Below are 57671 nucleotides of genomic sequence, written 5' to 3' on the forward strand. Positions count from 1 at the left end.
CCTTTTTGACCCGCAAGGGTTTCCACACAGGCAACACCATCTTCTTCTGCTTTATGCGCTAACATTGGACCGGGAACACAATCGCCAATCGCGTAGATACCATCGACAGAAGTTTTGAAATTACCATCCACCTGAATCACGCCACGTTCCATAGCAACACCAAGCTCTTCCAAACCAAGGCCGGATGTATAGGCACGACGTCCAATAGAAACCAGAACAGTATCAACCTCTAGCTCTTCAACTTTACCTTTTTTAACAGATTCCATTGTCAGCTTAACTTTGTCGCCAACCTTATCTGCAGCAGTAACCTTCATACCCAACTTGAATTTCAAGCCCTGTTTACCCAAAACACGTTTGGCAAGCTTACCTGTTTCTTCGTCAATACCGGGAAGGATCTTATCAAGGAACTCAACAACCGTTACCTGCGCCCCAAGGCGGGACCAGACAGATCCAAGCTCCAGACCGATGACACCAGCACCGATAACGACCATGTGTTCAGGCACTTTTTTCAAAGAAAGCGCACCAGTCGACGTAACAATCTGCTCTTCATCTGTTTCAATGCCGGGCAAAGGCGTTGATTCAGAGCCTGTCGCAATTAAAATATCTTTGGTTTTGAGAATCTGTTCGCCATCATCGCTCTTTACAAGAACTTCGCCAGCTTTTGGAATAGATCCCCAACCTTTGATATAATCGACCTTGTTTTTCTTCAAAAGAAATTCAACACCTTTGGTCAGATCATCAACGACCTTGTCCTTACGTCCCAGCATTGTTTCCAGATCCAGTTCAACAGATCCTTTAATACCGTGCTCAGCAAAGTGCTTTTGTGCGTCCACAAACTTCTCAGAAGAATTCAAAAGCGCTTTTGATGGCATGCACCCAACATTCAGACAGGTTCCGCCCAATGTCCCCCTACCTTCAACACAAGCCGTTTTAAGGCCAAGTTGAGCGGCACGAATTGCAGCAACATATCCACCCGGGCCACCGCCAATAATAACCAGGTCGTAAAGAGCTTCACTCATTTTTCTAAGGATCCTTTCCGTATCCAGGGGCTACCCTGGTGAGATGCAAACCTGTAAGATGTCAGCAAGACTATTACATCAAGTCGGCTATACGCTATTTGATTTCGTTTATCTGGATAGCATAGGAAACCCGAACGATATAGCCTAGATGCAATAATTTCTCAGAAAACTGACTTTATAAGAGCCTCCCTTTAAGTAAGGAATTGTATAAAGGCCATGTTCAAGTTTCCCGAGAAAATAACGCAATAAGCTGGGTTCCGCTACTAAACAGCGTTTTATCTCAGGTGAGAATAACAACATCCCTATAGAGATCAAATATTTCTTATAGGAAACTTTTAGAAAATTCTCCACTAAAAGGTAAAACAACTATATAATAACGAGAATTCAATAAGTTGGGACAGGCTATGCCGAGCAAAGAAACACCGAGAATCGTCGAACCTAAAGCAACTATTTCAGGCGCAGAACGCACTCTGGAACCTTTGAAACTCGGTACGCGCCTTCGAGATGTCCGCAAGAACAAAAACTGGACATTGGAAGAAGCCTCTAAACGAACGGGCTTGGCACGCTCAACCTTATCAAAGATCGAAAACGATCAGATGTCACCAACCTTTGAGGTCGTACAAAAACTGGTAACTGGTATGGAGATTGATATCCCTCAGCTCTTTACCAAGGGTGACCTTCAGACAAATGTTGGGCGCAGAACCGTTACCAGAAAAAATGAAGGAAAAGAGCACCCTACAGCAACGTACCAACACGAACTGCTTTGTACAGAAATCATCAACAAACGTATGATTCCCTTCAAGAGTACAATTCGTGCCCGGTCCATGGACGATTTTGGCGAACTTGTTCGTCACAATGGCGAGGAATTTCTCTATGTTCTAGAAGGAGAACTAACTTTTTACTCTGAGTTCTACGAACCAATTTCCCTTAGCGAAGGCGATAGCCTTTATTACGATAGCGGCATGGGGCATGCTTGTATATCCACCAGTCCTCAGGACGCCATTATCATTTGGGTATCAACACCACACCTATACTAGACAATTGATATTATTAATATTTCAGGAATTTAGTTGATATCTCACATCTTTTTTATTTAAGTTACCAAATCCTATGTTGCACAAATGTTTCCGATAGGATAAAACCTCCATAATTAAAAATCGACCATACGATTTATAGAACAGCTCCCAGCAGAGTAACTCTTATCAACCAATTGAGTGCGTGATCGTCCAGCAAACACAGCGCGCCAAACAGTTTCGCTTGCTTTTAGAACAGGCGAACTAGGGGATAATTATGGAAGCACTTACAAGTATTATTAATGAAATCAACGGGATTGTATGGGGCGCTCCTATGCTTGCCCTTATTCTCGTAACGGGTCTTTTTCTACAGATCGGATTAACTTTTCTACCTCTGCGTAAAATCAGCTACGGCTTTTCTTTACTTTGGAAAGGTCGAGAGAAAACTGGTGATGACGGCGAAATCAGCCCCTTTAACGCACTGATGACATCACTATCCGCCACAATCGGGACAGGAAATATTGCCGGCGTTGCGACAGCCATCTTTATTGGCGGCCCAGGCGCGCTATTCTGGATGTGGTGTACCGCACTTGTCGGTATGGCAACCAAGTATGCGGAAGCTGTACTGGCCGTTAAGTATCGTGAAAAAGATGACAATGGCGACCACGTTGGTGGCCCAATGTACTATATTAAAAACGGTTTGGGCAAAGGTTGGTACTGGCTAGCACCTACTTTTGCTATCTTTGGATCTATTGCAGGTTTTGGTATCGGCAACATGGTTCAGTCCAATTCTATTGCTGCAGCAATCAACACATCCTTTGGACTTCCTTCCGAAGTAACAGGCGGTATTCTCTTTATTCTAACCGCAGCTGTTATCCTGGGTGGCATCAAACGCATTGGTTCTGTTGCTGGTAAACTGGTTCCAGCAATGGCGATCATCTACATTGCCTGTGGTTTGATTGTACTTGTCATCAATGCTGCCGAAATCCCAGCAGCCTTCAGTCTTATCTTCACCCACGCCTTCACACCAATTGCTGGTGCAGGTGGGTTTGCTGGTGCAACTGTTTGGTTGGCGATCCGCTTTGGTGTTGCTCGTGGCGTCTTCTCTAACGAAGCTGGCTTGGGAAGCGCGCCAATTGCACATGCTGCAGCAACAACCAACGATCCTGTTCGCCAAGGCAGTATTGCGATGCTTGGTACCTTCATCGATACCATCATCGTTTGCTCCATCACTGGCCTTGCTATTATCACCAGTGGTGCATGGACAAGTGGCGAGAACGGCGCAAGCTTGACTTCTCTCGCTTTTGAAACTGCCCTACCTGGCGTTGGTAACTACATGATTGCAATCGTGCTTTCCATCTTTGCTTTCACAACGATTCTTGGTTGGAGCTTCTACGGTGAAAAGTGCATCAGCTTCCTGTTCGGTACCAAAGCAATCTGGCCGTTCCGAATTGTTTGGTGTGTAGCTGTTTTTGTCGGTGCTTTCCTCAAGATCGATTTCGTGTGGCTACTATCTGACACGCTAAATGCAATGATGGCACTACCAAACCTGATTGCGCTTCTTCTCCTAAGTCCTGTGGTTTTCAAACTGACTAAGGAATACTTCGAAAACAAAGAAGTCGAGAAGAAAGAAAGTTAAGCGTATACCTGATAGAGGCTGGGTAATTTTTCTTTATCCAGCCTGATTACCTGCGCCAGCTCATTAACGAGCATACAAAAAGCCTCTGGTACGAAAGTATCAGAGGCTTTTTGTTAAGGTCCATTTTATCGATATTTATGATTTATGAATTAACTTTCAGCCTCGTCTTCGCTGATATCGCCTTCCTTACCTGCAGGTATGTGAATGACAAAGCCGGAACACTCCTTGTCTGCATAAGGCTTCACACGAGAAATCATTTCTTTTTTGAGAAGCTCCACCAGATGCTTTCCCACAGGTCGAAAGAGTGTCTCACCCTCACCGGGTACAGGTGGGTCAAGGCGGATCAATACAGATCGCACCTCACGACGTCGACGTTGGCGCTCAATCATTTGCCGGATGGACTCCAGCGCATGCCTCAGATCCAGGCCAGTCAGATCCAATTCAAAATCGGCATAACCACTACCGTCGATAAGATTATCCAGGTTCAGTGTACCATCGCTCATACCAACCCCCATTTTCAAACGCCCTAAAACAAGAACGTAGCAAGCATTGCTGTATCATATCTGCAAAAGATGACGGCACCAAGTAACCATTCATAAGTAGCATACAAAACAAAACAGGGAAGCCGAAGCTTCCCTGTTTCTTGCAATTCACAGTGAGCTTACATGCTCAACAAAAGGCGCTGAGGATCTTCCATACATTCCTTGATACGTACAAGGAATGTTACGGCTTCACGCCCATCAATCAAACGATGGTCATAACTCAAGGCCGTATACATCATCGGACGAACAACAACCTGCCCGTTTACAGCAATTGGTCGCTCTTCAATTTTGTGTAACCCCAAGATTGCAGCTTGCGGCATATTCAGAATTGGCGTTGAAAGCAGCGAGCCGAAAACCCCACCATTTGTAATTGTAAAGCTGCCACCCGTCATGTCATCCATGCCGAGTTTGCCATCACGCCCTTTTTTAGCAAGATCACCGAGACTACCCTCGATTTCGGCAAAGCTCTTCTTATCACAATCCCGAATAACAGGGACCATCAATCCAGATGGCGTAGAAACAGCCATCCCGATATCAAAAAAGTTGTTGTAAACGATATCATCACCGTCAATACGCGCATTCACAGATGGAACATCCTGTAACGCCTGAACAACTGCCTTGGCAAAGAAACTGTTAAAGCCAAGACGAACGCCATGCTTCTTCTCAAAAGCTTCTTTGTACTGCTTACGCGCATCCATTACTGCAAACATATCAATTTCATTGAATGTCGTCAGCATCGCAGCGGTGTTCTGAGCTTCTTTCAAACGACGAGAAATTGTCTTTCTCATCTTTGACATCTTCTCACGTGTTTCACGCTCTGGAGTTGCTGAGGCCAAAGCATTTGCTGCTGCTGGCGCAGGTGCTGTCCCAGTGGGAATAATTGGCACAGGCGCTGAAGGTGGATTCTTCAGATGTTCTAGAACATCACCTTTTGTTAAGGCACCGTCTTTGCCAGTACCCTTAATTTGATGCGGATTAAGATTGTTTTCTGCAATCAATTTTCCGACTGCTGGCGGCAATGTCATCGCAGCTGGCGAGGTATTATTCTCAAGAAAAGAAACCAAATCTGCTGTTGTGACTTTCCCCCCGGCGCCGCTCCCGGTGATTTCGGACGGATTTAAACTATCACCTGTTGCTACGGCAGCCTGGGGTGTGTCTTGTGACGGGGCCGTTGAACCAGATGTCGTGGACTTAGAAGGTGCTTTCACCCCCCCAGATCCAGGCGTAATAACACCAAGAATTGCACCAACACCAACATCTGAATCAGCCTCTGCAGCAATGGATGTCAAGACACCAGCAATGGGCGCATTCACTTCCAGTGTGACTTTGTCGGTTTCAAGTTCACAAATCGCTTCGTCCTGTGCAACAGCATCCCCAACGGACTTCATCCATTGTGCAACGGTTGCTTCAGTCACGGATTCCCCGAGAACGGGCACAGGAATTTCGACGGGATCGCCCGTTGCCTCAACAGCAGTTGGTTCTTCTGTTTTAGCAGTTTCAACCGAAGGCTCTTCTTTTGAAAGCGCTTTTTCTGATGACGAAGAAGACGGGGCGGATGCAGAAGCTGCCACCCCTTCTGCGATTGATCCCAGTACAGCCCCGACTTCAACATCATCGCCTTCATTGGCAACAATATTTTCGAGTACACCAGCAACTGACGCATTTACTTCCAATGTGACCTTGTCTGTCTCAAGTTCCACAATAGCTTCATCCATAGCAACGGCTTCGCCAGGCTGTTTAAGCCATTTAGCAACTGTTGCTTCTGTTACAGATTCCCCTAGTGCCGGAACGACTATTTCGGTGGCCATTTTTTGTCTCTATTATGTTTATTATACTATGTGTAATTTGAACGCGCTGACATCTGTATCAGATCGTCCGTTAAGAAAAAGGGTGACCCGGGACAGGTCACCCTTTCTATTTATTCTCCGGCTTTCGCAACCGGGCGTAATTTTTCCACTTTTGTCGCCGCAGCATCTCTGGCTTCAAGTTCTTCAGCTTTACGAGTCTGAATACGGCTCATGGCTTTTTTACCCAAAGTAAAAGCATCATCCAATAGAGCTTCCAACTGAAGCGCGTGCTTCTTGGCAGACCCTGTTGCAGGTGAGGCTGCAGTTTTACGGCCAGCATAGCGAGGACGGTAATTTTCAAAGCCCATTTCTTCTGCAACTTCCTCAATGAAAGTTGAAACAAAAGACCAAGCCCCCATATTACGATGCTCTTCCTGACACCAGACCAGATCACAATGTTCATAGCCTTTAAGCGCCTGAGACAGTGCTTCGGCCGGGAACGGATAAAGCTGTTCAAGGCGAATAAGGTGAACATTATTAATGCCACGCTTCTCACGTTCGTCGAGAAGGTCGTAATAAACCTTGCCCGTACAAAGAATGACCTGCTTAATTTTGCTCGGCGGATTCACTTTTACGTTGCACGGCAAAACGCGGTGGAACGAGGTGTCCGGTAACATGTCTTCCAAATTGGAAACACAACGCTTGTGGCGAAGAAGCGACTTTGGCGTCATAATAATCAATGGCTTACGGAAACCGCGATGCATCTGACGCCTCAGAACGTGGAAATAGTTCGCCGGTGTTGTACAGTTTACAACCTGAATATTATCCTCAGCACAAGACTGTAGGAAACGTTCAACGCGACCAGATGAATGCTCTGGGCCCTGCCCTTCATATCCATGTGGTAAAAGCATGACCAGACCGGACATTCTCAACCATTTCGACTCACCTGATACGATGAACTGATCAATAATGATCTGTGCCCCATTCACAAAATCACCAAACTGTGCTTCCCACAGAACCAATGCATCAGGTTCAGCCAATGAATAACCATACTCAAAACCAAGAACTGCCAACTCGCTGAGAGGGCTGTTAATGATCTCGGCATCTGCCTGACCAGAGCGAATATTGTTTAAAGGCTTGTATTCAGACTGATCTTGCTGATCAATCCATGCAGCATGACGCTGTGAGAAAGTTCCGCGATTACAATCCTGCCCAGAAAGGCGAACGGGGTGCCCTTCAACAAGTAAAGTACCATAGGCAAGAGCCTCGGCCGTCGCCCAATCCAAGCCTTCACCACTGTCAATCATTGCCTGTTTGGCTTTGAGTTGACGGGTTAACTTGCGATGAATATTAAATCCATCGGGAACTTTACAGAGTGTATTGCCCACTTCTTTAAGAAGGTCCAGCTCAACACCGGTATCGCCGCGACGGGCATCATATCCACGAACGGCGCCGATATGAGACCATTTGCCTTCCAGCCAGTCAGCCTTGTTCGGCTTATAGCCTTCCGCAATCTGGAATTCTTCTTCCAGCTTGTCCCACCATGTTTTGCTGATCGCATCAATTTCGCTTTTGGTAACCATACCTTCTGACGACAGCTGCTCGGCATACAGTTCACGTACAGAACGTTGTTGTGCGATCTTTTTGTACATTTGCGGCTGTGTGAATGTTGGCTCGTCGCCTTCGTTATGACCAAAGCGGCGATAGCAGAACATGTCGATAACCACATCAGATTTAAAGGTCTGGCGGTACTCAATCGCAATACGAGCGACGTGAACCACAGCTTCAGGATCATCACCATTTACGTGAATAATCGGCGCCTGAATAGCCTTCGCAACATCCGTACAGTAAGGACCGGAACGCGAATGAACAGGATCAGTTGTGAAGCCAATCTGGTTGTTTACAATAAAGTGGATCGTTCCACCCGTCGTATAACCATCAAGCTCAGACAAATCCAAAGTTTCAGGAACAAGCCCCTGTCCAGCAAAAGCAGCATCTCCATGAAGCAAAATGCCCATGATTTTACTGCGATCCGTATCGTTCTTTTGGTCCTGTTTCGCGCGAACCTTACCAATAACGACGGGATCAACCGCTTCTAGATGAGACGGGTTAGCCGTAAGGGAAAGGTGAACAGAGTTCCCATCAAATTCACGATCGGATGATGTGCCGAGGTGATATTTAACATCGCCAGAACCACCAACGTCTTCCGGGTTCGCTGCCCCACCCTTAAATTCGCTGAAAATCGCGCGGAAAGGTTTTCCCATCAGATTGGCAAGTATGTTCAGACGTCCGCGATGCGCGACGCCCAAAACAACTTCTTCCAGACCAAGGGCAGATCCTCGTTTCAGAATTTGTTCAAGCGCCGGCACCATTGTCTCGGCACCATCAAGACCAAAGCGTTTGGTTCCTGTGTACTTCTTGCCAAGGAATTGTTCAAAAATCTCAGCCGCGGACAAACGTTCTAAAATAGCCTGTTTGCCTTTGGCTGTGAAATCTGTCCGGTTGTTGATGCCTTCAATGCGCTCCTGAATCCAGGCTTTCTGCTCTGGTTCCTGGATGTGCATAAACTCGACACCAATTTTACCACAATAGGTCTTACGAACACGTTCTACGATTTGACGAAGTGTCGCCGTTTCCAACCCTAGAACACCATTGATAAAGATCGGATGATCCATATCTGCATCGCTAAAACCATAAGCTTTTGGATCAAGTTCGGGGTGTGGATTAATCGGTTTCAACCCAAGAGGATCAAGATTTGCTTCGAGATGACCACGAACCCGGTAAGCCCGTATCAACATCAAAGCACGAATTGAATCAAGGATTGCGCGCCGATTTTCTTCATCGCTCAACGGCACGCCACTCGCTTGTGCCGGAGCTACCGGGACGGTGCTAACACCGTGAATCCCCGCAAGCAAATCTTTGGCATCTTCTTCCAAATTAGAGAAGAAAGACTGCCACCCTGCATCAACTGAATCAGGGCGGCTTATGAACTGGGCATAGAGATCAGCCAGTTCGCCTGCTTTCGGGCCAAAATAGCGGGCCTCATGCCCAACATTAGTGTTCGCCATCTATAACCTGTAGCCGAACTGGAGGGTACCAGTTCGGCTCCCTCCAATATTAGGTTGTTATCCTTGCATCGCTTTCAGCATAGTGCTGCCTAGGCTAGCAGGAGAATCTGCAACATGGAAGCCAGCTGACTTCATGGCTTCAATCTTGTCGTCTGCACCACCTTTACCACCAGCGATAATTGCACCGGCATGGCCCATACGACGGCCAGGAGGTGCCGTAACACCCGCGATAAAGCCAGCAATTGGCTTTTTCACTTTAGAGGCAGCAAAAAATTCTGCTGCTTCTTCTTCAGCACTACCACCAATCTCACCGATCATGATAATGCCCTGCGTTTCATCATCTTCCAGGAAGAGTTCCAGGCAATCGATAAAGTTTGTACCGTTGACAGGATCACCACCGATACCAATACAGGTTGACTGACCAAGGTTCGCAGCCGTTGTTTGTGCCACAGCCTCGTAGGTCAAGGTACCGGAACGGGAAACAATACCAATTTTACCACGCTGATGGATATGTCCCGGCATGATACCGATCTTACATTCATCCGGCGTAATAATACCTGGGCAGTTTGGACCGATCAGGCGAGATCCTGATCCTTCCAGAGCACGTTTTACACGCACCATATCAAGAACCGGAATACCTTCTGTGATACAAACGATCAATTCAACGCCCGCATCAACGGCTTCCAAAATAGCGTCGCCAGCAAAGGGTGGTGGTACATAAATAACAGATGCATTTGCTTCTGTCGTATGAACGGCCTCTGCAACCGTGTTGAAAACAGGCAGATCCAGATGGCTTGTGCCACCTTTACCCGGCGTAACACCACCAACCATCTTTGTGCCGTAAGCTACTGCTTGCTCAGAGTGGAAGGTTCCCTGTGCACCTGTGAAGCCCTGACAGATCACACGAGTATTCTTATTAACTAGTACCGACATTTTACGCGGCCTCCTTCACGGCTTTGACCACTTTTTCAGCAGCATCAGCCAGGTCATCACCAGAAATAATCGGGAGACCGGATTCCGCCATAATTTTCTTACCAAGATCAACGTTTGTACCTTCGAGGCGAACAACCAATGGAACGCTGAGAGATACTTCACGGGCTGCTGCAACAACGCCCTCGGCAATCACATCACATCTCATGATACCACCAAAGATGTTAACCAGAATGCCCTTAACGTTAGGATCAGATAGAATGATCTTGAAAGCGACGGTCACACGCTCTTTCGTTGCGCCACCACCAACATCAAGAAAGTTAGCAGGTTCGCTACCGTAAAGCTTGATGATATCCATCGTCGCCATCGCAAGACCAGCACCGTTCACCATGCACCCGATTTCACCATCCAGTGAAATGTAGTTCAATTCATGACGAGCCGCTTCAAGTTCTTTCGCGTCTTCTTCGTCTTCATCACGCATGCCTGCAACGTCTTTGTGACGGAAAAGTGCGTTATCGTCGAAGTTCATTTTCGCATCGAGTGCAATGATGTCGCCTGCACCGGTAACAACCAATGGGTTGATCTCAACAATGCTGGCATCGAGATCCATAAAGGCTTTGTACATTGTCGCCATGAACTTCACAGCCGCGCCGACCTGTTTACCTTCAAGGCCAAGTCCAAAAGCTAAGTTACGTCCATGGTAAGGCATAAAACCTTCCACAGGATCAATCGCAACTTTAAGGATTTTTTCAGGTGTGGCTTCGGCCACTTCCTCGATTTCCATCCCACCTTCGGTAGATGCCATAATCGTCACGCGGCTGGTCGCGCGGTCAATCAGCATACCGAGATAGAGTTCACGTTTAATGTCACAACCTTCTTCGATATAAAGGCGTTTCACTTCTTTACCGACAGCGCCAGTCTGCTTTGTCACGAGGGTATGACCGAGCATCTTGCGCGCGTTTTCTTTCACATCATCAAGCGTCTTGCAGAGACGAACTCCACCGTCGCCATCAGGGTCGTCGGTGAAACGGCCTGCTCCACGTCCACCTGCGTGGATTTGGGATTTTACAACCCAGATTGGGCCGCCCAGTTCGCGGGCTGCATTTTCTGCCTCTTCCGGTGTAAAAGCAACTGATCCACGGGGAACAGCTACACCGTATTTTCTCAGCAGCTCTTTAGCTTGATATTCATGAATGTTCATGGGACGCCACAAAGCCTCAATTGGTTTTATTTTTTCAATATGGTTAACGAGTCCGAAAACCCTAGCACCAGCAATATACACTTAATTTGTTAAGAGCATAACGACAGATACTTAGCGATAGATTAACACCCCGGACCCAGAGCGCAACCGCACCGCAACAATTTTTGTCGGAAAATTGGTATAAAATGACGCGGATTGTCGGAAACCAGAAGGGGCGTTGCGACCTCTGGTCAACAACGCCCCTTCATATTCTCAATCGCAAGAGGGTTTAATTGTGCAATGCACAGTATCCTATTAGCTTTTTGCTTGAATATCCTTACAAGCTGAAACGAGGCCTTTTACAGCTTCAACAGAACTGGCAAGAAGCGCAGATTCTGTAGCATCCAGATCGATCTCAACAACTTTTTCAACGCCGTTTGCACCTAGGATTGCCGGCACGCCAACATACATACCATCAACACCGTACTGACCTTCGAGATAGGCAGCACATGGCAGAACACGGCGTTTATCTTTCAGATAGCTTTCTGCCATTAGAATTGCAGACGCTGCAGGTGCATAAAAAGCAGATCCGGTTTTCAGCAATCCAACAATCTCAGCACCACCATTTTTTGTACGCTCAACAATAGAATCCAGTTTCTCCTGGCTCATCCAACCCATTTTAATGAGTTCTGGAAGTGCAATACCGGCAACAGTTGAGTGACGAACCATTGGTACCATCGTGTCGCCATGACCACCAAGAACGAATGCCGTCACGTCTTCAACAGATACATTCATTTCATCGGCAAGGAAGTGGCGGAAGCGAGCAGAGTCAAGAACCCCAGCCATACCAACGACTTTATTTGCCGGAAGGCCTGACGCCTGCTGAAGAACCCAGACCATGGCATCCAACGGATTGGTAATGCAGATCACAAAAGCATTTGGACAATGCTGTTTGATGCCTTCACCAACTGACTGCATAACTTTAATGTTAATACCCAAGAGGTCATCGCGGCTCATGCCCGGCTTACGTGCCACGCCAGCGGTTACGATAACAACATCAGAACCAGCAATATCAGCGTAGTCGTTTGCCCCTTTAAGATCAGCATCAAAACCTTCTACAGGAGAAAGTTGGGCAAGATCTAGCGCCTTACCCTGAGGAATACCTTCAGCAATGTCGAAAAGAACGACATCGCCCAAATCTTTCATTCCAGCTAACAAAGCAAGTGTGCCGCCAATATTACCAGCACCAACAAGCGCGATCTTTTTACGTGCCATGATTTCTGTCCTTATCAGGATTTCTTCGACCCGATCGGGCCCTCGATCAAATGCGTCGCAGGTTAAAGAACCTGCAGAATACACAGGGAGTCCTAGCGCGTATCCCCATTTGGAGCAAGGAACTTTGTTGCATTGCACACAGACTCCTCATCTTCAAATTTTGGTGATCTTTATCAAAAGGGTCAATCCAATCACTCTTTGCTGATCAGAACTATTCAGCACAGTTTACGCAGGTTGTTGCATAAGGAAGAGCAAGCAAGCGGCCTTCCGGAATAACTTCGCTGCAATCAGAACAAATACCATAGGTATCATTTTTTATCCGCGTCAACGCAGCTCGAATCTGATTAATTTCGTCCAACCCCGCCTCTTCAAGCCCTTCCAGAACCTGATCACCTTCGCTTTCTGTCGCGTTCTCGCCCCAGTCCTGACTATGAGGTTCCCGAAGATCATGTTCTATTTGGTCCACCCGAACACCAAGTTCTTCCATTCGAGCTTTTAGACTGGCTTTAACTTTATTCAGATCAGGCATTTGCACAGACTCCCTTCTGATAGTTCTATTGATTTTGATAGCACTATTGGGATTATGTCACTTGCGTCCAACGTGTCATTGACTCAAGTCAGCACTATAAAGGATCACAAGTTCATAGCTCATCAGAGCTCACTCTCATTACTTACCAGTTTAAAGCTTTTTGCTATTTAAAGGAAGCATTACCTAGAAGAGCATGTTCACTCCCAATGAGAAGGCCTATTAAACATCGACATGAGGCTGGATAATATATTCCTGCGATCTCATTTCTTGAAGCCGACTGACAGTACGTTCAAATTCGAAAGCCCCATCGCCACTGGGATAAAGCTCTTCTGGTTCAGCCGTCGCAGCAGCAACCAGATTACACCGATGTTCATACAATGCATCAATCAAGGACATGAAGCGGCGCGCTTTATCCCTATTCTCTGATCCCATGACAGGGATATCCGACATAATCAGCGTATGATATCTCTTGGCGATCGTTAAATAATCCCCAGGACCAAGAGCAGTCGCGCAAAGCTCATTAAAGCTCACAAAAGCAACCTTGCGAGCTGTCTTGGCTATTGCAAGCTTACGCCCCTTAATATGCAGGATGTCTTCCTCAGCTTGTGCGCCCTCTGTCAATTGAGCAAAAGCGCCCTCTAAGGCCTGATTGGCTTCATCGCTCAACGGGCTGTGATAAACGGGAAGGTTTTTCATTCGCTCCAGCCGATAATCAATTCCGGAATCAAGCTGAAGCACGTCCAATCGTTCTTTCAAAAGATCGATGAAAGGTAAAAAGCTATCGCGCTGGAGTCCATTTTCATACAGACGATCCGGTGGCCAGTTTGACGTTGCAACAACAACAACACCCTTTTCGAACAAGGCTTCAAACAGGCGGGCTAAAATCATGGCATCAGCAATATTCACCACATGGAACTCATCAAAACAGAGTAGCAAAGCCTCTTCTGCCAACTCAGCAGCAACATCCGGCAAGGGATCAGCCCGTGTGCCTTTATGCTTTTCTCTCCATTTGTGCAGCCGCTCTTGGACTTCTTGCATAAAGGCGTGAAAATGTACGCGTCGCTTCGGCTCTGTTGGAGCGACGGAGAAAAACATATCCATAATTGTGGATTTTCCCGTACCAACCCCACCAAAAAGATATAGTCCTTGCGGCGGCGTCACCTTCCGCCGACCCAGGCCAAGGCGTTCTTTCCATCCACCCATTCCGGTGGACGGTTGATAATTTTTCAACGCGTGATACAGGCTTTGCAACTTTTCAGCGGCAAGTTCCTGTGTTTGATCAGGGCGAAGTTCACCCGCATTCCGCATATCTCGATAGAGAAAGAGTGGACCTTCACTCATAAAAAGGAGATTCCCAAGCTTATATAAATCAATAAATTAAAATATTTAACACCCACATTTAACGACCCCCGGAACAATCAAGAATTGCCCCGTTGCAGTAAGACGCCTGATCAGAACAAAGCCAAAGAACAGCATTGGCAATTTCCTGTGTTGTCCCTGCACGTTTTATAGGAATAACAGGAGCAATTCTATCAACCCGTCCCGGTTCTCCGCCTGACGCATGAATCTCAGTATCAATAATACCCGGAGATACAGCATTAACTCGAATACCTTCGCCGCCAACCTCCTTTGCCAAACCAATCGTCATAGCATCAACGGCTGCCTTCGAAGCAGCATACCAAACATATTCCCCCGGCGACCCCAGACGGGCCGCGATGGATGAAACCGTCACAATTGATCCGCCACTTCCACCATGTTTTGAAGACATCAACTTTACCGCTTCTTGTGAACAATAAAGTGTTCCCATCGTATTAATGCCAATTACGCTATTCATAGTTTCAGCATCAACTTCATCAAAACGACAAATTTTACCCGTTATGCCAGCGTTATTAATCAGGACAGAAGGAACACCTAGCTTGGATTTCACTTCCTCAAAAAGTGCCTTAACTTGCACCGAGTCAGAAATATCAGCCTTTATTGCCAACGCAGTTCCACCTTGCTCATTTATATCACGCGCCAGATTATCAGCTTCATCAGCGCGGGCATGATAGTTAATTGCCACAGCATAGCCTGTAACAGCAGCCATTCTTGATATGGCAGCACCAATTCCCCTGCTCCCACCTGTAACGACCATCACCTTGTTCATAAAACCTCCTGTCTTGCGCTTAATACTGCAATGCGAGATCATAAAAACCTGAAATGATTATTATTTCAACTCCCTGAGTAATAACGAGATAATAAAAAGAGCAACAATTGAATAATTTACACAACCACTTTCACCAATCTAAGTCCGGTTAAATTACAGGAGACGAACAATGAATGAAGATGCCCTGAACATGAGTATTCGTAAGTTTCTCAAAAAAGTTGGCATTACATCACAACGCGAAATCGAGGCTGCCATTCGGGAAAGTATAGAAAGTGATAAGCTGAAAGATAAATCATCCTTTATCATTTCGGTCCAACTACAGGCGCCAGAACTAGGGCTTGATCAAAAAATTGACGGAAAAATAGAGCTGGAATAATTTTTTTTCACAACAAGCGACGGTTTTTATTCTCCCCAGCGTTGAAAGGACATGAAACGATCATTGCTGGAGAAAATCATGATCAGTAAAAAAACATTTATTGTCGCAAGTTCAATCGCTTTTCTAACTGCCGGGGCAGCCTTTGCTGCAGGTGGGGGTAAATGGAAAAACCATTTTGAAGAAGCTGATACAAATGGCGATGGACAAATTACGCAACAAGAAATTGCTAATGCTCAAGCAACCAAGTTCAGCCAAACGGACCTTAACAATGATGGCACCATCAGTCTGACAGAAATGCAGGAAGCTATTACAAAACACATTACCGAAAGAACAAAAAGAAAATTTGGTAAACTAGATACAGATAATTCTGGCGGCATCACAGCTGAAGAATTCAACAGCAAAATAAACAAGATGATAAAGCATCTTGATGACAATAACGATGGCATTATCACTCGGGATGAAATGCCTAAAAATAAATGGCACAGAGGATAGTTGGATAATTGATCTATCATCGCGTGACTGAGTTGTAGAGAAAACGGGCCATCAATGACAACGCCTCAAACCCCACTAGAGGATGCGATTTTAATGGCCCAAGTTGCACAGGGAGACGATAATGCATGCCGTCTTCTTGTGCAACGCCATCTCAATCAGCTTGTCGGGCTGGCCATGAGAATGACCGGAAACCGATCTGAAGCAGAAGACATTGCCCAGGAATCTTTTGTCAGACTCTGGAAACAAAGTCACGATTGGCAAGCAAAAGCGAAAATATCAACATGGCTTTACAGAGTAGCTCACAACCTTGCCATTGATGCCATCCGCCAGAAAGAGCGACAAAAGGTATCTGTAAATGACCAAACAGAGATAAGCGAAAATACCACAAGCACACAAAGAAACCAGGACCATATGTTACATCAACAAGACATAACACGACAGGTTGAAGCGGCCATATCTCATTTACCGGAACGACAAAGGGCCGCCATTACCCTTGTCCATCACAGAGATATGTCAAATAAAGAAGCTGCTCACGTTATGGACATATCTGTTGATGCGCTTGAATCTCTGTTAGCACGAGGCAGAAGAAGTCTCAAAAAGGCCCTTGTAGAAAGCCGTGCCGATTTATTGGGAGCAACATCGTGATGCCACACTCAAACCTCTCAAGCGAAGATCGAGATAAATTCACCTTTCTTTTGGATTGTTATGGCGCCTATACCCACCATTGGCCGGAAGAAAACCGCGACTGGGCCTTGAATCTTATTGAACAATATCCCGAAGTCAAAATCGTACGAGAGCAAGCATTGGAACTAGATCAACTTCTTGATCAAAGTTCAGCAGAACCGGATTCAGCACACTTGATGAATTCAATTCTGTCTCAAGCTCCCCAGAAAAAATCACAAGAAGAGAAAACGCGACAAAAGGAACTCAGGCAAGGTCTGTTAAGTCAGCTATGGCCCTATGAAGGTGTATGGCGTCCATTGTCCGCGTTAACCACGGCCGGTATATTCGGTATTTTACTCGGCACGACCTCACCAGATCTTCTTTATCAACAAGAGATAACAGAAGTGGAAAGCGCTTACCTGGAATTTTCGCTTGGCGACAGCTTTTCAAACAGTTTTCCAGAAGGAGAAATCGACTAATGCCTGTTCCTTCTAAAAAGGTTCTTACCATTCTTTTCACTATTTCTTTAGCCGTAAACATCTTTATGGGTGGCCTTATCGGCTCACACATGTGGCACGCTCGTACTTATGGTCCCGGATTGGCACATAGCAAGCCCCATGACCAAAGAAAACAATGGCGAGAACTCTCCTCAGAACAGCGTGATCTTTTCAAGAAAATTTGGCGTGAGAATAAAGATGATATCAAATCCTCGTTCAAAGAGCTTCGCACTTCGCATAAAAAATTAAAAAACAACCTGAAGGGCAAAACAGAACGTGTCGAGTTCGAGGCAGCTTTTCAATTATTCATTACTGAGCAATCTGATATTCATACACAAACAATGGAAAAGTTACTTGATATTGCGATGACTTTACCGCCGGAAGATCGCAGCACGTTTCTTTCCCTATGGGGCACACGAGGACGTAATCAACATGGTAAGCCTTAGCATTTCTAGGCTATTGAACAATCCGGCTCGCAGGTAAAATGATGGATGCTACCGTCCCCTTGCCCTCTTCACTTGAAAGTTGAAGGCTACCTTCGTGCAACTGACAAAGTTTTTGAGAGATCGAAAGCCCTAACCCAGTCCCTTGAACCTGCCGTGTCATCGCGGCATCCACTTGAGTAAATGGATTCATGACGTCTTCCAACTTCTCTTTTGGAATACCGATGCCCGTGTCAACAACCTTGATGAAGACCTTGTCTTCATCAAGCCCACCTTCAATGCGTATTTTACCACCTGAAGGCGTAAACTTAACCGCATTGGACAACAAATTAATCAATATCTGCTTCATGCCCCGCTCATCCGCATAAACATTCGGCAAAGATGTTGCTGAAGAAATTTCAAGATCCAAATCACCACTATCCAACCTTGGCCGGATAATCGTGACGGACGAATTGATCAAACTTTGAAGGTCGATCTGCTCCTCATTCAGAGAGAATTCACCTGCTTCAATTTTAGACAAATCAAGGATGTCATTAATGAGCTTCAACAAGTGATCACCACTATTGCGAATATCGGATAAGTAATCGTGATATCGCCTGGATCCCAACGGCCCAAAAACCTCACGTTCCATTAACTCGGAAAACCCGATAATTGCATTCAAGGGCGTCCGCAGTTCGTGGCTCATATTAGCCAGAAATTCTGACTTTGCTCTGTTCGCAACTTCGGCACTTTCTTTTGCCTGCATTAACTGTACTTCAGCCATACGTTGCTTGGTGATATCTTCTTTTGTCGCGACATAATTAGTGATCTCGCCCTGATCATTAACAACACTGGAAATAGATGCGCGTTCCCAGAAAAAATCACCATTTTTGTGCTTATTTTTAAATACACCAGTCCAGACATTTCCACTGGAAATTGTTTCCCAAAGTTCCTTATATTCTTGTTCTGGCGTATGCCCTGACTTCAATACATTTGGCGTTTTCCCAATAATTTCATCCGGACTATAGCCTGTAACCTCTGTAAACTTGGGATTAACATACTCCACAATACCCTGGGGGTCTGTAATCTGGATAACAGCAGGATTCTGTTCAATCGCTTTGAAGAGTTTACGCAAACGACTCTCAACTTCTTTTTGTGCAGAGATATCACGAATAAAGGTTATTCGGTTGTTTTCACCATGAAGAATACTGTTTTTTGCGGTAATACTTACCTCAAACTTCGATCCATCTCTACGAACACCAATGGCTTCGTAAGCACCTGTCCTTTTGGTATCAATTGCATCCATAACTTTATCAAGCGACTCAGGCGCAATAAGCTCAGGCGCTCCAAGTGTAATCATTTCCTCATACGCATAACCAAACATCCGTAGCGCAGCGTCATTACAATCTGACATCCCTTTATCAGAATGAATGATGATTCCTTCGTTGGAAAGTTCCGATAACCGACGAAGACGCTCTTCACTGATACGTAGATTTTGCTCTGCCTTGATACGTTCTGAAATATCAACACTTATGCCAATTAATCCGGCAAAGGTTCCGTCCGAATTATCAAAGCGGGCCTTGTGCATCAGAATATGCATATGAGACCCATCAGGACGGGTAAAAACAGCAACTCTTTCATCTGTAACACCCGATTTCACAGCCTTAACATCATCTTCAATAAAAGAATCAGCTAACTCCTTTGGGAAGAGTTCATGAGATGTTTTTCCAACGATCTCATCCAGCTCCAGTTCAATGTTTTTTTGAAAAAGCTTATTACATCCCAGATATTTGCCATCCTGATCTTTAAAGAAGATCTGCGCAGGCATGGCATCCAATAGCGCTTGGAGAAAATTATTATGTCGCTCAACAGCGCGTTCCGCCGTTTCAAGCCGTTCAACATGCTGACTCAATTTTTTGAAATCTGGGACAGCTTTGATAAAACCAATAAAGAGAAAAAGCGTCCCACCCAAATAACCAATGAGCTTTTCCAGCACAGCCTGAATGGGCGTATTGCCAATAATCAGATATTGATTTAGTTGAGGAAAATTATCCGTAACATCTAAAAAACTGCCAAACGCTAGGAAAACAAAGCCTGCGGTTATATAGTTCCACCCCTGAAAAGTAAGATCCTGGGTCGGGCGACGCCAAATTATTACTATAACAAGAATGATTAGAACGGCTGCGCGAACAATTTCCGCCGTCAAATCCAGCATCGACAACCAGGCTCCTAACCCCACACTAAAGAAATATCTCTCTTCTCAACCACCCAGAATTTGCGGAGATTATTCCAAAACTTAAACATTTACTTTCATATCCGAGCCAGTATCTGTAATGAAAACTAACAGGAAGTAAATGTGACAAAATTTACCCATAAAAAAGGCCGACAAAACTGTCAGCCTTTTCTTAATTAGAATCAATAGCTTTATTGATAATCAAACTTTTCTTTCAACCATCAATTTTTTGATTTTTGCAATCGCCTTCGCCGGGTTCAGCCCTTTTGGACAGGTTTTTGTGCAGTTCATAATTGTATGGCATCGGAAAAGCCTGAAGGGATCTTCCAGATTATCCAGGCGCGATCCCGTTTCTTCATCCCGAGAATCAGCAATAAAACGATAAGCCTGGAGCAAAACAGCGGGACCAAGATAACGATCGCCATTCCACCAATAACTTGGGCAGGATGTTGAACAGCTAAAGCACAGGATACATTCCCACAAGCCATCAAGTTTCTTCCGATCTTCAGGTGTCTGAAGACGCTCTCTCTCAGGTGCGGCAGTCGTGGTTTTCAACCACGGCTCAATAGATGCGTATTGCGCATAAACCTGATTGAGGTCAGGTACCAAATCCTTGACTACAGGCATATGTGGCAAAGGATAGATTTTAACTTCATCACCCTCGTCAACATCGCTGCAGAACTTGGTACAGGCCAAAGTATTCGACCCATCAATGTTCATGGCACAGGATCCACAAACACCCTCACGACAGGAACGACGGAATGTCAGGCTTGGATCAATCTCGTTTTTAATCTTGATCAAGGCATCCAAGACCATTGGACCACAGTTATCCATGTCCACTTCGTAAACATCTTCCCGTGGTGTTTCCCCGCTATCAGGGTCCCAGCGGTAAACGCGGAAGGTCTTGGTTTTTGTTGCCCCAGCCGGAGCTGGATGTTTTTTCCCGCTCTTATTTATTTTTGAATTAGCTGGAAGTGCAAATTCTACCATTGTTATTTTCTCCTAGACGCTTTCCCTTTAGCCACTTAGTAAACACGGGCTTTTGGTGGGAAGGATTGCACTTCATCAGTTAGCGGCTCCAGATTAACCGGACGATAATCAAAAGTAACATTCCCGTCTTCATCACACTTGGCCAGTGTGTGTTTCATCCATTTTTCGTCATCACGATCGGGGAAATCTTCACGGGCTTGCGCACCGCGACTTTCCTCACGATTTGCGGCACCAGCCATGGTAACGCGTGACTGATACATCAGATTATCAAGTTCCAAAGTCTCGACTAAATCAGAGTTCCAGATCAAAGAGCGATCGGTAACATTGATATCGTCGCGTTTGCTCCAGATTGAACCAAGAAGATCAATACCCTGTTTCAGGCTTTCGCCTGTCCTGAACACAGCCGCATGGTTTTGCATTGCTTTTTGCATTTCCAGGCGAACTTCAGATGTCTTCATTGAACCTTTGGCGTAACGTGCCTTATCCAGACGGGCGAGAGAGTTATCCCCGGCATCGGCAGGAAGAGGCGCCTGTGAAGCACCCGGCTTTAGCGTTTCAATACAGTGAAGCGCCGCACCACGGCCAAAAACAACCAAATCGAGCAGCGAGTTTGATCCCAGACGGTTCGCACCGTGTACAGAAACACACGCGGCTTCACCGATGGCCATCAAACCCGGAACTTCTGTATTCGGATCACCATTCTTACTGGTCACAACATCGCCTGTGTACTTACACGGGACACCGCCCATGTTGTAGTGACAGGTCGGGATTACCGGAATTGGTTCTTTCGACACATCTACACCGGCAAAAATACTTGCGGATTCAGCAATACCCGGCAGACGTTCAGCAATAAGATCAGGGTCCAGATGCTCAATATGCAAATGAATATGATCGTTGCCAGTGCCAACACCTCGACCATCGCGAATTTCCATCGTCATAGCACGGCTAACCACATCACGAGATGCCAAATCTTTAGCACTCGGTGCATAGCGTTCCATGAAACGCTCACCTTCAGAGTTGGTCAAATAACCACCTTCACCGCGAACGCCCTCTGTAATCAGACAACCAGCGCCATAAATTCCAGTTGGATGGAATTGAACGAACTCCATATCCTGGCAATCAAGACCCGCACGTAACGCCATGCCGTTACCATCACCCGTACAGGTATGCGCCCCAGTACAAGAGAAATATGCTCGACCATAACCACCCGTCGCCAAGATAACTTTCTGTGCTCGGAAACGATGGATCGTACCATCGTCAAGGTTCCATGCCACAACGCCGCGGCACTCGCCATTTTCCATGATCAGGTCAATGGCAAAATATTCAATAAAGAATTCGGCGTGACGTCGTAAGCTCTGCTGATAGAGCGTATGCAGCATCGCATGACCTGTTCGGTCAGCGGCCGCACACGTACGTTGCGCAATACCTTCGCCAAATCGGGTTGTCATCCCCCCGAAAGGGCGTTGGTAGATCTTACCTTCTTCCGTACGGCTAAAAGGCATCCCATAGTGTTCCAGCTCGACAATCGCCGGAACGGCTTCGCGCACCATGTATTCGATTGAATCCTGATCGCCCAGCCAATCAGATCCTTTTACGGTATCGTACATGTGCCAGCGCCAGTCATCTTCACCCATATTCCCAAGGGATGCTGAAATTCCCCCTTGAGCAGCAACGGTGTGACTACGTGTTGGAAAAACCTTGGTAATACAAGCTGTTTTCAGGCCTGCTTCTGCCAAACCCAGTGTCGCACGCAAACCTGCGCCACCGGCCCCGACAACAACCACATCATAAGTGTGGTCGATAAACTCATATGCTTTGTTTGATGGAGCAGTGTTCATCGTTTATTTCCTAGCCCCTGAATAAAATCATCAAAATTGAAAGAATACCTGTCAGACCCAAGACAACATGGACTGACAGACTCAGGAACAGGGAAAGAACTTTACTGGCCTCTCCATGTACATAATCTTCTATCACCACCTGCATTCCCTGTTGAGAATGAAGAAGGCCGACAGAGATCAAAAGAATTAACAACCCTGCAACAACAGGCGACTGCACCCATTCCAGAAACTGCACATGGTCAGCGCCGGTCATCAAAGCAACCGAAAAGACAAACCACAGCACGAGCGGAACAAGTGCCAAGCTGGTCAGGCGTTGAGCCCACCAGTGTGAAGAGCCATCTTTTGCGGATCCTAACCCACGGGCACGTCCCAAAGGCGTACGTAGCGACATATCAAGCTCCTCCTACTGCATAAGCGAGGCCCCAAAGCCCCAATGTGATAATGACTGAGAATACGATCACAGCCTTACCGGATGCATAAGCGGTCTCAAGCTCAAGGCCTTTACCCGCATCCCAGTAGAGATGGCGAATGCCGTTACAAAGGTGAAAAACGAGGGCAAATGTCCAACCGAAAAGAAGCAGTCGGCCGAACCAGGAACCCAAAAAGGATTGTACCAGTTCAAAATATTCCGCGCCGCTTGCTGCCGCAGCAAGCCACCAGATCAGGACGATAGAACCCACGGATGTGGCAACGCCCATGATGCGGAATAGAATAGAAAGTACGGAAGTTAATTGAGGACGATACACCTGCAAATGAGGTGAAAGAGGTCTGTTACCCCTGGACATGTTTTCTTTCCCGATATTGCGCACTGGTTCCACTTTTCAACTTCGCGCGCCTTATATTTAGCAGAACCCAAAGATATGATGACGTTAAACCGCAATGCAGCATTAGTCAATGCAAGGCGACCAAAACTCGCTAAAGAACGACCTGACAACAAACAAGTAATTTATAATGGCAATAATTGTGACTTTTACTTATTAACATCATCTTAAAACTTCAAAAAACGTCCATGCTGCATCGCACAACTATACAATTAAGAAGAAGTATTAAAATAAAAAATTATCTTAATCTTGCGAAAATTAAACAAAGCTAGCAACGTCAATAAACATTATTCAAACAACGATTCAATTTAAGGCAGAAAGATTGAACGCAGAGAATATTTATTATTTCGATACAATAGCTACAATCGAACCCGACCTAAGAATTTTCTCACTATTAGGGATATTTTTTTATTTAGGCATCAGGATTGTGTAATCAAAATCGAGAACGATATCTTCATCATACCGCCCTTCGCTGTTCTTTAAGGGGAAGCTTTCACAGTTGTTATTCTTGGCCGCAACTAGACGGACTCTCAAAGCCCCGACATCATCACGTCCAGAAAGTTCAATTTTCTCCAGAACTTCGCTCCAGGCATAGATCGTATCCCCAGCAAAAGTCGGGGCAACATGAGTTCCCCCGTTAATCGCAGCAACTTTGAATCCGTTTTCCATACCATTAAAAGAGAGTGCACGAGCAAGCGAAATTATATGCCCGCCATAGATCAAGCGTCGCCCAAAGCGCCCTTCCGCTTCTGTATGCTGGTTAAAGTGAACTTTTGCTGTGTTTTGATAGAGCCGGGTGGCCATTTGATGCTCGGCCTCTTCAATGGTCATCCCATCGACATGCGCGATGCGCTCACCGACACTATAATCCCCCCATCGATAAGCTGATCCGGATAAGGCATAATCATACTCGGTCAAATTAAGTTCACAAGGGATAGACAAAGAAGTAACAACGACACCTGTGCTCAATTCCGGAATAACAACCTCTGGAGCTGGCGTATTAACATCACGCTTTCGCACCATTACCCAGCGCACATACTGCAGCACCATTTCCCCGTTTTGATTACGTCCGGTAGAGCGAACATAAACAACACCGGTTCTGCCGTTGGAATTTTCCTTTACCCCAATGACGTCACTAACCGTCGAAACTGTATCGCCCGGATACAATGGCACACCAAAGATACCCTCTGCATAGCCAAGATTAGCCACAGCATTTAACGAGATATCAGCAACCGTCTTTCCAAAAACAATGTGAAACGCGAGGAAGTCATCTATCGGCGCACGAGCAAAGCCAAGGGATCGCGCAAACTCATCAGAAGATGAAAAGGCAAACCTGGAACCGTAAAAGGCCGTGTAGAGAGCTTGATCACCAGAAGTTATCGTTCTCGGGGTCGCATGTACAAGCACCATACCGGGATAAAAATCTTCGAAGAAATTCCCTTCCCGGATTTTACTTTCTGTATAATTTTTAACGCCCATGACCTTCTCCCCTATTCTCTTATTACGCGCTCTGTTCTAACGCGATGACTGCATCTGAATAGGCAATCAATCTGCGGGCTTCATCTGCGTGAAGATTTTCAATCAAACGACCATCTAGCACGACAACCCCCTGCCCCTGCTTTTTAGCTTCTTCGAAAGCCGCAACAATGGATCGCGCTTTTTCCACAGCCTCTTTCGAGGGACCAAAGGTACTGTTCGCGACAGAGATGGTTTTGGGATGGATCAGTGTTTTGCCATCGAAGCCCAGAGCTAATCCCTGTACACAGATTTCCGCGAAAGCATCATCGTTATTAAGATCAAGACAAACCCCGTCAACAATACCGATGCCATAAGCTCTGGCAGCTAACAAACATAGCCCCAACGACGTAATCACTGGCAAGCGTTCTCGCGTATGTCGAGCCTGTAAATCCTTAACCAGATCAGACGTGCCCATCACAAAGCAGGAAATCCGCTCGGATGAAGCCGCAATTTCTTTGGCATTGAGCATACCCAAAGGCGTTTCCATCATACACATGACGGACATACTTTCCGGCGCGCCCGACTTATTCATCAGATCGACAAGATTAAGCACTTGCCTTTCATTCTCGACTTTCGGAAGTAAAATTGCATCTGCCGTTGTTCGGGAGATCGCCTTGATGTCTTCAAGGCCCCATTCAGTGTCCAGCCCATTCACACGAACAATGATTTCGCGCTTGCCATACCCGCCTTTTTGCAAAGCTTCGACGACCATTTGGCGGGCTTCGACTTTTTTGTCATCAGTAACAGCATCTTCAAGGTCGAAGATCAGCGCATCTGCCATCAGACTTCGCCCTTTTTCCAAAGCTCTAGCTTTCGAACCAGGCATGTAAAGAACAGATCTTCTCGGTCTTTGTACCGCTACCATCTTCAACTCCTCTGTCTTATCTTGCTGTCATTTTGACCTATGCACAGCTTATTGTGCATCGCAGCATTTATTGCATAGTTCCATCAAACGGATCGACAAACAAGACTTTTTATTTCCTTTTCTCCCTTCCCATATATCAATAATTACTGAAATCAATGAACGCGATAGCAGCTAACGACACAGCTGATTTACACCTCAAGCGACGGATCGAACACGCGGACGCAAGAAGATAAGTCCGGCAAAGGCAATAAGGACAAGTGGCAAAACAGTTACAGCGACCGCCGTCCAGCTGAAACTGGAAATTAGAATTCCGGACCCAAAAGACGCCAAGGTTGAAACAAGGGCGATAAGGCTATCATTTGCCCCCTGCACAACAGATCTTTCACCCGCGCTCAGGTTTTCATTGAGCATATTCGTTGCACCGATAAACCCGAAGTTCCACCCAAGTCCTAATAAAATCAGGGAAAGATAAAAGTTTGTCAGCTCAATGCCTGCTATCGCAATTGCAGACGACAGACAAAGCATCAACAGGCCACAGGAAATAATCTTACTGGAACCAAACCGGGAAATGAGACTTCCGGTAAAGAAACTCGGCGCAAACATAGCAATGACATGCCAGCGGATTACATCCCCAGCCTGTACATCAGTAAAGCCACACCCGACCATGGCAAGGGGTGTCGGTGCCATTAACAGAACCATGACACCGAAAGAGATTGCGGCGCAAAGAATAGCGGTAAAGACAGCCGGACGCCGCACTATTTCGCCAACCGATGCGGTTTTCTCATCTCCACTCAATTGGCCAGAATTATTTGTTTCTCGCAATCGCAACGCAAGGATCGGGAGACACCCGATAACAGACAACACAGTGATCGCCCCATAGGCACCAGCAAAAGGGATTGGCGAGAAAAAATCTTTGCTGTAGATAAAAACCTCTGGCCCAACCAACGCGGCAACCAGCCCAGACCCCAGAGTGAAAGAAATCGCTTTCGGACGCCATGATTCAGAAACAACTTCAGCTGCTGCGAACCTGAAGTACCCAAAGCAAACCAGTGCACTTCCCATAGAAGCATGAGCCAAACACAAGGTATAGAAATTTTCATAAAAAAGGCTATAGAGACCCAAGGCCCCACCTAATGCAGCAATTGTTGCACCGAGTAGGAAACCGAGTTTACGGCCATACTTGCCCATGAAAACAGACATTGGGGCCGCCGTTAGCATGCCAGCCATCATCTGCACCGAAACCGGCAGGATTGCGAACTCACTGGAAGGTGCCAACATAGCCCCGGCCAACCCGCCCAAAATAATCAACATGGGCATTGGCGTTCCAAGAACCGCATTCCCAAGCAGAATCAATGAAAAATTCAATCGCTGTGTTTGTTCCGGCATATTCCCGCTATCGCTCGTACTATTGGTGGTATTCATACTAATCCTGCTCTGGGTTCATCATAAATCTTCTCATGGATAAGCTCTACTCTAACTCAAACACCTGTTGTCAAAAATGATATTTAACCATCAAATATTGCCAAATCATGAAACACAGACAATACTGGCCAGATTGAAACAGGAGCACAGCATTGAGACCAAAGAAGACATTGAGACCGAAAAAACCACTGAGAGCGCAGAAAACGAGCCGTGAAATCGGCGTTCTGATTTTTGATAACGCAAATCTTCTAGATATAAGCGGCCCCGTGCAAGCTTTTCATAGCGCCTTACCCCCAGAAAAGAATGCCAATAACACAGCACTCTACACACACCGTTTTCTCACGCTTGATGGTAATTCCATTCGCACCTCCTGCGGGATGGAAATTATCCCCCACGGAAAAATCACAGACTTAAATCCGTGTTCAGATCTGTTAATCCCTGGGGGTGGTGGTGTTGACCTGCTTCTTGAGAATGAAACCCTACGTAATACGCTAACGATTTTCCACACCGATCACAAAGATCGTCGATTAATTTCAATCTGTTCCGGCGCTCTTATTCTGGCGGCTTCAGGCGTTTTGGATGGGCGGGAAGCCACAACCCATTGGTCTCGCGAACAGATGGCAAAAGAACGCTTTCCCAAAGTGAACTGGCAACTCAACACCATCTATACAAAATCAGATCAGATTTATACATCCGCAGGTGTTTCAACAGGCATTGATCTGGCAATGGCAATTATCGAGGAAGATCACGGCACCTCAAACTCACTCAATGTTGCTCAAGAACTCGTTGTTTATCTCCGCAGAAATGGTGGACAGAAACAGTTTTCTGACCTTCTCGAAGCTCAAAAACGCCTTGAGCCGAAACTTCTACAACTTGTTGATAAAATTAGCTCTGACCTCAGCCGAAACTGGACATTATCCGAACTCTCCAAAGAGGCGAACATGACACCGCGCACCCTTGACCGCCGCTTCAATCAAGCTCTTGGCTCATCCCCTGTTCAGTTCGTCGAACTGACCCGCCTTAATCAGGCCAGAATCCTTCTTACCAAAGGTGTTTCAATGAAACAGGTCGCGAGTCTATGCGGCTTTGGTGATCTTCAGAAAATGCGCAGAAGCTTTCACCGCAACCTCGGCATTACAACAACAGAGTACCTGCAGCACTTTGGCCCCTCTTGACCAAGCTATGAGTCCTGAGTGTCGGGTTTCATGTCTGCATCAATGTCAGACAGATCTACGCTGCCTTTTTAGTTATGCGCCCTAAACTTCCATCAACTTCTAAAAACTCGCCATCTTCAACCCACTCCAGAGCACCGGGAATGTTAACCACAGTCGGCAACCCAAGTTCACGCGCAACAATAACACCATGAGACATAGCCCCTCCTATTTCCATAACAAGTGCGCCAGCCCTTAAGAAAAGCGGCGTCCAGGATGGATCTGTAAAGGGAGCAACCATAATATCGCCTTGCATCATGCCTTGTTCTTTATCGGGAGACGTCAGCACTCTGGCGGTACCTTGATACTGGCCGGGGAATGCCCCAAACCCCAATAATTCAGTTCCGGTCAATCGCTCAACAATCTGTTGAACAGGCTTTTGTCCAGGTTCTTCAGTATAAACATTTGCAACGGTTTCCTTAGCCCATTGATCATGCTTCAGGTTTCTCGACTCAATCAACTCACAGAGTCCTTTTCCACTCCATGTTCCTTCGACCAGGGCCGAAAACTCCTGAAAAGTAATCCAGCACAAATCATCAGCGGCTTGAATACGCCCCTCCAAAGCCATACGTCGCCCCTTTTCCATAACCAATCTTCGAGCTGGCTCCATTAGGGCAACAATCGCTGATTTGACGCGCTCTCGCAACGCCATACCCGCACGGGCCTGTTCCGCAGCGGCAATCAATGCCTTGCGTTGCCGCACAGGTAAAGCATCCAACATCTGCTTGAGATCATGATCAACAGCAGATCGACCCGAAGGCTCTTTTTCCTGATTCATAAGGAATTTAATTTGCTCAAACAAAAAACGGGGCGCTTCGCTCCAACGCGGATAGCGCATGTCCAACTCTCCGACGCCACGGTGCCCATAAAGATCCAGGTAATCCCGCAAAGCGGTTTCAAAAGCACTATCACCAACCTCGACAGGCAAATCCTTGCTTTCGAGTATATCCTTCGCCTTGGGGTCATTCCTTGCCACCTCAGAAATTGTACGCAGAGAAATAGCATGTTCAGCACTATCCATCTGCCCGCCCCCGCTCAAGAGAGCATAGGCAAGCTTCTGATATGCTTCAGATTTCAGTTTACGAACCTGTTGTTCAAAGAGAAAAAGCTTAATACCGCAATAGTTGGCGCCCTTTGCGAAATCTGGCATAAAGGCTTCTGTGTCTGCCATCCAGCGCCACAGGCTATCGGTCAACTCCTCTTCGTTCCATTCCGTCAAATCGTGTTTACGGAAAGATCGAACTCTTGCAAAAATGGCCGCACTCGCGTTTTCCAGCTTCTTATCCGCACCACTTATGAGCAACATAACCCTGATTCCACGCCAGATACGCTTTAATTTTACAAACAAACTTTCCTGTTCTGGTAAAGCGATAGCAGGTTGATGGCCACCAAGATTTTTATTGGAATCATCTGGACTTTGACCATACCCATCATACCAAAGCCATTGCAATTCAGACAGATTGGCATAACACCGCCCCTTAATACGCTTGATGGTATGAAGTCCTTTTGGGGTCTGGTATCCCGTGCAATTCGGGATCATGTGCAACATTTCAGGGATCGCTGATTCAATAACGCTCCAGCTCATCGGACAGGGGATTTCAGCAAGGACCTCCTTAAAGTTGGCATTGCTCCAGATAACGGGGTCAGACACAAGCTTCGGAAGTGTTAGATGCGGGAGGACTGTGACAGGACGCGCCTGCACAAAATACAAATCATCACCCTCAAAAACCCACTCTGTATCGTACGCGGTATCACCATCCCCCAAGGTCCAGTGAAGACGCGAAAGTTGATTAGCCAGGAATTCTAATTGGCCATTGTTTAAAGGACCATTTTCAACAGGAGAGGCACTCAAATCGTTCCGAAATATTTCATAGCGATATCCCTGTACCTGGCCATTAACCAATGCATCAGCCAATCCCGTGACAGCCTCGACAACCATGATATCGCGCCGTCCAGTAACCGGATCGGCAGTAAAAGCGACACCCGCTTTGATTGGCGCTTTCGAGTGTTCCTTTCCGCCAACCATTTCACAGAGAGTAATGGCCATGGAAACACCAAGAATATCAAACCCCATATGCTGACGGTAAGCCACTGCCGAAGGCGTCCACAAAGACGCAAAGCACTGTTTAACGGCCAAAATCAATTCATCAGTTCCTGTAACGGAAAGAACTGATTGATGCTGTCCAGCAAAGGATGCAGAAGCACCATCTTCTCCAACAGCAGACGAGCGCACGGCAAGATCAGCGTTCTGCAACTCATGTGCGGAAAGGCTTGCCTCTAGCTCTGAAATAAATGTTTTCGGCAACTCTGATGTAAGAAGAAGTTCATGTGTTTTCTCAATTAAAGAGAGATCATCCGGCTGCGATTTCAAATCCTTTAGCAAGCTTTCCGGCAAAGCTGCCTCAATCACCTCAAGATAAAGCGCATTCGTCAATGCCAGTGTTTTGGGAATTTTAAACCCATAGCGGTCAAGCCTTGCTAGCCCCCAGCTTTTGCCTCCAACACTATCAGCTCCACGGTCAAAGGCCTCTTCTATCGACAGAATAAAACGACTCATAACTTAACCCCCTCAAGAAAAAGCGATGTTGACTGTTCAGCCCACAGAGAAAGATTTGCGGCCTCAGGCCGCACAAACCACATAAACAGCCCTTGATAAAGCATGCCAGTGAACATCAACGACAAATTCATGGCCGGAATATCTTCGCGAATTTCACCCCTTTGCTGGCTCATCAAAAAAACTTCAGAAAGGAAATTGCGAAAAGATTCCGGACTATTGGGATCGGATGGCGCGGGCACACCACGTTCATCATAGGTACTACTTAAAACCGCTCGCCCTAACTTTGGATGTTGCTGGTTCCAGTCTGTAATTCCCTGTGCAATATCCGTCAAAATCTCTGAAAGTGGCGCATCATTTGATAATCGTTCTCTCGCACGTAGCACCATTGGCTGCGCGGCGCGACGAGCCAGGGCATGGATAACTGCATTCTTACTTGGGAAATTATAATAAAAGGTTCCTCGGGCAACACCGGACCTTTCAATAACCGCATCAACCGTAGCGACCTCGAAACTATCCTGATTCAAGATGCTTTCCATAGCATCCATAATTAAATCACGGGATTTAGGGCGAGATGTTTTGATCATAAGCGCTACTCTATTTTTAGACTATAGTCTAAATTTGTACGTTAGTCTAAAAATAGTCAAGCCTTATGATGAACTTTCACCCCTCCCAAGGAACGATAAGAAAATCCGAAAACGAATTTCCGGCACCAGTAATCATAAAAAAAGGGCTTGGAAATAAATTTCCAAGCACCAGTAATCATAAAAAAAAGGGCTTGGAAATAAATTTCCAAGCCCGGCAAGTACGACAGAGGAGGTATTAAGAAATACCTCAGCTTAGCTGAGATGATCCTTAATAAGCAGTTCAGCAATTTGAACTGCGTTAAGGGCCGCGCCCTTACGTAGGTTGTCAGCAACAACCCACAAACTCAGACCATTATCAACGGTTGGATCAACACGGATACGGCTTACAAAAGTAGCATCTTCGCCCTGGGCTTCATGCGGTGTCACATAACCTTCGTCCTGACGATAATCGATAACAGTAATACCTGGTGTATCTTTCAGTGCTTCACGAGCCTGCTCGACGGTTACTTCTTTTTCAAACTCAATGGAAACAGCTTCAGAATGACCGATGAAAACAGGGACACGCACACAAGTTGCAGTCACTTTGATTTTTGAATCGAGAATCTTCTTGGTCTCGACCATCATCTTCCACTCTTCTTTAGTGTACCCATCTTCCATGAAGGTATCGATATGTGGAATGACGTTAAAAGCAATCTGCTTCGTGAAGCATTCTTTCTTGATTGGATCATTCACAAAGATGCCACGTGTCTGGTTAAACAGCTCATCCATGGCATCCTTACCAGAACCAGATACTGCCTGATAAGTTGAAACAACAACGCGCTTGATCAACCCAAGTTCATGCAACGGCTTTAGAACGTGAACCATCTGAATGGTAGAGCAGTTCGGGTTGGCGATGATATTGCGTTTTTTATAGCCAGCCAAAGCTTCCGGATTAACTTCCGGCACGATCAAAGGCACATCCGGATCCATACGGAAGTGGGATGTATTGTCGATAACAACAGCGCCAGCCGCAGCAGCTTTTGGTGAATATTCCGCAGAGACCGCGCCGCCAGGTGATGACAGCACAATGTCGATACCGTTGAAATCAAAATTAGCAAGGTTTTGAACTGTCAGCTCACCCTCTTCACCAAAAGAAACCTGGGTACCCGCTGAACGGCTGGAAGCAAGCACAGTGATATCATTAATATCAAACCCACGCTCAGACAAAGTTGTTAGAACTTCACGACCTACGGCGCCTGTTGCGCCCATTACTGCAATCTTGTGACCCATGGCTTTAGCCTATGCTCTTTCATTTACTGGTCCAAAGGACCGTTACAAAAACCTTCTCATCCTCACCACTTCAAAAGTGGCAACAGAAGCCCTAAAGAAAAAGGGCCGCCCCTCAATGGGACGGCCCTTTTATTAGCCTTTATTCCCGAGAGGGTTTACCTACTGCCGCCCATCTTAACCTTCATGGTTTTGACAGGCGTGGTGGTAATCATGGTCCATGTAGTTGTTACAACTGGACGCGCAGCAGCGAACGCACGACGAAGAGACTTCGAAGTGTGTGCAGCGCGCGGGGCCATATGTGCAACGTTATTAAACATAAACTCTATTCCACTCGGGATTTAACTCGGGCGTAAACGTAATCAGCTTTATCTCATCGGTCAACAATGAAATTTTGGATTCTCTTGTTTGTACAACCAGAAACCCCTCAAACAAATTCACACCCGATTAACTTAAGCAGCCTGTTCGTCCAAAGCGCGAAGGAGAGCATCGCCCATACCTTCGGTTGAAACGATTTCACAGCCAGCAGCCATAATGTCGCCAGTACGCTTACCCGATGCTAGAACCTTGTTCACAGCATTTTCGATCAGATCGGCTTCATCCCCCATATCGAAAGAATAACGCAGGTTCATGGCAAAAGAGAGAATAGTTGCCAATGGGTTGGCTTTGTTTTCACCAGCAATATCCGGTGCTGAACCGTGTACAGGCTCGTACATTGCTTTGCGACGTCCGGTTTCATCGGTCGCACCCAAAGATGCGGATGGCAACATACCAAGAGATCCGGTCAACATTGCCGCAGTATCAGAAAGCATGTCACCAAAAAGGTTATCGGTCAGAATAACATCGAACTGTTTTGGTGTGCGCACCAACTGCATAGAACAGTTATCAGCATACATGTGAGACAGTTCAACATCGTCAAAACCTTCACCATGTAGCTTGGTTACTTCTTCACGCCATAACAGGCCAGATTCCATCACATTGGCTTTTTCAACTGAACAAACCCGGCTGTCGCGTTTGCGCGCGAGATCGAAAGCAACCTCTGCAACACGGCGAATCTCAGATGTTGTGTAAACCTGCGTGTTGATACCGCGACGCTCACCATTGCCTAGATCTTCGATACCCCGTGGTTCGCCAAAGTAAACACCACCAGTAAGTTCGCGTACAATCATGATATCCAGACCTGAAACCAGTTCTGGCTTCAGGGATGAAGAATCAACCAAAGCATCAAAACAAAGTGCCGGGCGCAGGTTGGCAAAGAGTTCCATTTCCTTACGAAGACGTAAAAGACCACGCTCTGGCTTAATAGAAAAATCAAGATTATCCCACTGTGGACCACCCACAGCACCAAGTAACACGGCATCGGCTTCCATTGCCTTGTCCATTGTTTCGTCAGCCAGAGGAACACCGTGTTTGTCAATCGCAGAGCCACCGACCAGATCTTCGTCGATATCAAAGGTCACTGCGCGACGCTTGTCCATCCAATCCACAACGCGACGTACTTCGCGCATAACTTCAGGACCGATTCCATCCCCGGGGAGAATCAATAGATTTTTATTAGATGCCATGTTTCTTCTTCCGAATTTTTACAAAGAGAAGACTGGCGATTGCCAGTCTTTCTATAACCACAGGCTCTTGAGGTAATCTCAATAATACCCCAGGGCCTCTTCACAAAAAAATGAGGGTCATAACCGACCCTCATCAAATTCTTACAGCCAAGGTTGCGTCGCTTTACGCTTGTTCTCGAACGTATCAATATGCGCAGACTTTTCAAAAGTCAGGCCAATATCATCCAGACCGTTCAGCAAACAATGTTTGCGATGGGCATCAACTTCAAAGCTGATTGTGCCGCCATCCGGGCCTTTGATTTCCTGCGTTTCCAAATCAACAGAAACAACAGCATTGGAACCGCGTTTGGCATCATCCATTAGCTTGTCCACATCTTCCTGTGGCAAAGCGATTGGCAGGATACCGTTCTTGAAACAGTTATTATAGAAAATATCCGCAAAGCTTGGCGCGATAACGCAGCGAATACCCTGATCCAACAGTGCCCACGGTGCGTGTTCACGGGACGAACCACAGCCGAAGTTGTCGCCAGTCACCAGAATTTGCGCCTCTTTATAGGCAGGCTCATCCAGAACGAAATCAACGGGATTGCCGTCTTCATCCGTACGTAGCTCATAGAACAAACCGGCTTTCAGGCCTGTGCGCTTCACAGTTTTCAAAAACTGCTTTGGAATAATCATATCCGTGTCGATGTTCACCAATGGCAAGGGAGCCGCCACAGAGGTGAGTGATGTAAACTTATCCATTCTCTGTAATCCTTTGCTTAATCGTATTTACGAACATCGTCGAAATGACCAGCGATCGCAGCAACAGCCGCCATTGCCGGGCTTACCAGATGCGTACGACCGCCCCGGCCCTGACGGCCTTCGAAGTTACGGTTTGATGTGGACGCACAACGTTCGCCTGGTGACAGACGGTCAGCATTCATCGCCAAACACATGGAACAACCGGGTTCACGCCAGTCAAAACCAGCTTCAGTAAAGATCGCATCCAGACCTTCTTCTTCCGCCTGAATTTTAACCAGACCAGATCCGGGAACAATCATGGCATAAACACTGTCGGAAACCTTACGGCCTTTTGCGATACGTGCCACTTCGCGTAAGTCTTCGATACGACCATTGGTACAAGACCCGATAAAGACTTTATCAATGGCAATATCCTTGATCGCCTGACCAGCTTTGAGATCCATATACTCAAGGGACCGCTCAATTGCAGATTTTTTGTTTTCATCACGTCCATCAGATGGCGCAGGAACAACAGCTGAAATGCCAACAACGTCTTCCGGCGATGTGCCCCAGGTAACCTGAGGTTCAATATCTGCGGCCTTGATGATAACTTCCTTGTCATAGGTCGCGCCTTCGTCAGAAGGTAGCGTTTTCCAATATTCAACAGCCTGTTCCCAGTTACCCGCTTTCGGGGCCATCGGGCGACCTTTGATATATTCGAATGTTGTTTCATCAGGGGCAATCAGACCCGCACGGGCGCCAGCCTCGATTGACATGTTACAGATCGTCATACGGCCTTCCATAGAAAGCTTACGCATAGCTTCACCAGCATACTCGATCACATAACCTGTGCCACCCGCAGTACCAAGAACACCAATGATGTGCAACACCATGTCCTTCGCGGTAACGCCCGGAAGCAAATCACCTTCAACAGTGATACGCATTGTCTTAGCAGGCTTCTGGATCAGTGTTTGCGTCGCCAGAACATGCTCAACTTCGGAAGTTCCGATACCAAAGGCAAGAGAGCCGAATGCACCGTGCGTCGCCGTGTGGCTATCACCACAAACAATCGTCATTCCCGGTAGGGTAAAGCCCTGCTCTGGGCCGATGATGTGTACAACGCCCTGACGAACATCATCCATACCAAAAAGCTGCACGCCAAACTCTTCACAGTTACTGGAAAGCGTTTCAACCTGAATGCGGCTTTCTTCGTCAGCGATTCCCTGTGCACGACCAGACGTCGGTACGTTGTGGTCGGGAACAGCAAGTGTGTTTTCCGGGCAGCGGACTTTACGGCCAGCCATACGAAGTCCTTCAAACGCCTGCGGGCTTGTGACTTCGTGTACCAGATGGCGATCAATATAAAGCAAACAGGTGCCGTCTTCTTGACGGTCAACCAGATGGCTATCCCAAATCTTTTCGAAAAGGGTACGCGGGTTACTCATCCTAACATCGTCCTCGTATATTTAACTGCGTATTTTTTGGGCGGCCATTCCCGCCTAAACAGGTTCTGTCAACGAGGCTGAACCTCTAACAGCGGCCAAGCAGTCTTCTTACTAGTTTCGCGCGGAGCATAGCGCTTCCGCAGTGCGGCGAAAAGTCCTTTAGAACGATTGAATCTGTTTTTATGACGATTCTATAAGAAAATTTCACTTTTGGACTGCAAATCACATACTTTATACAGAACGAAATTGTTCAACTTTCAAAAAATTGCTGTTTTTATGCCCTATTCCCCTCACGGGAAAAGTGAGTTCTCTGTGAGGAAAAATTGGAGCAAGAACATATAATTACCCGATATTCTCACGATCATTGACCATTTATGCCACAGGATTGTTACTGGACGAACACTCACCAAATGGCCTCAGTCTGCCCATAATAAGTACATAAGTTCATGACAGTGTGTTTTCAAACCAAGTTTACACTTAGGCTTTTAGGCAAAAAATGGGAGTTCATTTATATGGCCAGTTTTACACAGAGATTCTCCAGGCAACTGGCTGTGCCCCTGGCCCTGACAATACTGGTGTTCACCAGTGGCTTCAGCCCCTTCGAGTCGCTTTTTGCCCCGAGTTCCAGCCTTATCCCTCGCTGGGCTGATTTTAGTGCAGAGAGCACAGAAGCGGTCAATCAAAATGAATGGAACGTCTTCATCCAGAAATACCGCGAAGAAAACTATGACGGTATCGCGCGGATTGCCTATCACAGAGTTAGCTTTAATGACCAACTGGCCCTCAAAGAACATTTGAAATACCTGCAAAGCGTCAAAGTCAGTACTCTTAACAGAGACCAACAACTTGCCTATTGGGTTAACCTCTATAATGCAGCAACCGTAAATCTAATTCTGCAACACATGCCCGTTGAAAGTATCCGGGATATCAATATTTCCCCCGGGCTATTTGCATCCGGCCCTTGGGGAAAAAAGATTCTCCGCATAGAAGGCGAGAAAATTTCTCTGAATGATATTGAACATGGCATTCTGCGTCCAGGCTGGAAAGATCCTCGTATTCACTATGTACTGAACTGTGCATCTCTTGGCTGTCCTGATCTCCCCAAAAAGGTTATCACCGCCGAAGAATACGACACCCAACTAACGGCTGCAGCCCGACGCTTCATTGATCATCCACGTGCCGTAAACATCGGCGAGAATAACGAAGCGGTTGTTTCCAGTATCTATGTCTGGTTCAAAGAGGACTTTGGCGGTAGCGATGCATCTGTACTGGACCACCTGCGCACCTATGCATCCAAAGAACGCCAGAAAGAGTTGATGAAAATTAGATCCATAGAAAACCATACCTATGACTGGGACCTAAACTCAGTTCCCGTCGTAGCCACGGCATCAACGGGATCCTAAATAAACTATTAATTCCCTGGTAAAATCTCCAACTCCATAAAAAACCGAAACATTCGTAAACAAGCCCAGAAGGTTACCCCCTGAAGTTATTGATTATTTTTAGTTGCATATATAAATTAAAAATTAACTTATGCAGGCAAGAGTAAACATACTAAAATCATGAGGGGGGGGGATTATGAAAACCACTTTAGAGGAGGAGAATAATACCTCCAATTCAGATTCGGAATTCCTAGAGTATTCCAATCTAAATACACGAGCTGCACTCGAAAAACTGCGTCAAAATCTACTAGATGTGGGAACCCGCAACAGACTGATTAGTGCACCTTTTAAAAACGCGCGAGCAAATGCTCTTGAAATTGTAGATGAACTTTCAGATGAAATCTTCCGATTACTTTGGACCGAAGGCAAATCTTTTACTTTCCTCTCCAATCCAGATGAAAAAAATGAGAAAACTCAACAGCAGAATGACGATAGTCAACCTGTATACATTCCTCCTGAAGAAGAAATCATCAAAGATAAAACTGGCTTAGCTGCACGGCATATAGATACCAAACTTCAAACACGGCTTTACAAAGAAACATTACAAAAAAGACTTATTGCACTTAGTAGAGATTCAAACTTGTTCGAAGAAGAACAAGGCGTAAATATACTTTTTTTAGGAATTGGGTTTCTCAAATGGTTCGACTCAAGATCTTCTGATATTGAACGATTTGCACCACTCATTCTACTTCCCATCTCTCTTCAAAGAGATCAGGTTCGTAGCCGTTTCAAGCTGAAGAAACGTGACGAAGATATCGAAGTGAACCTCTCACTACGCGCCAAACTGAATGAAGATTTCGATATTAGCCTACCAGATTTCCCAGCAAATGAAGATTGGACTCCATCTGATTATTTCTCACTGGTATCCAAGGCAATAACTCAGAAAGATCAATGGTCTGTTGAACCTGACCGTATACTACTCGGCTTCTACTCTTTTTCAAAGTTCCTGTTATATCGGGACCTAGACGCTTCGGAATGGCCTAGTGACGCAGATATCACAAAGAATAACTTGATAAGCAGTCTTCTTGTAGATGGGTTCGGAGAAAAAGCCCTAAATATTTTTGAAAATCAGAACTTAGATGATATTTTAGCCCCGCAAGATCTCGGCCATGTAAAAGATGCAGATTCCTCTCAAGCTGAAGTCATTAAATTGGCAGCAGAAGGGAATAACCTTGTAGTCCAAGGTCCTCCTGGAACAGGGAAATCGCAATCAATTGCAAATGTTATAGCTGCGGCAACTCGGAAAGGTAAGAGCGTACTTTTTGTTGCTGAAAAAATGGCTGCTCTGGACGTCGTATATCATCGTCTCCAAGAGACAGGGTTGGGTCCGTTATGTTTGGAGTTACATTCCAGAAAAGCAAATAAAAAAGCGGTTATAGAAGAAATCAAACGAACACTGGAGTTAGGACAGGTCTCTGGTGGTGCTGAAGATACAGCTACTCAAACAAAAATAGTTCGGGACAAACTAAACGAAATATCAAAGTTACTACATTCACCAATGGATGAAGTTAGAGAAACCCCTTTCAGAGTACTCTCTGAACTAGTCTGGTTGCGAGAAGAAGGCTTGGAACCTTCTGAGTTCAAAGTGGGTGACAAGCTTTTATCAGGACCAGAACAACACAATACTGCTCTAGCTGCTCTCCAAAAACTTTGTGACAGGATTTCTTCAACAGGACCTTCAAATCAGCATGACTGGAGGGGAGTAAGAAACCGACTAACCCCAATGGACGTTGATCGGTTAAAACCAAAAATTCAAGACTTGGTTAAATTTTCGGCACGCTTAGAGGAAAGCTTCGTTCAGGCGAATAGAGTTGTGAAATTCGATGATGAAGCTTCGATAGAAACAGCCAAAAGCCTTATCGAGTGGTTAACTATCTTAGAAACCATGCCGGATGGAGCCAGTAATATTCTTTCTTCTGCATCCATCCGAGAAAATACAGCCCGAGCGTTAGAACTGTTGTCCGCAGCCAACAACTTACGCGCTAAATATGATGCAGCGATTATCTCGGTAAAAGAAATAGCATTAGATCAAGATTGGAGTGAAGCAAGGCAGTTAATTGCAACTTATGGCAAAAGTCTTTTTCGTTTTTTTAATGGTGAATTTAAGAAATCAATTGCTTTGCTGAATTCATATTCAACAGAAGATCCTGCAAAAAAACACGAAGACCGCCTAGCTCAGATTGATAAGTTCATCGAATACCAAAATGCATTCAAAAGGCTTGAAAAAGAGGAAACTCAAGCAAAAGCCTTCTTTAACGATTTATGGCGTGGCCGATTAACTGAGACCTCCGCCCCCCAAGCAGTAATTGAATGGTATCAGGAGCATAAGCCAAAATTAGCAACTCATTCTGATCTCATGGAAGTCCTGAATAATTGCCCAAACAGCGTAAGACTGAACGAACTGTCAAGTGAGTTAAACAAAGCTATCCAAGCATTTGAGAAATGCTGGTTAGAAATATGCACTATGCTTGATTTAGATCTAACACAAGCTTTTTCAAATAACGGAAGCGTAGCCATTAGAGAAATAAACGAGAAACTCTCTAACTGGCAGGCCAATTTCGAACGTCTGGATGAATGGTTTTTACTTCGTGCAGAAGAAGAACATTGTCGAGAAGTCGGCTTATCTGATTTTGTGGAAAGTTTATCTTGCGGAGACCTCACAACAACAGATGCTGTAAACGACTATCGTTATGCTCGAGCAGAAGCACTTTGGAAGCTCATGATTGACAAGAACTCTGCTCTGCTTGACATTGACGGAGATGACCGCACTCAGTTGATAAATAGATTTCAAACCCTCGAACTTGAGCTTTTTCGTGCAACTGCTCACGAGATAGCAGCAAAACATACCGCAGGCATACCTACAGGGGCCCAAGGACAAATGGGCATCATAAGAGGAGAGGCTGGAAAACGAAGAAATCATCGTTCAATACGCAGATTGGTTGAAGACGCTGGCGACGCGCTCCAACAAATAAAGCCTGTATTTTTGATGAGTCCAATCTCAGTAGCTCAATATCTACCTCCTGGCCGTATCAATTTCGACTTAGTACTAATTGATGAAGCAAGTCAGGTTCGGCCAGAAGACAGTATTGGTGCGATAGCCCGTGGTCGCTCTACTATTGTAGTGGGTGATAGTAAACAGTTACCTCCAACGAGCTTCTTTGCTCGAACATTAGGAGATATAGGACAAGAAGATGAAAATGATGAGGAAAATGTCGATCAGCCTGGTGTCCATGCCGGTGCTATGGAGAGTATTTTAACTCTTTGTGCCGCAAGGGGGATGACTTCTAAGACACTTCAATGGCATTATCGCTCCAAGCACCCCTCACTCATCCAAGTCTCAAACGATACATTCTATGAAAACAAGCTAAAGTTCCCTCCTAGCCCTCAAATTGCAGGCCGTGAGGGATTAATTTTTAGAGAGGTTGACGGAATCTATGATCGAGGAAAAACCAGAACAAATAAAATTGAGGCTCAAGAGGTCGCTAAAGCAGTTTTAAAGCATGCAAAAACAGCTCCCCGCCTCTCACTAGGCGTCGTAACATTATCTACTGCTCAGCGGAACATGATAGAAGGTGAACTTGAATTATTGCGTGCAGAGAATCAAGACGTTGAGTATTTTTTTTCCAAGGAAAGACATGAGCCTTTCTTTGTAAAAAATCTCGAAAATGTTCAAGGTGATGAACGAGACGTGATTTTTATTTCAGTCTGCTATGCGAAAGATAAAGATGGATACATGTCCCAATCCTTTGGTCCTGTAAATAGTCTTGGAGGAGAACGCCGTCTAAATGTGTTATTCACGCGCGCGAAACGCCGTTGCGAAATTTTTGCATCCATTACAGATCAAGATATTGAATTGCGAACTGCAAACGTTCCTGCTGGTAGAAGAGCTTTACATGCATACTTAAAATTTGCTCGAACGGGCACAACAGATGTACCTGAACCAAGTGGGAAAGAACCTGACAGCCTGTTTGAAGAAGCTGTTATGAATAAACTTCGTGCAGCAGGTTATACCGTTGATCCTCAAGTAGGATCAGCTGGCTTTTACATTGATATGGCAATTAGAAACCCTGAAAATATGGATGTATATTTACTAGGTGTCGAATGTGATGGTGCTACTTACCACAGTGCTGCATGGGCACGAGAACGCGACAGACTTCGTCAAAATGTACTCGAGGCAAAGGGGTGGTTATTACACCGTATATGGAGCACAGATTGGTTCCAACGACCAGAACAAGAATTTCAAAAACTTTTACAGGCAATTGATAAAGCTCGAATAATTCAGGAAAATAACCAAAAAGCAGAAGAAGAAGTCATCCGGGAACAAGAAGAATCTATTATCAAACGTGAATTACTCTCCCCAGATGAACCCAAAGTAAGTATTCCTTATGTCGAGGCAAAATTAGACCCGATTAATGGTTATAATGAACCACATCTCGTACCTGTTTATAAACTGGCAGAGCTAGTAAAATTGATTGTGGAAATAGAACAACCTATTCACAAAGATGAGATTGCACGGAAAGTTTCTAAAGCATGGGGTCTTCAAAAAGCAGGTGCAAGAATTAAAAAGTTAGTTACAAACGCAATTATTCTGGCAAAGAAGAATAAAACAATTATAGGAGAAGACTTCTTAACGTCTGATAATGACAAATCCATTATGGTCCGTGATCGCACAAATGTGGAATCATCGTCCCTTAGAAAAGCCCAATATTTACCACCTGATGAAGTTGATTTAGCTATTCATGAGTCAGTTACACGAAATGTTGCTGCGACCGCTGATGATTTAGCAAGAGACGTAGCAAAAGCATTTGGCTTTAAATCAACAAGCGCGCAATTAAAAACTTCTATTCTCGAACGAATAAATACACAGGTATCACAGGGAACTTTAGAAGATTTTAATGGACAGATAGCAAAATCTGATCAATCAAATACATCATGAGAGTCGGTTAAATAAACAACGGTGTAGCATCACCTACTTTTCTTTTTCATAAATCATAATTTAAACAACAAAAATGGGTGCCACTTGGCACCCATTTTTGTAACTTCTGACCGACGAGAAAGCTCTTCGTCGACAGTCTGTCGAACCGCTTACTTTTTAGCAGCTGCCTTAGCAGCAGCTTTATCAGCACGATCCGCAGCAGCGGCTTTACCAGCAGCACCAGTTGTTTTTTCTGCGATACGTGCAGATTTACCACGACGGCCACGTAGATAGTAAAGCTTCGCACGACGCACATCACCGCGACGGATCAATTCAACTGAATCGACACGTGGGCTGTAAAGTGGGAATACACGCTCAACGCCTTCACCGTAAGAAATCTTACGAACTGTGAAAGAAGAGTTCAGACCAGCATTTTTACGTGCGATACATACACCTTCAAATGCCTGGATACGCTCACGTGTACCCTCAACAACTTTAACGTTTACGCGGACGGTATCACCAGCAGCAAACTCGGTAACTTTTTTGCCATCTGTAAGTTTGGCAACCTGATCAGCTTCTAGCTTCTCGATTACATTCATGTTTCTATCCTCTACCATTCTATTGGGGCCAATGACCCGTTTAACTTTTCAACGGACCTAATGGCCCAGTTTGGTATCGTTACGTTTATCCAGGTACTTTTCCCATAAATCCGGGCGTCGTTCCCTGGTAATATTTTCCGCCTGTTCCTGGCGCCACTGCTTTATCTTTCCATGGTGACCAGAGGAAAGAACCTCGGGCACCTTGCGATCTTGCCATTCGGCAGGTCGCGTATAGAGCGGATATTCCAGCAACCCAGTTTCAAACGATTCTTCGTCTGCGGATTCCTTGTTACCCATAACCCCCGGCAATAACCTGATGACAGCATCCATAAGGATTAATGCCGCCTGCTCACCACCGGACAGGATGTAATCACCAACCGAAACCTCTATCACTTCACGCGCGTCCAAGACCCGCTGATCGATCCCTTCGTAACGCCCACACAAGAGAGTTACCCCAGGTCCTGCCGCTAACTCTTTGGCCAAACTTTGGTCCAAAAGCCGTCCGCGCGGCGAGAGATAGATAACCGGACCAGCATTGCCAGTCACAGAGTCCAAAGCTGCATCAACGACATCGGGACGCATTACCAAACCAGCGCCGCCCCCAAAGGGGATAGCATCAACAGTACGGTGTTTATCATACGCAAAATCGCGAATGTCCACCTTTTCCAACTCCCATATCCCTTTTTCAAGGGCCTTGCCCGCCAGGGATAATCCCAGAGAGCCCGGAAACATTTCCGGATGGAGCGAAAGTACTGTTGCTTTCCAGCTTGCTGTCACGCTATCCAACATTCTGTCATGCAACCCGGTTTGAAAGACATGGAAAGAAGATCATAGATCTTTAATTCCTAGCCTTCCCGACCCAGAACAACGTCGGGCATATCAACAACGATACGCTGCCCTTCGAGGTCCACAACCGGCACAGAGCTTTCCGTAAAGCTGACCATTTCCGATTGCCCACTTTCACTGACAAATTCCAGAATATCCCCGGCGCCAAAATCGAAAACACCTTTTACAGTACCAAGAACCACTCCCTGAGTGTTCTCGACCTTAAGGCCAACGAGATCGGAATAGTAATATTCGTCGTCTTCTGTCAGTTTTGGTAGAAGATCACGGTTAACATACAGTTTTGTTCCTCGCATTTCCTGGGCGCGATCACGATCTTTCACCCCCTCAATCCGCGTAAGAACAGTACCCTTGGCCTGGCCTGTTACGGTAATTTTGAGACGGTTGCCCGCATCATCCGTCACCGGTCCAAATGCCGCCACGTCTTCAGGAACTTCAGTGTAGCTTTTAACCTTCACACCACCACGCACCCCGTGCGCGCCAGCGATCACACCTACACAAATTCTATCTTCGTGGTTTGAAGCCATGAGCTAAGAAATCCTAAGTTCGCCGAATTACTCAGCTGCGCTTTCTTCAGAAGCTGCAGCAGCTTCTTCAGCAGCTGCTTCTGCAGCCATACGCTTTTCTTCCAGACGCTCTTTTGCTTTCGCTTTCATCTGGTTTTTCTTGGTCTGTTCTGGAACAGCACGCTTTTCAGCAAGACCAAGATTACCTAGGAAACGCGCAACGCGATCTGTAGGCTGAGCACCAGTAGACAACCAGTATTTAGCGCGATCTTCATTCAGAATCAGACGCTCTGGGTGATCTTTTGGTACCATTGGGTTATAGGCGCCAATCTTTTCGATGAAGCGACCATCACGTGGAGCACGAGCGTCAGCAACTACGATACGGTAGTATGGACGCTTTTTGGCGCCGCCACGGGCTAGGCGAATTTTTACAGCCATTTCAGTTCCTCTTGTTAAACACTAAACTTAATAATACTCAATTTATTCAGAAGCACTCTTTCGTGGACATCCCTTATTTAGGGAAACCCATCCCAGGAGGCATCAGGTTTTGCAACCCACCCCGCATCATGCCTTTCTTGCCCATTTTCTGGACCTTCTTCATCATGCGGGCAGCTTCCTGCTGTTGCTTTAGAAGCTTGTTCACATCCTGAACCGATGTCCCGGAACCGTTCGCAATACGGGTTCTCCGCTTTGCTTTAATAACTTCCGGTTTTTCACGTTCATGAGGTGTCATGGATGAAATGATGGCCAATTGACGATTGATAATTTTGTCGTCGATCTTGGCATCTTTCAATTTCTTCATCTGGGCGGAATTCATACCTGGAAGCATGTTCAACAGGCTCGACATACCACCCATTTTTTGCATTTGTTTAAGCTGAGACGCCAAGTCATTCAGATCAAACTTGCCCTTCTTCATTTTCTCGGCAAGTCTCGCGGCTTCTTCCTCTTCAAAGGATTCAGCAGCTTTTTCAACCAAGGAAACCACATCGCCCATACCCAGAATACGAGAGGCAACACGGGAAGGATGGAAATCTTCTAACTCTTCTAGCTTTTCACCGACACCAATCAATTTGATCGGGCATCCAGTTACAGCACGCATGGACAGGGCCGCACCACCGCGGGCATCACCATCCATACGGGTCATGACGATACCGCTCAGACCAATCTTTTGATTAAAAGTGTCTGCAACGTTGACCGCATCCTGACCAGTCATGGCATCAGCAACCAGCAAAGTTTCTGCTGGCTTTGTTGCATCCCGTACACTTACGACTTCGGCCATCAACTCTTCGTCGATAGCCAAGCGCCCAGCGGTATCGAGCATAACAACATCGAAACCTTCAAGCGCACCGGTTTGTACAGCACGCTTGGCGATTGCGACAGGTTGCTCACCAGGAACGACATTCAAGGTTCTCACGCCTATTTGCGCACCAAGAACAGCCAGCTGTTCTTGCGCAGCAGGACGACGAACATCAAGAGAAGCCATCAAGACTTTCTTGCGTTCTTTTTCGTTCAGGCGTTTAGAGATTTTAGCCGTGGATGTTGTCTTACCAGATCCTTGCAGACCAACCATCATAATAACAGCTGGCGGTGTTACCTGTAGATTAAGGGCAACGTGATCTGCCCCCAACATCTCGCTGAGATGATCATTGACAATCTTGACGACCATCTGACCGGGGGTCACGGACTTCAGAACATCCTGACCGACAGCGTCAATCTTTACCTTTTCGATAAAGTCTTTGACCACAGGCAACGCCACATCAGCTTCAAGCAAAGCAACACGCACTTCGCGCAGAGCAGCTGTAACATCAGCCTCACTCAATGCACCGCGGCGCTTCAGCTTGTCAAAGACTGATCCAAGACGATCCTGTAAGCTATCGAACATACTTGTTCCTCTTTCTCTCAAACATCCAACCAAAAAGGTTGAAAACGGTAATCACAAAAGCCAAACGCAACTTACGCCAGTGCGCGATACTCGCGGACTGGCGGAGCTCCTTAGAGCTGATGCACTTAACTTTTGCAGATATTTGAGCGGAACCTATAAAAAACGCACATGAAGGTCAAGCTTTTTCAGCGACTCAGCGCAATCAGAGGCTATGTTTTTCATCTCACTGGAGTCGCCAAGTGTCATCCATGCAAGAAATACAATCACTCGTCAGTTGTCATTTATCTCATCACGGCTAATTATGAGCCGCAATAAACAATAAAAAAACAATGGCTTCTGATACCCTAATGCGGATTTCATACTCTAGCACAAATAAAAAAACAGCTGATTCAGTCGAAGATTCGGCATGTTAGAATTTCAGATAAAAACACAGCCAATCAGAAAGCTCTATGATTATTGGCTAAGCAAAGCATCTCTAGAAAAGTTACCCGCCAGGCATGATATCGATCCTGCTGAAATGGCGGATTTTCTCCCTCACCTCGTCCTACTGGATGTCCAGAAAGATCCACTCGACTTTCGCTACAGATTAATTGGCACACATATCGCTGCTTACCTTAAGAATGATCACACTAATCAATGGATGAGCACCTTAGATCACCAAAAGCCCCCTAGCAGGATATGGAACAACTGCAAACAAGCTGTTGAAACGGCTCAACCGATCTATCCTCACACTCCCTATGTCGGACCAAAACAGGGAATCGTTGATATGGAAGATCTTATCCTCCCCCTTGCTAGAGACGGCATAAATGTTGACATGCTGCTGGTGGGCGTCACCTACACAAGCAAATCGTCTGCTTGATAGAATCTTCCCCCTCTCAACGGGGTCTTATAGACTTTTAAATAGACAGATTTCTCTCTATCTTATAACTGATGAACAATTCAAATGCCCTCGCCAATACGCACAGAGGCATAAAACACAAGAATGACGGCATAAGAGAGCGTGTAATGAACGGCAGATCCTTTGTAAAAATGCATGGCCTTGGTAATGATTTTGTCGTCATTGATGCCCGAGAAGAAGCCTTTACACCTACGGAAGATCAATCACGATTGATTGCAGATCGTCGTTTTGGCATTGGCTGCGATCAATTCATCATCATTGAAAAGAGTCAAAACCCCAACGCCAATGCTTTTATGCGCATTAAAAATGCAGACGGCAGTGAAGTTGGTGCTTGCGGTAATGCCACCCGTTGCATTGCCTCTATTCTAATGAACGAAACAGGCCAAGATACAGTTACGGTCGAAACCTTGGCGGGGTTCTTAAAGGTCAGTAAAGAAGAAAATGGTCTAATTACCGCCAATATGGGACCCGCACTTTTAGACTGGAAGGACATCCCCCTCTCGGAAGAAAGAGATACCCTCAACACCGGCATAAAACTTCCTCCCTTACGGAACCCTGTTTGCGTGAATATGGGCAATCCACATGCCGTGTTCTTTGTTGAAGATGCCGAAGCGATCGAGCTCGAAGCCTTGGGCCCCCGCCTAGAACATCACCCCCTCTTTCCTGAACTGGCAAATATCAGCGTTGCTTCCCTGGTTGGTGATAATCACATCCGGTTGCGTGTTTTTGAGCGTGGTGTTGGCATTACTTCAGCCTGCGGCTCAGGTGCCTGTGCAGCAGCTGTAGCCGCATCAAGGCGAGGGCTAACGGACAAAAAAGTACAGGTCGATCTTGATGGTGGCCCTCTGTTTATCCACTGGCAGGAAGACAACACTGTCCTGATGACAGGCCCTGTTTCAAAAGTCTTTGAAGGACACATAGCACCTGAATTATTATAAATCTCCAATTGATTATAAATAGTTACGCAAACATTGGAGGTGTTCACACCTTTTAATTGAGTTTGTAAAATTTAGTATGTTGAAATTTTCTCATTGCACTTCACTTTAAAGGCATACATTTTCTCTCTAAACTAGGGGGGAATTAAATGAAGTATCTATTTCTTGTTACGCTATGCCTTGCTACTCTCACCGCATGCCAGACGACGAATAAATCATCAAAAGAAACACATGGTGCATTTTATGTCGATGGCGATCAAGTTGTCGGCGGAACACTGAACGATTTCGAACTTGATACAACTAAGGTTTTCAAAAATAGAGATCTCAGCAAAACGACCCTCTTAATTTACAACCATGGCACAATAAGTTCAGGTATCCACCAAAGGTGCCACACAGACTGGCTACCTGCTTATGTCAGGCTATTAACCAAACAAGATTCAGATATCATTGCATATTATCTATGCTCACAAGAATCTGGAGGAAATTCCAGAAACAGTATTGTAAATCAAGTACATTACAAACGAGGCATCGAAATCGCTGAAGTATCAGATAAATTTCAAAAACTCGGAATCCTAAAGAATAATATATTTCTGATGGGTCACTCAGGTGGCGCATCATCAAGCTTAATGGCTGCTTCAAGAACACCTGAAAAATTCAATAGTTATATTATAACAGCACCTGGTTACGGCTACGCCTATCTGGGAGGATCAAATCAAGCTTCAAACTACGGAAACTTGTATAATAATTGGAAAACCATCATTCAAAGAGGCACTAAATCCCGGGGAGTTGTCTATGCCTTCCCTGGTGATAAATATTCCCCTCCTGAAGATATCGCGTTCATGCAAAACATGCGTAACATTGACTACAAAATCTTATTAAATAAAGATGATACAAACTGCGAGTTAGACGAAATTCATGCTTATCCATGGACTAAATGTTTCGCTCTAAGTGAAACCAAATTCATCTTGAATTATATTAAAAAAAGCAGCGAATAAAAGCTCATCCTTTCATTGATTCTGTCATATAGATGAAGAAGAGTATAATGAAATTAGGACTATACGTTTTCTGTACTACGCTATCACTTATGTTTATAACGGCATGTCAAACGACCAAAATAGACAAAATAGACGATCCTTATGGTGCTTTTGCTGTTGGTGATAGTTTTACACCCATTCGTGATGCTGACTTTGCAAAGCAGATGAAGCGAAGCATACCCAATCCGGAAGACACGATTCTTTTTATCTATAATCATGGGACAAGTAACGGTGGTCATGGACAAAAGTGTTACCCGGAACTAATTCCGTCCTACGCCCGAGCAATTGTTCGCGAACACAAAGAAACCGTTATTTTTTATCTCTGCTCTCAACAAGTAAGCGGTAAAACGCCTGGAGAAGCCCGTTACTTTAAGAGAAGCGTTGAGATAGAGCTCCTTTTAGAGAAATTCAAACGCCACGGCATTACACCCGACAGAACATTCTTATTAGGACATTCCGGTGGAGCTTCAACCACCTTGGTTGCGGCAGCGGATATTCCGGATTCATTTAACGGGTTCATCGTTTCAGCTCCGGGATATGGTTATGCCTATACAGGGAAAAGTAAGGAATCAGATAACCTGGCACCTTATTACCAAATATGGAAATCTACCGTTGAGCAAGCAACGGAAAAGCCAGGTCTGGTTTATTCCTTTAAGGGCGACACAATCGCCCCACCAGAAGATCTCGACTTCATGAAAGAGATGAACAATATCAAATTGTTAATCCAAACTCCGGAAGATTGTGGCATTTCTGATTTTCATGGCTATCCTTGGAGCCGATGTTTCAGAGAGAAAGAAACACCCAAAATTTGGCAATATATTCAACAGCGCATATTTGCCGCACAAAATCAGATTTCCAATAACATAAACTAGCCTCTGCCGAACATAGCTGACTTGCAAAGCCGTTGCTGGACAAGGCTTCGATCATCGTTCATAAAGCGACATGACAAAGAATCTGACAGATCCAAAGATTGTTACTTTTGGTTGCCGGCTTAATACCTATGAGTCCGAGGTAATGCGTCAGCATGCCCGCGAAGCTGGGTTGTCAGATACAATTATCTTTAATACTTGCGCTGTCACCACTGAAGCTGAGCGGCAAGCCCGACAAAGCATTCGCAAAGCTCGTCGTACGAACCCCGACGCAAAAATCATTGTTACCGGCTGCGCCGCACAGATTAACCCGGATCTCTACGCCAGCATGACCGAGGTCGATCATGTGATGGGCAACGAAGAAAAGCTGAAGCGCGAGAGTTTTGATCTGGATCCGAACGCCAAAGTTTCCGTTAATGATATTATGGAAGCCAAAGAAACGGCAGCTCATCTCGTTCACGGATTTGAGGAACACACACGGGCGTTTGTTCAAATCCAACAAGGTTGTAACCATCGCTGCACCTTCTGCATCATTCCCTTTGGTCGCGGCAACAATCGCTCTGTCCCAATAGGCGCCATTACAGAACAAGTGAGGACCCTTGTTAACAATGGTGTGCAAGAAGTCGTCTTAACCGGAGTTGATATCACCGACTATGGCTTGGACCTACCCGGGAAACCAACTCTTGGCCAGATGACACGCAGATTGTTGGCACAAGTACCTGAGCTCAAACGCTTAAGACTTTCCTCTCTTGACCCTGTAGAGATTGACGAAGATACCTATCGGTTATTCGGCGAAGAACCGCGGATTATGCCTCATCTGCATATTTCTCTTCAGGCCGGTGATGATATGGTTCTCAAACGAATGAAGCGACGGCATTTACGACAAGACGTTATCAACATGGTGGTCAAAGCCCGGGAACTGCGACCTGATGTTGTCTTTGGTGCTGATATTATTGCCGGCTTTCCGACTGAAACCGATGAAATGTTCGAAAACACCTATCGACTGGTCGAAGAGCTTGGATTAACCTATCTACATGTTTTCCCCTATTCAGAACGCCCAGGAACCCCAGCAGCAAAAATGCCGCAAGTTCCCGGAAATCTTCGTAAAGAGCGTGCTGCCCGTTTGCGTGATGCAGGCCAAAAAGCTGAAAAACTTTTCATGCAAGACAGAGTAGGCACCACAGCGCAGGTTCTTATCGAAAAGAATGGTTTTGGACGAACAGAGCACTATGCACCTGTGCAAGTTGACGCCCTTGAAGGAGACCTTTCCGGGCAGGTTGTTCCTGTGTACATTGCCGATATTCGCGACGGAAAATTGCTTGCCTATCCCCTGGGAACAGACGCTGCAAATACCGCCAGAACACAAAGATCAGCACAATAACCTGTCATCAAACCCACAATATGAGTGATACCCCAAATGAGTGAAGATAAGAAAAAAGGTGGCTGGTTTTCCCGTCTGAAAGCTGGACTTAGCCGTTCCTCCTCTAAACTGGGAGAAGGTATTGGCGGGATATTTACCAAGAAGAAGCTTGACGATGAAAGTATAGAAGAGCTGGAAGAACTTCTGATCACATCCGACCTTGGTGTCGCAACAGCAACAAAGCTTACAGCTAATCTGGCAAAAACCCGGTTTAATAAAGATGTAGAACCTCAAGAAGTTTCAGAAGCTCTGGCTGCAGACATCGCAACAATACTAGAGCCTGTTGCACTCCCACTTGATGTTGATAAATCCAAATCTCCTCATATTATTTTGATGGTTGGTGTCAATGGTAGTGGAAAAACCACGACAATTGGTAAGCTTGCAACACAATACAAAGCTCAAGGGTTAAATGTTATGCTCGCTGCGGGCGATACCTTCAGGGCCGCAGCAATTGAACAACTTCAAATCTGGGGTGAACGGACAGGCTGCTCTGTTGTTGCCAAAGAAACTGGCGCTGATGCTGCGGGCCTTGCTTACGAAGCTATTGAGCGTGCAAGATCAGAAAATGCTGACGTTCTTCTCATTGATACAGCCGGGCGTTTACACAATAAATCTGACCTGATGTCTGAACTCCAGAAGGTCATTCGAGTCATCAAAAAACTGGACGAAAATGCGCCCCATGACGTGGTCTTGGTTCTGGATGCGACAACAGGACAAAATGCCGTTTCTCAAGTAGGTACTTTTAAAGAGCTCGTTGATGTAACCGGTTTGGTCGTCACCAAATTGGACGGCTCTGCACGCGGAGGAATTCTGGTCGCTTTGGCAGAAAAATTCGGGTTACCCGTTCACGCCATCGGGGTTGGTGAAACAGCCGATGATTTACGCCCCTTTACAGCCAGAGATTTTTCACGTTCTCTTATGGGATTAGACAATATCTAACCCCCTGTTGATCCTCATAGGAAGATAATGAAAAGCACTGTTACTCTGCTCAAAAAAGCTCTTGTCCCGGTTTGTACTGTTCTTTGTGTTGTAACTACACAGACATCAACAAGCTATGCTGAACAGGAAAAACAGCTCGATTCAAATGAAGTGATCACTGAATACGGTAAGATTGCGACTGGCCTTGCTCTGGAAGAAAGATGCCTGCTTCTCTCCCCGGAAGAAACCAGAGAATATTACTGGCAACAGTACATGCTGGACTACTCACTCAACAAAATTTTCACCAACGCGCCCGTCCTTAATATGATCCGAGGCACAGCCTACCAGACATCCAGAGATGAACGATTCAAATGTGATCAGAAATCGCAGGATTTCATTCAGCGCTCCCTGCAAAAAGCACGAGATCTGACACAACAGCTAACAGGGCAAACTTTTGAATTGAATGTCAGTGATAAAAAATTCGATGAAGAGAGAATTGATATTATCGCGGTTGCGGCTGGAACAAATGCTGTTTGCAACCATCTCTTACCTGAATATGAAGAACAGTTGCGCGTTGGCTACAAAGCATTAAGCGATGCACTACAAGCTCGATACCCGGATGCTTTCGACACATCTTCTATTGATGCTTCATACAAAAAAGCCTCATCCCAGGACAAAAATTCTTGCGGCGAAGCAACCAAGCAGCAAACGCTTCAGGGGTGGCAACTCACCAGAATGTTGATGAAACAGTTCCGCTTGGCTTTTGCCTCAAAGGAGCCTTAAGTTTCAACCTAAGGCCCCTCTGATATTAAATACAACGCCTAGAGTAAAATCATGCCTTTTGTCGACATCGTGCCTGCGAAAGTACGCAAATCAGTTCAAACATAAGATTGACGCCAACAATTGCAGTTCCGCCTGACTGATCAAACGGAGGCGAAACTTCAACCAAATCCGCACCGATCAAATTCAAATCACCGAGGGATCTAATCATCACCTGTGCATCAAAGGGTGTGTAGCCTCCGATTTCTGGTGTTCCCGTACCAGGCGCATAACAAGGATCCAACGCGTCGATATCAAAGGTCACATAGGTTCTTTGATCGCCAACCACCTGATGGATTTCCTTAATTACTTCCTGAATTCCGAGATCAAAATACTCTTCAATCGTAATAACTCGTATACCAACGTCTTTCGCATACTCTTCATCCGAACGGTCATATCGCGACCCACGGATCCCAACCTGTACAACCCGTTTGGGATCAAGTAATCCCTCTTCTATTGCACGACGAAAAGGTGTGCCATGGGTCAGTTTACTTCCACCGAAATAACTGTCGTTCACATCCATATGTGCATCAAAATGAACCATACCCACAGGTCCGCTATCAGCAACAAGTCCGCGAAGTATCGGAAGCGAGATCATGTGATCTCCACCTGCCACCATTGGCATAACACCAGCTTCACGAACACTCACCATATAGTCCGTGACACGTTGCATTGTCATATCGAGATCAACAGGGTTAACTTTTACATCCCCAAAGTCCGCAATCCGACAATCATCAAAAGGCGCAACCCAGGTTGCTCCGTTGTATCTGCGAATAAGGCTCGACATATCTCTGAGTTGACGTGGACCATGACGTGTTCCGGGTCGATTGGTAACACCCGCATCCCAAGGAACACCGATTATACCAATATCATACCCCGTGAAGTCGGTGACATGCGGCAATCTCATAAAAGTTGCAATACCACTAAATCGCGGCAAATCCATTCCGTCTGGCGGTAGTTCCGTAACCTTACTCATTCCTGCCTCCCAAAATAAAACTCGCCAACAGTGTGACCTTGGCAGTAACTTAAAGAAATTATAAAATAACAAAGTTTATTTTGAGAAATATCAAAGCATGAAACTAGACAATTTGGACCTTCGCCAGCTCCGTGTATTCTTGACTGTGGCTGATTGTGGCGGCTTCTCACAGGCACAGGCCGAACTGAATATCAGCATCTCGACAATCAGCATTCAAATGTCAGATCTCGAAACTCGGCTTGGCATGCGCCTATGTCAACGCGGAAGGACAGGCTTTTCTTTAACAAAAGAAGGGGACCGCGTTTATAGTGCTGCAAAAACTCTTTTTAACCAAATTGATGGTTTCACCAATGAAATTCACGACCTTCGCCAAGAACTTAGCGGCAAGCTTTCTTTGGGAATTACTGACAACCTAATCACTCATCCAAACTCTTCGATCTCTCAAAGTCTGCATGAGTTATTCAATTTGGAAGGAAAAATTGAAGCTACAATCAATATTCTTCCCCCAAATTTATTAGAGCGGGAAGTACTTGATCAACGGCTAGATATTGCAATAGGTGCTTTTCCCAAGCACTTACCCGGACTTCACTACCAACAGCTTTTTACAGAAAATCAAATCCTGTACTGCGGCTCAAGGCATCCTCTTTTCCACATAAATACCGATAAGCTGAAACCACAAGACTTAACAGATTACAAGATTGCTCAACGCGGCTACACAGCAGGTCGCCCACATCCTTCAAACATTAAAACAACAGGATCAGGTGCCTTATCATACCAAATGGAAGGGCTTGTTTATCTGATACTTTCTGGACATTTCCTTGCCCATCTTCCTGATCATCTTGCTCAGAAATGGATCGAAAGTGGGGATATGAAAGCGCTTAATCCTCAAAAGTTAAGTTATCAATCAACTTTTGAATTAATTGTCAGAGCAGGCACACATCCTTCTCCTGTTCTTGACGCCTTTAGAAAGTGTTTTGCCGCAAGCCTCAGAACAGAAAATAAAAAGGAGTCCTAACCTTTGCCAAGACCCCTTTTAAATCCATCGTTAAAAGTTAGTGGTTTTAAGCTTCTCGGATCTGATGAATAAAATCGTCAACTTGTGTATTAAGCATTTCGGATTGACGTGACAGTTCTGACGCAGCACTCAGCACATCCTGTGCAGCTCGTCCGGTTTCTTCTACCCCACTTGTTACATCCGAAATAGTAGACGACACTTCACTTGTTGCCGTCGCAGCTTCTTGAACATTACGCGAGATCTCAAGCGTTGCAGCCCCTTGTTCTTCAACAGCCGCAGCCACGGAAGCCGTAATCTCATTTATCTGCTCAATTGTACCTGTGATTTTACCAATTGAATCAGCCGCCGTATCCGTTGCTCCTTGGATGCCGGTAACCTGTTGTGCAATTTCGTCTGTCGCTTTAGCTGTTTGTGTTGCCAGGCTTTTCACTTCACTGGCAACAACGGCAAAACCTTTCCCGGCATCTCCGGCACGAGCAGCCTCAATCGTCGCATTCAACGCAAGCAGATTAGTTTGCTCTGCAATGTCGGAAATCAACTTAATAACTTCACCAATCTTGGTTGAAGCGTCCAACAATCCAGAAACCTGATTATTCGCGTCTTGTGCCCTTGCCACAGCATCACCTGCAATGCTTGTTGACTGACTGACCTGACGACTGATTTCATTGATTGAACTTGAAAGTTCTTCTGCCGCTGCCGCAACAGTTTGTACGTTACCTGTTGCATGCTCTGAAGCAGAAGTTACAGCCACAGCCTGTTGTGACGTATTTCCTGCGGTAGATTGCATTCCCTCAGAAGTACTTCTCATCTCTGTTGCCGCAGACGATACCGTCTGAACAATTCCCTTCACTTCACTCTCAAAGCGATCAGCAAGCTCGACCATAGCCTGACGCTTTTCCTCTTCACTTCGCTTTTCGGCTTCCTTGCGTTCTTCTTCCAGTTTCTTAACAGCAACAGCATTGTCGCGGAAGACAAGAACAGCCTTGGCCATATCAGCAATTTCATCATGACCACTCGCGCCCCTGATTTCCGCATCAAGATTACCGTCAACCAGCTCCTGCATAGATGATGTAATCGACTTCACCGGGAAAATAACCCGCACGGCAACAATCCAGAAAGATACAAGCCCGGCAACAACTCCGATTGATAGAATAATCAGTGCGGCAACCATACGATTCCAGCTTTCCGTCGCGGCTGCATTTGCCAATTCTCCTGACGTAACCGTTGTTACATCAACCAGATCCCAAATAGGACTAATTGCGTTCTCAGACGTCTGTGACCATTCCGCTTCATCAACTGGATAGTCATCACCACGAATACCCTTTTTGAAAACAGCTTCACGTAAACCTTCGTATTGGTCTTCACTGAAGAAGTCAGATTCCAGTGCAGCCATCACAGCGGAAATTTTCTCCGCAGCGCCTGGCTTATGTGAATAGGCAAGAAAATCTTGCCAGGCATTCTCTACGCGCCCGCGATCTGTATAAAAGTTCTTTAACCGTGTCCCGCGTAGTTTCACTTTTTTGGAAATGGCATAGGCTAATCCAGCTTTTTCACGGCTGGCATATTCGCTCATCACCCACGCACTTTCTTTCAACCGCTGAACCATTGTAAAGTTTGGTCCCGATTTCTCAGGTTGAAATGAAGATCTTTCCCGCAGCGTCTTTGACGCCATGATCATATCTGTAATGGCTGGCTCCGCAGCATCCCCGACCTTACGATCCCTTTGGAACTTCGGGACAGAGATGTATATATCGATATTAGGGCGTATTTCTACCAAGGCAGCGTGTGTAGCCTGCACAGATTCCAGTACCGCTGCTTTATCAGGAAAGTTCGCGTTATTTCCTAACCAGGAAACAGCTTCCAGATAGCTTGCATCACCCTGTTCCCGGGCTGTCACAATATCCTTTTGACCTGCGTTTGTAATTTCTTGACTTGATGCAATTGCGACAGACGTTAAGGAACGCTCTTCTGCCCAGAATTTAGC

Annotated in this window: 50 protein-coding genes (2 of these 50 running past the window's edge); 18 read left to right on the top strand and 32 right to left on the bottom strand. The window is 45.8% G+C overall.

The window, feature by feature from the left end:
* Positions 1 to 1019: the 5' portion of a dihydrolipoyl dehydrogenase gene (lpdA, locus tag WH96_RS14790; protein WP_047764962.1), read on the bottom strand. The gene continues 382 nt to the left of window position 1, outside the view; 1019 of the gene's 1401 nt are visible here — the first part of the coding sequence; the start codon lies at positions 1017 to 1019; its stop codon lies off the left edge, out of view.
* 404 nt (positions 1020 to 1423) lie between these two features.
* Here lpdA and WH96_RS14795 point away from each other — a divergent pair, with 404 nt between their 5' ends.
* Both WH96_RS14795 and WH96_RS14800 read left to right on the top strand, forming a co-directional pair.
* Positions 1424 to 2056, top strand: coding sequence for a helix-turn-helix domain-containing protein (locus tag WH96_RS14795; protein WP_047764963.1), 633 nt, complete (start codon positions 1424 to 1426; stop codon positions 2054 to 2056).
* 253 nt (positions 2057 to 2309) lie between these two features.
* Positions 2310 to 3671: an alanine/glycine:cation symporter family protein gene (locus tag WH96_RS14800; protein WP_047764964.1), complete on the top strand. Its 1362-nt coding sequence runs from the start codon at positions 2310 to 2312 to the stop codon at positions 3669 to 3671.
* Between the two features lie 149 nt (positions 3672 to 3820).
* Here WH96_RS14800 and WH96_RS14805 read toward each other — a convergent pair whose 3' ends face one another.
* The 9 genes from WH96_RS14805 to WH96_RS14845 form a co-directional block, all read right to left on the bottom strand.
* Complete coding sequence (locus tag WH96_RS14805; protein ID WP_047765055.1) at positions 3821 to 4174, bottom strand: hypothetical protein; 354 nt, start codon at positions 4172 to 4174, stop codon at positions 3821 to 3823.
* Between the two features lie 158 nt (positions 4175 to 4332).
* Positions 4333 to 6021, bottom strand: a complete 1689-nt coding sequence (odhB, locus tag WH96_RS14810; protein WP_047764965.1) for a 2-oxoglutarate dehydrogenase complex dihydrolipoyllysine-residue succinyltransferase — start codon at positions 6019 to 6021, stop codon at positions 4333 to 4335.
* A 110-nt stretch (positions 6022 to 6131) separates the two neighbouring features.
* A complete protein-coding gene (locus WH96_RS14815; protein ID WP_047764966.1) occupies positions 6132 to 9068 on the bottom strand; it encodes a 2-oxoglutarate dehydrogenase E1 component in 2937 nt (978 codons plus the stop codon).
* Between the two features lie 57 nt (positions 9069 to 9125).
* Positions 9126 to 10001: a succinate--CoA ligase subunit alpha gene (gene sucD, locus WH96_RS14820; RefSeq protein WP_047764967.1), complete on the bottom strand. Its 876-nt coding sequence runs from the start codon at positions 9999 to 10001 to the stop codon at positions 9126 to 9128.
* Between the two features lies 1 nt (position 10002).
* Positions 10003 to 11199, bottom strand: coding sequence for an ADP-forming succinate--CoA ligase subunit beta (gene sucC, locus WH96_RS14825; RefSeq protein WP_047764968.1), 1197 nt, complete (start codon positions 11197 to 11199; stop codon positions 10003 to 10005).
* Between the two features lie 294 nt (positions 11200 to 11493).
* Positions 11494 to 12453, bottom strand: coding sequence for a malate dehydrogenase (gene mdh / locus WH96_RS14830; RefSeq protein WP_047765056.1), 960 nt, complete (start codon positions 12451 to 12453; stop codon positions 11494 to 11496).
* Positions 12454 to 12664: 211 nt separating this feature from the next.
* The gene (locus WH96_RS14835; protein WP_047764969.1) at positions 12665 to 12982 is read right to left on the bottom strand and encodes a TraR/DksA family transcriptional regulator; all 318 of its coding nucleotides are present in this window, start codon (positions 12980 to 12982) and stop codon (positions 12665 to 12667) included.
* 219 nt (positions 12983 to 13201) lie between these two features.
* Positions 13202 to 14323, bottom strand: a complete 1122-nt coding sequence (gene zapE / locus WH96_RS14840; RefSeq protein WP_047764970.1) for a cell division protein ZapE — start codon at positions 14321 to 14323, stop codon at positions 13202 to 13204.
* Between the two features lie 58 nt (positions 14324 to 14381).
* Positions 14382 to 15128 (bottom strand): SDR family oxidoreductase, encoded by a 747-nt coding sequence (locus tag WH96_RS14845; RefSeq protein ID WP_047764971.1) that lies wholly within the window; start codon positions 15126 to 15128, stop codon positions 14382 to 14384.
* A 169-nt stretch (positions 15129 to 15297) separates the two neighbouring features.
* On the opposite strand from WH96_RS14845, the gene WH96_RS14850 reads away from it, so the two are divergent.
* The 5 genes from WH96_RS14850 to WH96_RS14870 all read left to right on the top strand — a co-directional run bounded on the left by WH96_RS14850 (position 15298) and on the right by WH96_RS14870 (position 17602).
* Positions 15298 to 15504, top strand: coding sequence for a DUF6494 family protein (locus tag WH96_RS14850; protein ID WP_047764972.1), 207 nt, complete (start codon positions 15298 to 15300; stop codon positions 15502 to 15504).
* Positions 15505 to 15582: 78 nt separating this feature from the next.
* Positions 15583 to 15996, top strand: coding sequence for an EF-hand domain-containing protein (locus WH96_RS21475; protein ID WP_053005970.1), 414 nt, complete (start codon positions 15583 to 15585; stop codon positions 15994 to 15996).
* Between the two features lie 54 nt (positions 15997 to 16050).
* The gene (locus WH96_RS14860; protein ID WP_047764973.1) at positions 16051 to 16641 is read left to right on the top strand and encodes a sigma-70 family RNA polymerase sigma factor; all 591 of its coding nucleotides are present in this window, start codon (positions 16051 to 16053) and stop codon (positions 16639 to 16641) included.
* On the top strand, positions 16641 to 17138 hold the full coding sequence (locus WH96_RS22145) for a hypothetical protein (RefSeq protein WP_047764974.1): 498 nt from the start codon (positions 16641 to 16643) through the stop codon (positions 17136 to 17138). Before WH96_RS14860 ends, WH96_RS22145 begins: the two co-directional genes overlap by 1 nt.
* Positions 17138 to 17602: a periplasmic heavy metal sensor gene (locus WH96_RS14870; RefSeq protein ID WP_047764975.1), complete on the top strand. Its 465-nt coding sequence runs from the start codon at positions 17138 to 17140 to the stop codon at positions 17600 to 17602. The genes WH96_RS22145 and WH96_RS14870 overlap by 1 nt, the downstream gene beginning before the upstream one ends.
* A gap of 10 nt (positions 17603 to 17612) precedes the next feature.
* Here WH96_RS14870 and WH96_RS21480 read toward each other — a convergent pair whose 3' ends face one another.
* The 8 genes from WH96_RS21480 to WH96_RS14910 all read right to left on the bottom strand — a co-directional run bounded on the left by WH96_RS21480 (position 17613) and on the right by WH96_RS14910 (position 27265).
* Positions 17613 to 19793: a PAS domain-containing protein gene (locus tag WH96_RS21480; protein WP_053005972.1), complete on the bottom strand. Its 2181-nt coding sequence runs from the start codon at positions 19791 to 19793 to the stop codon at positions 17613 to 17615.
* Positions 19794 to 20012: 219 nt separating this feature from the next.
* Positions 20013 to 20801 (bottom strand): succinate dehydrogenase iron-sulfur subunit, encoded by a 789-nt coding sequence (locus tag WH96_RS14880; RefSeq protein ID WP_047764976.1) that lies wholly within the window; start codon positions 20799 to 20801, stop codon positions 20013 to 20015.
* Positions 20802 to 20836: 35 nt separating this feature from the next.
* On the bottom strand, positions 20837 to 22639 hold the full coding sequence (gene sdhA / locus WH96_RS14885) for a succinate dehydrogenase flavoprotein subunit (RefSeq protein ID WP_047764977.1): 1803 nt from the start codon (positions 22637 to 22639) through the stop codon (positions 20837 to 20839).
* A gap of 10 nt (positions 22640 to 22649) precedes the next feature.
* Positions 22650 to 23030 (bottom strand): succinate dehydrogenase, hydrophobic membrane anchor protein, encoded by a 381-nt coding sequence (gene sdhD, locus WH96_RS14890; RefSeq protein WP_047764978.1) that lies wholly within the window; start codon positions 23028 to 23030, stop codon positions 22650 to 22652.
* A gap of 1 nt (position 23031) precedes the next feature.
* A complete protein-coding gene (gene sdhC, locus WH96_RS14895) occupies positions 23032 to 23424 on the bottom strand; it encodes a succinate dehydrogenase, cytochrome b556 subunit (protein WP_047764979.1) in 393 nt (130 codons plus the stop codon).
* Positions 23425 to 23868: 444 nt separating this feature from the next.
* Positions 23869 to 24939: a MaoC family dehydratase gene (locus WH96_RS14900; protein WP_047764980.1), complete on the bottom strand. Its 1071-nt coding sequence runs from the start codon at positions 24937 to 24939 to the stop codon at positions 23869 to 23871.
* Between the two features lie 22 nt (positions 24940 to 24961).
* A complete protein-coding gene (locus WH96_RS14905; protein ID WP_047764981.1) occupies positions 24962 to 25843 on the bottom strand; it encodes an HpcH/HpaI aldolase/citrate lyase family protein in 882 nt (293 codons plus the stop codon).
* A gap of 195 nt (positions 25844 to 26038) precedes the next feature.
* Entirely contained in the window at positions 26039 to 27265 is a 1227-nt protein-coding gene (locus WH96_RS14910; protein WP_082130511.1) for an MFS transporter, read from the bottom strand.
* Positions 27266 to 27417: 152 nt separating this feature from the next.
* Between WH96_RS14910 and WH96_RS14915 the strand changes: the two genes are divergently transcribed.
* Positions 27418 to 28440, top strand: coding sequence for a GlxA family transcriptional regulator (locus WH96_RS14915; RefSeq protein ID WP_053005975.1), 1023 nt, complete (start codon positions 27418 to 27420; stop codon positions 28438 to 28440).
* Between the two features lie 55 nt (positions 28441 to 28495).
* On the opposite strand, the gene WH96_RS14920 is transcribed toward WH96_RS14915, so the two are convergent.
* From WH96_RS14920 to leuC, 7 genes are all read right to left on the bottom strand, one after another.
* Positions 28496 to 31033, bottom strand: coding sequence for a PEP/pyruvate-binding domain-containing protein (locus WH96_RS14920; protein WP_047764982.1), 2538 nt, complete (start codon positions 31031 to 31033; stop codon positions 28496 to 28498).
* Positions 31030 to 31617, bottom strand: a complete 588-nt coding sequence (locus WH96_RS14925; RefSeq protein ID WP_047764983.1) for a TetR/AcrR family transcriptional regulator — start codon at positions 31615 to 31617, stop codon at positions 31030 to 31032. Before WH96_RS14925 ends, WH96_RS14920 begins: the two co-directional genes overlap by 4 nt.
* Before the next feature lie 252 nt (positions 31618 to 31869).
* Positions 31870 to 32886 (bottom strand): aspartate-semialdehyde dehydrogenase, encoded by a 1017-nt coding sequence (locus WH96_RS14930; RefSeq protein ID WP_047764984.1) that lies wholly within the window; start codon positions 32884 to 32886, stop codon positions 31870 to 31872.
* Positions 32887 to 33041: 155 nt separating this feature from the next.
* Positions 33042 to 33203, bottom strand: a complete 162-nt coding sequence (locus tag WH96_RS22000) for a hypothetical protein (RefSeq protein ID WP_156176821.1) — start codon at positions 33201 to 33203, stop codon at positions 33042 to 33044.
* 132 nt (positions 33204 to 33335) lie between these two features.
* Complete coding sequence (gene leuB, locus WH96_RS14935) at positions 33336 to 34448, bottom strand: 3-isopropylmalate dehydrogenase (protein ID WP_047764985.1); 1113 nt, start codon at positions 34446 to 34448, stop codon at positions 33336 to 33338.
* A gap of 141 nt (positions 34449 to 34589) precedes the next feature.
* Positions 34590 to 35192: a 3-isopropylmalate dehydratase small subunit gene (gene leuD, locus WH96_RS14940; protein WP_047764986.1), complete on the bottom strand. Its 603-nt coding sequence runs from the start codon at positions 35190 to 35192 to the stop codon at positions 34590 to 34592.
* Positions 35193 to 35209: 17 nt separating this feature from the next.
* On the bottom strand, positions 35210 to 36616 hold the full coding sequence (leuC, locus tag WH96_RS14945) for a 3-isopropylmalate dehydratase large subunit (protein ID WP_047764987.1): 1407 nt from the start codon (positions 36614 to 36616) through the stop codon (positions 35210 to 35212).
* Positions 36617 to 37128: 512 nt separating this feature from the next.
* Here leuC and WH96_RS14950 point away from each other — a divergent pair.
* Positions 37129 to 38019 carry a DUF547 domain-containing protein gene (locus WH96_RS14950; protein WP_053005977.1) on the top strand — a complete coding sequence of 297 codons (891 nt, stop codon included), beginning with the start codon at positions 37129 to 37131 and terminating at the stop codon, positions 38017 to 38019.
* A 175-nt stretch (positions 38020 to 38194) separates the two neighbouring features.
* Positions 38195 to 42994, top strand: coding sequence for a DUF3320 domain-containing protein (locus tag WH96_RS14955; RefSeq protein ID WP_053005979.1), 4800 nt, complete (start codon positions 38195 to 38197; stop codon positions 42992 to 42994).
* A gap of 149 nt (positions 42995 to 43143) precedes the next feature.
* On the opposite strand, the gene rplS is transcribed toward WH96_RS14955, so the two are convergent.
* From rplS to ffh, 5 genes are all read right to left on the bottom strand, one after another.
* Positions 43144 to 43572, bottom strand: a complete 429-nt coding sequence (rplS, locus tag WH96_RS14960) for a 50S ribosomal protein L19 (RefSeq protein ID WP_047764988.1) — start codon at positions 43570 to 43572, stop codon at positions 43144 to 43146.
* 57 nt (positions 43573 to 43629) lie between these two features.
* Positions 43630 to 44361, bottom strand: a complete 732-nt coding sequence (gene trmD, locus WH96_RS14965; RefSeq protein ID WP_047764989.1) for a tRNA (guanosine(37)-N1)-methyltransferase TrmD — start codon at positions 44359 to 44361, stop codon at positions 43630 to 43632.
* A gap of 56 nt (positions 44362 to 44417) precedes the next feature.
* On the bottom strand, positions 44418 to 44942 hold the full coding sequence (gene rimM, locus WH96_RS14970) for a ribosome maturation factor RimM (protein WP_047764990.1): 525 nt from the start codon (positions 44940 to 44942) through the stop codon (positions 44418 to 44420).
* Positions 44943 to 44969: 27 nt separating this feature from the next.
* Positions 44970 to 45359, bottom strand: coding sequence for a 30S ribosomal protein S16 (gene rpsP, locus WH96_RS14975; protein ID WP_046506346.1), 390 nt, complete (start codon positions 45357 to 45359; stop codon positions 44970 to 44972).
* Between the two features lie 73 nt (positions 45360 to 45432).
* A complete protein-coding gene (gene ffh, locus WH96_RS14980) occupies positions 45433 to 46803 on the bottom strand; it encodes a signal recognition particle protein (RefSeq protein ID WP_047764991.1) in 1371 nt (456 codons plus the stop codon).
* Positions 46804 to 47209: 406 nt separating this feature from the next.
* On the opposite strand from ffh, the gene WH96_RS14985 reads away from it, so the two are divergent.
* From WH96_RS14985 to WH96_RS15015, 7 genes are all read left to right on the top strand, one after another.
* Positions 47210 to 47662, top strand: a complete 453-nt coding sequence (locus WH96_RS14985) for a PAS domain-containing protein (protein WP_047764992.1) — start codon at positions 47210 to 47212, stop codon at positions 47660 to 47662.
* Between the two features lie 146 nt (positions 47663 to 47808).
* Complete coding sequence (gene dapF, locus WH96_RS14990; protein ID WP_047764993.1) at positions 47809 to 48639, top strand: diaminopimelate epimerase; 831 nt, start codon at positions 47809 to 47811, stop codon at positions 48637 to 48639.
* Between the two features lie 146 nt (positions 48640 to 48785).
* A complete protein-coding gene (locus WH96_RS14995) occupies positions 48786 to 49631 on the top strand; it encodes an alpha/beta hydrolase (protein ID WP_047764994.1) in 846 nt (281 codons plus the stop codon).
* Positions 49632 to 49678: 47 nt separating this feature from the next.
* Entirely contained in the window at positions 49679 to 50542 is an 864-nt protein-coding gene (locus WH96_RS15000) for an alpha/beta fold hydrolase domain-containing protein (protein WP_156176822.1), read from the top strand.
* 70 nt (positions 50543 to 50612) lie between these two features.
* A complete protein-coding gene (gene mtaB / locus WH96_RS15005) occupies positions 50613 to 51920 on the top strand; it encodes a tRNA (N(6)-L-threonylcarbamoyladenosine(37)-C(2))-methylthiotransferase MtaB (protein WP_047764996.1) in 1308 nt (435 codons plus the stop codon).
* Positions 51921 to 51956: 36 nt separating this feature from the next.
* On the top strand, positions 51957 to 52898 hold the full coding sequence (gene ftsY / locus WH96_RS15010) for a signal recognition particle-docking protein FtsY (RefSeq protein WP_047764997.1): 942 nt from the start codon (positions 51957 to 51959) through the stop codon (positions 52896 to 52898).
* A gap of 27 nt (positions 52899 to 52925) precedes the next feature.
* Positions 52926 to 53660, top strand: coding sequence for a hypothetical protein (locus WH96_RS15015; RefSeq protein WP_047764998.1), 735 nt, complete (start codon positions 52926 to 52928; stop codon positions 53658 to 53660).
* A gap of 49 nt (positions 53661 to 53709) precedes the next feature.
* On the opposite strand, the gene speB is transcribed toward WH96_RS15015, so the two are convergent.
* Positions 53710 to 54672 carry an agmatinase gene (speB, locus tag WH96_RS15020; protein WP_047764999.1) on the bottom strand — a complete coding sequence of 321 codons (963 nt, stop codon included), beginning with the start codon at positions 54670 to 54672 and terminating at the stop codon, positions 53710 to 53712.
* Between the two features lie 97 nt (positions 54673 to 54769).
* Here speB and WH96_RS15025 point away from each other — a divergent pair, with 97 nt between their 5' ends.
* On the top strand, positions 54770 to 55687 hold the full coding sequence (locus tag WH96_RS15025; protein ID WP_047765000.1) for a LysR family transcriptional regulator: 918 nt from the start codon (positions 54770 to 54772) through the stop codon (positions 55685 to 55687).
* A 46-nt stretch (positions 55688 to 55733) separates the two neighbouring features.
* Here WH96_RS15025 and WH96_RS22435 read toward each other — a convergent pair whose 3' ends face one another.
* Positions 55734 to 57671, bottom strand: the 3' portion of a protein-coding gene (locus tag WH96_RS22435) for a methyl-accepting chemotaxis protein (protein WP_047765001.1). It continues 171 nt past the right edge of the window; 1938 of the gene's 2109 nt are visible here — the last part of the coding sequence; the start codon falls outside the window, past its right edge — the gene reads right to left on this strand; the stop codon is at positions 55734 to 55736.

This window comes from Kiloniella spongiae, assembly GCF_001026905.1.
Classification (GTDB): Bacteria; Pseudomonadota; Alphaproteobacteria; order Kiloniellales; family Kiloniellaceae; genus Kiloniella; species Kiloniella spongiae.

Bases quoted from the DNA above. Each gene is read 5' to 3' on its own strand.
- WH96_RS14795 (WP_047764963.1), top strand. From the start codon at position 1,424: ATGCCGAGCAAAGAAACACCGAGAATCGTCGAACCTAAAGCAACTATT.
- speB (WP_047764999.1), bottom strand. From the start codon at position 54,672: ATGAGTAAGGTTACGGAACTACCGCCAGACGGAATGGATTTGCCGCGA.
- WH96_RS14910 (WP_082130511.1), bottom strand. From the start codon at position 27,265: ATGAATACCACCAATAGTACGAGCGATAGCGGGAATATGCCGGAACAA.
- WH96_RS14985 (WP_047764992.1), top strand. From the start codon at position 47,210: ATGTTAGAATTTCAGATAAAAACACAGCCAATCAGAAAGCTCTATGAT.
- WH96_RS22145 (WP_047764974.1), top strand. From the start codon at position 16,641: ATGCCACACTCAAACCTCTCAAGCGAAGATCGAGATAAATTCACCTTT.
- leuC (WP_047764987.1), bottom strand. From the start codon at position 36,616: ATGAGTAACCCGCGTACCCTTTTCGAAAAGATTTGGGATAGCCATCTG.
- ffh (WP_047764991.1), bottom strand. From the start codon at position 46,803: ATGTTCGATAGCTTACAGGATCGTCTTGGATCAGTCTTTGACAAGCTG.
- WH96_RS14920 (WP_047764982.1), bottom strand. From the start codon at position 31,033: ATGAGTCGTTTTATTCTGTCGATAGAAGAGGCCTTTGACCGTGGAGCT.
- WH96_RS14850 (WP_047764972.1), top strand. From the start codon at position 15,298: ATGAATGAAGATGCCCTGAACATGAGTATTCGTAAGTTTCTCAAAAAA.
- dapF (WP_047764993.1), top strand. From the start codon at position 47,809: ATGAACGGCAGATCCTTTGTAAAAATGCATGGCCTTGGTAATGATTTT.
- WH96_RS14880 (WP_047764976.1), bottom strand. From the start codon at position 20,801: ATGGTAGAATTTGCACTTCCAGCTAATTCAAAAATAAATAAGAGCGGG.
- WH96_RS14900 (WP_047764980.1), bottom strand. From the start codon at position 24,939: ATGGGCGTTAAAAATTATACAGAAAGTAAAATCCGGGAAGGGAATTTC.
- trmD (WP_047764989.1), bottom strand. From the start codon at position 44,361: ATGTTGGATAGCGTGACAGCAAGCTGGAAAGCAACAGTACTTTCGCTC.
- rplS (WP_047764988.1), bottom strand. From the start codon at position 43,572: ATGAATGTAATCGAGAAGCTAGAAGCTGATCAGGTTGCCAAACTTACA.
- sdhD (WP_047764978.1), bottom strand. From the start codon at position 23,030: ATGTCGCTACGTACGCCTTTGGGACGTGCCCGTGGGTTAGGATCCGCA.
- WH96_RS21480 (WP_053005972.1), bottom strand. From the start codon at position 19,793: ATGCTGGATTTGACGGCGGAAATTGTTCGCGCAGCCGTTCTAATCATT.
- leuD (WP_047764986.1), bottom strand. From the start codon at position 35,192: ATGGATAAGTTTACATCACTCACCTCTGTGGCGGCTCCCTTGCCATTG.
- mdh (WP_047765056.1), bottom strand. From the start codon at position 12,453: ATGGCACGTAAAAAGATCGCGCTTGTTGGTGCTGGTAATATTGGCGGC.
- WH96_RS14905 (WP_047764981.1), bottom strand. From the start codon at position 25,843: ATGGTAGCGGTACAAAGACCGAGAAGATCTGTTCTTTACATGCCTGGT.
- sdhA (WP_047764977.1), bottom strand. From the start codon at position 22,639: ATGAACACTGCTCCATCAAACAAAGCATATGAGTTTATCGACCACACT.
- WH96_RS21475 (WP_053005970.1), top strand. From the start codon at position 15,583: ATGATCAGTAAAAAAACATTTATTGTCGCAAGTTCAATCGCTTTTCTA.
- WH96_RS14925 (WP_047764983.1), bottom strand. From the start codon at position 31,617: ATGATCAAAACATCTCGCCCTAAATCCCGTGATTTAATTATGGATGCT.
- WH96_RS14870 (WP_047764975.1), top strand. From the start codon at position 17,138: ATGCCTGTTCCTTCTAAAAAGGTTCTTACCATTCTTTTCACTATTTCT.
- zapE (WP_047764970.1), bottom strand. From the start codon at position 14,323: ATGAGTGAAGGTCCACTCTTTCTCTATCGAGATATGCGGAATGCGGGT.
- sdhC (WP_047764979.1), bottom strand. From the start codon at position 23,424: ATGTCCAGGGGTAACAGACCTCTTTCACCTCATTTGCAGGTGTATCGT.
- WH96_RS14955 (WP_053005979.1), top strand. From the start codon at position 38,195: ATGAAAACCACTTTAGAGGAGGAGAATAATACCTCCAATTCAGATTCG.
- WH96_RS15015 (WP_047764998.1), top strand. From the start codon at position 52,926: ATGAAAAGCACTGTTACTCTGCTCAAAAAAGCTCTTGTCCCGGTTTGT.
- WH96_RS14800 (WP_047764964.1), top strand. From the start codon at position 2,310: ATGGAAGCACTTACAAGTATTATTAATGAAATCAACGGGATTGTATGG.
- rimM (WP_047764990.1), bottom strand. From the start codon at position 44,942: ATGGCTTCAAACCACGAAGATAGAATTTGTGTAGGTGTGATCGCTGGC.
- leuB (WP_047764985.1), bottom strand. From the start codon at position 34,448: ATGGCATCTAATAAAAATCTATTGATTCTCCCCGGGGATGGAATCGGT.
- WH96_RS14950 (WP_053005977.1), top strand. From the start codon at position 37,129: ATGGCCAGTTTTACACAGAGATTCTCCAGGCAACTGGCTGTGCCCCTG.
- sucC (WP_047764968.1), bottom strand. From the start codon at position 11,199: ATGAACATTCATGAATATCAAGCTAAAGAGCTGCTGAGAAAATACGGT.
- WH96_RS14835 (WP_047764969.1), bottom strand. From the start codon at position 12,982: ATGCCTGATCTGAATAAAGTTAAAGCCAGTCTAAAAGCTCGAATGGAA.
- WH96_RS15025 (WP_047765000.1), top strand. From the start codon at position 54,770: ATGAAACTAGACAATTTGGACCTTCGCCAGCTCCGTGTATTCTTGACT.
- WH96_RS14805 (WP_047765055.1), bottom strand. From the start codon at position 4,174: ATGAGCGATGGTACACTGAACCTGGATAATCTTATCGACGGTAGTGGT.
- WH96_RS14995 (WP_047764994.1), top strand. From the start codon at position 48,786: ATGAAGTATCTATTTCTTGTTACGCTATGCCTTGCTACTCTCACCGCA.
- WH96_RS14860 (WP_047764973.1), top strand. From the start codon at position 16,051: ATGACAACGCCTCAAACCCCACTAGAGGATGCGATTTTAATGGCCCAA.
- sucD (WP_047764967.1), bottom strand. From the start codon at position 10,001: ATGTCGGTACTAGTTAATAAGAATACTCGTGTGATCTGTCAGGGCTTC.
- odhB (WP_047764965.1), bottom strand. From the start codon at position 6,021: ATGGCCACCGAAATAGTCGTTCCGGCACTAGGGGAATCTGTAACAGAA.
- rpsP (WP_046506346.1), bottom strand. From the start codon at position 45,359: ATGGCTGTAAAAATTCGCCTAGCCCGTGGCGGCGCCAAAAAGCGTCCA.
- WH96_RS14815 (WP_047764966.1), bottom strand. From the start codon at position 9,068: ATGGCGAACACTAATGTTGGGCATGAGGCCCGCTATTTTGGCCCGAAA.
- ftsY (WP_047764997.1), top strand. From the start codon at position 51,957: ATGAGTGAAGATAAGAAAAAAGGTGGCTGGTTTTCCCGTCTGAAAGCT.
- WH96_RS14845 (WP_047764971.1), bottom strand. From the start codon at position 15,128: ATGAACAAGGTGATGGTCGTTACAGGTGGGAGCAGGGGAATTGGTGCT.
- WH96_RS22000 (WP_156176821.1), bottom strand. From the start codon at position 33,203: ATGTTTAATAACGTTGCACATATGGCCCCGCGCGCTGCACACACTTCG.
- WH96_RS14930 (WP_047764984.1), bottom strand. From the start codon at position 32,886: ATGGGTCACAAGATTGCAGTAATGGGCGCAACAGGCGCCGTAGGTCGT.
- mtaB (WP_047764996.1), top strand. From the start codon at position 50,613: ATGACAAAGAATCTGACAGATCCAAAGATTGTTACTTTTGGTTGCCGG.
- WH96_RS15000 (WP_156176822.1), top strand. From the start codon at position 49,679: ATGAAATTAGGACTATACGTTTTCTGTACTACGCTATCACTTATGTTT.